The following is a 55,461-nucleotide window of genomic DNA, read 5'->3' as shown; positions in this document are numbered from 1 at the left end:
CGCGGATGATGTGGATGCTTTCCGCCTCCAGCTGTTTCAGATGCGTCAGTTTGTCGACCATGGCTACTCACGAAAGCTTTCTTATGAACGGCCAGCGGGCCGTGTTCGAGCGGGGAATCCTAGCACAGCGCCCTTCTTCTAATCAGGGCGCGGACTAGAACGAAAGAGCATATGAATATGCCCGCCCGTTCGGGTGCTTTCAGGGGAAAGTCAGATCGGATTCGGGCAATCGATGAAGATGTGTTCGAGCGCGAATCGCTTCGCCAGATAATCGCCCAGCGCCTGCACGCCGTAGCGTTCGGTGGCGTGGTGACCGGCGGCGATGAAGCTGATGTCGTTTTCCCGGGCACTGTGGAAAGTCTGTTCGGACGCCTCGCCGCTGATGAACAGATCGACGCCGGCGGTGATGGCATTGTCGATGTAGCCCTGACCGCCGCCGGTGCACCAGCCGACCCGACGGATCATCGCACTGCCCTCGATCAGCAGCGGCTCTCGGCCCATGCGTTCCTGCACGCGACGGGCGAAGTCGCGGGCGGTCACCGGCTCGTCCAGCGAACCGACCAGCCCGACGATCTTCAGGTTATCCGGGTCCAGCGGCCCTTCGACAGTGATGTCGAGCTGACGGGCCAGTTGCACGTTGTTGCCGACGTCCGGGTGCAGATCCAGCGGCAGGTGATAGGCCAGCAGACTGACGTCGTGCTTGAGCAGGGTCTTCAAGCGGCGTTGCTTCATGCCGGTGATGCACGGGTTCTCGCCCTTCCAGAAGTAACCGTGATGTACCAGCACCAGATCGGCCTCGGCTTCGACGGCGGCATCGAGCAATGCCTGGCTGGCGGTGACACCGCTGACGATGCGCATCACCTGCGGACGGCCCTCGACCTGCAGGCCGTTGGGGCAATAATCGGCAATTTTCGCACTGCCGAGGTAGCGGTCGGCTTCTTCGACCAGGGTACTGAGGGCAACGGCCATGAAAGACTCCTGAAAATCCCGTTCAGAGGCACGCGCGGCCTCGTATAATGCGCGACATTATGGGCGGTCTGACCCCGCCTGCAACTTTTCCAGGACGTGCTTAATGCTCAAGGCGCTGCGTTTTTTCGGCTGGCCGCTGTTGGCCGGTGTGCTTATCGCTCTGTTGATTATTCAGCGTTACCCGCAGTGGGTCGGGCTTCCGAGCCTCGACGTCAACCTGCAACAGGCTCCGCAGACCACCAGCGTGCAACAGGGGCCGGTGTCCTACGCCGATGCGGTGGTGATTGCCGCGCCGTCGGTGGTCAACCTTTACACCACCAAAGTCATCAACAAACCGGCGCATCCGCTGTTCGAGGATCCGCAGTTCCGCCGCTTCTTCGGTGACAACTCGCCGAAACAGAAGCGCATGGAATCGAGCCTCGGCTCCGGCGTGATCATGAGCCCGGAAGGCTACATCCTGACCAACAACCACGTCACCACCGGCGCCGACCAGATCGTCGTGGCGCTAAAGGACGGTCGTGAAACCCTGGCCCGGGTGATCGGCAGTGACCCGGAAACTGACCTGGCGGTGCTGAAGATCGACCTGAAGAACCTGCCGGCGATCACCGTCGGTCGCTCCGACAACATCCGCATCGGCGACGTCGCACTGGCCATCGGCAACCCGTTCGGGGTCGGCCAGACCGTGACCATGGGCATCATCAGCGCCACCGGCCGTAACCAGCTGGGCCTGAACAACTACGAAGACTTCATCCAGACCGACGCGGCTATCAACCCGGGCAACTCCGGCGGCGCACTGGTGGATGCCAACGGCAACCTCACCGGCATCAACACCGCGATCTTCTCCAAGTCCGGCGGCTCCCAGGGCATCGGCTTCGCGATCCCGGTGAAGCTGGCAATGGAAGTGATGAAATCGATCATCGAGCACGGTCAGGTGATTCGTGGCTGGCTGGGGATCGAGGTTCAGCCGCTGACTCAGGAACTGGCGGAATCATTTGGCCTGTCCGGGCGTCCGGGGATCGTGGTGGCGGGAATTTTCCGCGACGGCCCGGCACAGAAGGCCGGCCTGCAACTGGGCGACGTGATCCTCAGCATCGACGGCGAACCGGCCGGCGATGGCCGCAAGTCGATGAACCAGGTGGCTCGGATCAAGCCGACCGACAAGGTCACGATTCAGGTGATGCGCAATGGCAAGGAGCTGAAGCTGACCGCCGAGATCGGTCTGCGTCCGCCACCGGCGCCGATACAGGAAAAAGAAGAATAGGACGTTACAAACCGCGCTCTAATTTCCTTTTGACTGGTTTCAAAGCGAGTTCACCGCAAAAACGGTATTGATACCTGTCATTTCTGTCAGTAGTACGGCTTTCGCATTACCCATAGCCTGATCCCTGTTGTTGCACACTTTCATTTATCAACACAGGGATCAGCAAAATGGATGTTTCCACAGCACTCGAAAACGCGAAAGACAGCGGCTCGTTCAGTGTTCGGCTCAGCAACGGCGAAGGTTTTGATGCGGTTTTGACCAACGCTGTCCCGACGGGTAGTGGCGGCGGTATCCTTGTGGGTGCGAACGGCACCGACATCATAATGCTCAACTACCCAAAACTCGCAGCCGGTACTCATAAAGTAACGTTTGGCAACGGTGATGCGCGCACATCTATCAACGACGTGTCATACGTTGCCCAAAGTGGGGAGATGGAACTGACTGTGGATGATCCGCTGACAACAGCGAAAGGAACCTACAGTTTTACAACTTCAGACAGGATCAAGGTCGAAGGCGAGTTCGACGTCAATGCCGTTTAAGCGCCCAAAAAAAAGCCCCCGCTTCTGAAAGGTTCAGAATCGGGGGCAATCGCTTCATTTGTTACAAGTCTCCAAGGCCATCGATCAACGCCTGATTCTGCTCCGGCGTACCGATCGAGATCCGCAAGAACTGGGCAATCCGCTCCTGCTTGAAGTGGCGCACGATCACTCCCTGCTCACGCAGTTTCGCCGCCAGCCCCGCCGCATCGTGTTGCGGATGCCGGGCGAAGATGAAGTTGGCCGCCGATGGCAACACTTCAAAGCCTTTGGCCTGCAACTGGGCAACCACCCATTCGCGACTCTCGATGACCAGTGCACAGGTCTTGTCGAAGTATTCGCGATCCTCGAACGCCGCCGCCGCGCCGACATTGGCCATGCGATCGATCGGGTAGGAGTTGAAGCTGTTCTTGACCCGCTCCAGCGCCTCGATCAGGTCCGGATGGCCGACCGCCAGACCGACCCGCAGGCCTGCCAGCGAACGGGACTTGGACAAGGTCTGGGTCACCAGCAGGTTCGGATAACGGTCCACCAGACTGATCGCGGTCTCGCCGCCGAAGTCGATGTAGGCCTCGTCGACCACCACCACCGAATTCGGGCTGGCCTTGAGGATCTGCTCGACCGCTTCCAGTGCCAGCAGGCAACCGGTCGGCGCGTTCGGGTTGGGGAAGATGATCCCGCCGTTCGGTTTGGCGTAGTCCGCCGGGTTGATCCGGAACTGCGCATCCAGCGGCACCGCGTCGAACTTGATGCCGTACAGGCCGCAGTAGACCGGATAGAAGCTGTAGCTGATGTCCGGGAACAGCAGCGGCTGATCGTGTTGCAGCAGACCGTGGAAGATGTGCGCCAGCACTTCGTCCGAACCGTTGCCGAGGAACACCTGATTGCTCTGCACGCCGTAGTAGTTAGCAACGGCGTTTTTCAGCAGATCGCTGTTCGGGTCCGGGTACAGACGCAGATTGTCGTTGAGTTCGCTCTGCATCGCCGCCAGGGCTTTTGGCGACGGGCCGTACGGGTTTTCGTTGGTGTTGAGTTTGACCAGACGGGTCAGCTTCGGCTGCTCGCCCGGCACGTAAGGCACCAGATCCTTGACGAACGGGCTCCAGAATTTACTCATGTTCAGTTCCCCTTCACTTCGTCTTTGATGCGGTATTCGGCGCTGCGAGCGTGGGCGCTCAGGGATTCGCCACGGGCCAGGATCGAGGCGGTCTTGCCCAGTTCCGAAGCACCGGCCTCGGAGCAGAAGATGATCGACGAACGTTTCTGGAAGTCGTACACCCCCAGCGGCGAGGAGAAACGCGCAGTGCCGGACGTCGGCAGCACGTGGTTAGGACCTGCGCAGTAGTCGCCCAGCGCCTCGGAAGTGTGCCGGCCCATGAAGATCGCACCGGCGTGACGAATCTGCGGCAACCAGGCCTGCGGATCGGCGACCGACAGTTCAAGGTGCTCCGGCGCGATGCGGTTGGCGACTTCGATGGCCTGGGCCATGTCGCGCACGTGAATCAGGGCACCACGGCCGTTGATCGAGGTTTCGATGATGGTTGCGCGATCCATGGTCGGCAGCAGTTTGTCGATGCTCGCGGCCACCTTGTCGAGAAATTCGGCGTCCGGGCTGACCAGAATGGCCTGGGCGTCTTCGTCGTGCTCGGCCTGGGAGAACAGGTCCATGGCGATCCAGTCCGGATCGGTCTGGCCGTCGCACACCACAAGGATTTCCGACGGGCCGGCGATCATGTCGATGCCGACCTGACCGAATACGTGACGCTTGGCAGTCGCCACATAGATGTTTCCCGGGCCGACGACCTTGTCTACTTGCGGCACGCTTTCAGTGCCATAAGCCAACGCAGCAACGGCCTGGGCGCCACCGATGGTGAACACCCGGTCGACACCGGCGATGCACGCCGCCGCCAGTACCAGTTCGTTGACCTCGCCACGCGGGGTCGGCACCACCATCACCACTTCGGTGACACCGGCGACCTTGGCCGGAATCGCGTTCATCAAGACCGACGACGGGTACGACGCCTTGCCGCCCGGCACATACAGACCGGCGCGGTCCAGCGGCGTGACTTTCTGGCCCAGCACCGTGCCGTCGGCTTCGGTGTAGCTCCAGGAGTCCTGCTTCTGTTTTTCGTGGTAGCTGCGAACGCGGGCGGCAGCTTTTTCCAGCGCTTCGCGTTGCGCCACGGTGATACGGGTCAGGGCCAGTTCCAGACGCTCGCGCGGCAGGATCAGGTCTGCCATCGAGGCGACTTCGAGGCCGTCGAACTTCTGGGTGAATTCGACCAGCGCCGCGTCACCGCGCTCGCGCACTGCCTTGATGATATCCAGCACCCGCTGATTGACCGAGTCGTCAGACACACTTTCCCAGCTCAGCAGATGATCCAGATGATGCGCGAAATCCGGGTCAGCAGCGTTGAGTCGGCGAATTGCAGTCGGTGCGGTCATAGCGAGAGCCTCATAGGAATGGCAAAAACTCAGGCGCCCTAACTTAGCAGTCGTTTCCGCTTGGGCACCTGAGATTCTGGCTATGAGGCGGATAGACGGGCGCGACTTAACGTCGCGCAGGTACATCAGCCGCGGTGTCGAGACTCCACTGCCTTGCGCAGTGTGTCGATCAACGCCTGGATTCGGGCGTGTTGCATTTTCATCGAAGCTTTATTGACCACCAGACGCGAGCTGATCGTGGCGATCAGTTCCTGGGGTTCAAGACCGTTGGCACGCAGGGTGTTGCCGGTGTCGACCACGTCGATGATCTTGTCGGCCAGACCGATCAGTGGCGCCAGTTCCATCGAGCCGTAAAGCTTGATGATGTCGACCTGACGGCCCTGCTCGGCGTAGTAGCGCTTGGCAACGTTGACGAATTTGGTGGCGACGCGCAGACGGCCTTTGGGCTCGACGGCGCCGACCTTGCCGGCGGTCATCAGCTTGCACTGGGCAATCTGCAGGTCCAGCGGCTCGTACAGGCCTTGACCCGTGTATTCCATCAGCACGTCTTTACCGGCAACGCCGAGGTCGGCCGCGCCATGCTCGACATAGGTCGGCACATCGGTGGCGCGCACGATCAGCAGGCGTACGTCTTCCTGGGTCGTGGGGATGATCAGCTTGCGGCTTTTGTCCGGATTCTCGGTCGGCACGATGCCCGCTTCGGCGAGAAGCGGCAGGGTGTCGTCAAGGATGCGGCCCTTGGACAGTGCGATGGTCAACATGGGAAACGTCAGTCCTTATCAAGGTACTCATGTCCGGTCGCAATCGGCGCCGGACATACATCGAGGGCGTCACCACCCCCGATCAAAACGAATTCAACGGACACTTCCCTGTGTCCCGATGCAGCGACTAGCCCGGAACGCGACGGATCTTGGCGCCCAGCATCTGCAGTTTTTCCTCGATGCACTCGTAACCACGGTCGATGTGGTAGATGCGGTCGATCAGGGTATCGCCTTCGGCCATCAGGGCCGAGATCACCAGGCTGGCCGAAGCCCGCAGGTCGGTTGCCATCACTGGCGCGCCCTTGAGGATTTCAGTGCCGGTGACGATGGCGGTGTTGCCTTCGACCTGGATCTTGGCGCCCATGCGGTGCAGTTCGTAGACGTGCATGAAACGGTTTTCGAAGATCGTCTCGATCACTGCACCGGTGCCTTCGGCAATGGCGTTGAGCGAGATGAACTGCGCCTGCATGTCGGTCGGGAACGCCGGGTACGGCGCGGTACGCACGTTGACCGCTTTCGGGCGTTTGCCGTGCATGTTCAGCTCGATCCAGTCTTCGCCGCTGGTGATTTCTGCACCGGCTTCACGGAGTTTTTCCAGAACGGCTTCGAGAATGGTTGGATCGGTGTCCTTGACCTTCACACGGCCACCGGTGACCGCAGCGGCCACCAGGTAGGTGCCGGTTTCGATACGGTCAGGCATGACCTTGTAGAAGGCCGAACCCAGACGCTCGACGCCATCGATGGTGATGGTATCGGTACCGGCGCCGGAAACCTTGGCGCCCATGGCGTTCAGGAAGTTCGCCAGGTCGACCACTTCTGGTTCGCGAGCGGCGTTCTGCAGTACGCTGCGACCCTTGGCCAGAGCTGCGGCCATCATGATGTTTTCGGTACCGGTCACGCTGACGGTATCGAAGAAGAAGTGCGCACCGCGCAGGCCGCCTTCAGGCGCCTTGGCCTTGATGTAGCCGCCTTCGACGTCGATGATCGCACCCATGGCTTCGAGGCCGCGGATGTGCAGATCGACCGGACGCGAGCCGATGGCGCAACCGCCAGGCAGGGCGACTTCGGCTTCACCGAAACGGGCGACCATCGGACCAAGCACCAGGATCGACGCACGCATGGTTTTCACCAGCTCGTACGGAGCGACCAGGGTCTTGATGGTGCGCGGGTCGATTTCGACGCTGAGCTTCTCGTCGATCACAGGCTCGATGCCCATGCGACCGAACAGCTCGATCATGGTGGTGATGTCGTGCAGGTGCGGCAGGTTGCCGACGGTCACCGGGCCATCGCACAGCAAGGTGGCGGCCAGGATCGGCAGGGCGGAGTTCTTCGCCCCGGAAATGCGGATCTCGCCATCAAGACGAGCGCCACCGGTAATAATCAATTTATCCATAACAATCTCGACGCCCTAGGGCTCAGGTGCGCTCGGCCCAGGCCGCGCTGCTGAAAAATTTCATAGTGACCGCGTGGATGCTGCCATCGGCGATCCATGGGTTCAAATGGGCATAGATGCTTTGCTGACGCTTGACCGGGCTCAACGCCGCCAGTTCATCACTAATCACGTTCAGCTGAAAGTTGCAGCCTTCGCCTTCAACTTCCACCCGGGTTCCGGGCAGATTTGCTTCAAGGAAGCTTTTCACTTCTACGGCCTGCATGCTCAACCTCAATCGGCGCCCTGTGCGCACGGGTCGGACATCATACAAAAAAGCCCCGCGCCTGCGAACCCCGCTGCGCAGGACTCTGACGGGGGGCTTCTTTATAGATGCGGGTTCAGGGTTGCGCCAACAGCTCGGTCAGCTCGCTGACCTGAGCGATTTCACGCATGTCTTCCGGCATCCCGCGGATGCTGACCGCCTTGCCGGCGGCTTTCGCATCGCGAATGAAGCACAGCAGCAACGACAGGCCGACGCTGCTGGACTTTTCCACCGCCGAACAATCGATCACCAGTGCCGGGGCATTGCACGACTTGATCAGCGCCCGGCCCTGTTCCCGAAGGCCAGGACCGGTGCGGTAATCCAGCACACCGGTGAGCTGAAGCTGACTGGCTTCGTCCAGACGAATGGCCGACTCGGTCATTGGGCAGGCTTCTCTTGTTTCTCGGCGGTCTGCTTGGCCTTGGCCACTTCGCCGGCCCAGCCGTTGATGGTCTTGTCCAGGTCGTTACCGTTGCGCTGCATCGCGTCGGCGAACTGGTCACGGAACAGCTTGCCGATGTTGATGCCGTTGATGATCACGTTGCGCAGCTTCCACTCGCCGTTGATCTTCTCCAGCGTGTACTGAACCGGATAGATCGCGCCGTTGTTGCCCTTGACGGTCATGCCGACACTGGTGCGGTCGCCCGACTCATCCTTCGGCGCATCGACGGTGATGCCCTGGTTGTTGTATTCCAGCAAGGCGTTGCCATAGAACTGGAACAGGCCACGCTTGAAGTTTTCCTGGAAGGTCTGCATCTGCGCCGGGGTTGCCTTGCGCGAGTACTTGACCGTCATGATGCTTTTGGAAATGCCTTCGGCATCCACCACCGGACCCACGATGGTATTCAGCGCGGTGTAGAAGTCCTGCGGGTCCTGCTTGTACTTCTCTTTATTCGCCGCCAGATCGGCGAGCATCCGGTTGGTGGTGTCCTGGACCAGATCGTGCGCCGACTGCCCAGGCGCAGCGTTCGCCAGCAGTGGCAGTGTCGCGAGCAACACCAACAGGCCACGTCGCAAGGTAGAGATCATTCAAAAGCTCCTCATTTGGCGTCTTTGCTAACGGTATTGAGCAGGAATTTACCGATCAGGTCTTCCAGCACCAGAGACGACTGGGTGTCGTGAATGGTTCCACCATCCTTGAGCCGGGTTTCTTCCCCGCCCACGCTGATGCCGATGTACTTCTCGCCCAACAGGCCAGCGGTCAGGATAGACGCTGTGGAGTCGGTCGGCAGGTTGTCGACCTTTTTATCCACCAGCAGGGTCACCCGGCCGGTAAAGCTGTCGCGGTCCAGATCGATCGCCGTGACCTTGCCGATGGTCACACCGGCCATGGTCACTTTGGCTCTGACCGTCAGACCGGCGATATTGTCGAAGTAGGCATACAGCTTGTAGGTATCGGTGGTCGAAGTCGGAGACAGGCCACTGACCCGCAGGGCAAGCAGCAACAAGGCCAGGATCCCTGCCAGCAGGAACAGGCCGACACCGATTTCCAGGGTGCGGTTTTGCATCAGAAATCTCCAAACATCAAAGCGGTCAGAATAAAGTCCAGGCCGAGCACTGCCAGCGAGGCGAATACTACGGTCTTGGTGGTGGCACGACTGATTCCCTCGGAAGTGGGCTCGCAGTCATAGCCTTGGAATACGGCGATCCAGGTCACGACAAAGGCGAAAACGATACTTTTGATCACGCCGTTGAGCACATCGCTGGAGAAGTTCACGCTGTTCTGCATGTTCGCCCAGTAGGAGCCTTCATAGACGCCAAGCCAGTCGACCGCGACCCAGGAACCGCCCCAGATGCCGACCACGCTGAAGATCATCGCCAGCACCGGGAGGGAAATGAAACCGGCCCACAGACGCGGAGCGATGATGTACTTGAGCGGATCGACACCGATCATTTCCAGGCTGGACAACTGCTCGGTGGACTTCATGTTGCCGATTTCCGCCGTCAGCGCCGAACCGGCACGACCGGCGAACAGCAGCGCCGTCACCACCGGGCCCAGTTCACGCAGCAAGGTCAAGGCGACCATCTGCCCCACCGCCTGCTCCGAGCCATAGCTCGACAGAATGTTGAACCCCTGCAGCGCCAGCACCATGCCGATGAAAATCCCGGAAACGACGATAATCACCAGCGACATCACGCCGACCGAGTGCAGTTGCTTGACCAGCAGGCCGAAACCGCCGCCTATGCCACCACGCCCCAGCAGGGCATGAAACAGGAACAGCGTCGCCCGTCCAAATACCCCGACGGCATCGATAGCCGATTCGCCGAACCGACGTACGCGTTCTATTAATGAGATTCTGCGCATCAACGCTTCCCCAGAAGATCTGCGCGGTAATCCGTCGCTGGAAAGTGATACGGAACCGGACCATCGGGATCGCCGGTCATGAACTGACGGATACGCGGCTCATCCGAGTTCATCAACTCGTCCGGCGTACCCTGCCCCAGCACCTGACCATCGCCCACCACATAGATGTAATCGGCAATGCTCGCGGTTTCGGCGAGATCGTGGGAAACCACGATACTGGTGATCCCCAGCGCGTCGTTGAGCAGACGGATCAGGCGCACCAGAACGCCCATGGCGATCGGGTCCTGGCCGACGAACGGTTCGTCATACATGAGAATCTGCGGATCGAGCGCAATCGCCCGGGCCAGAGCCACGCGGCGCTTCATGCCGCCGGACAGCTCATCGGGCATCAGCTCGATGGCGCCTCGCAGACCGACCGCCTGCAATTTGAGCAGCACGATGTCGCGGATCATTTCTTCCGGCAACTGGGTATGAACGCGCAGGGGAAAGGCGACGTTCTCGAACACATCGAGATCGGTGAACAGCGCGCCGCTCTGGAACAGCACGCCCATGTGCTTGCGCGCATCGAACAGATCACTGCGCGACAGCTTCGGCAGGTTCTGGCCGTTGACCCAGACCTCGCCCTGCGATGGCCGCAACTGGGCACCCATCAGGCGCAGCAGCGTGGTCTTGCCACACCCGGAAGGCCCCATGATGCCGGTGACCTTGCCGCGCGGGATGCGGATATCGACGTTATTGAAAATGCTCCGCGCACCGCGCTTGAAGGAGACTCCCTTCAGCTCGACCGCGTAGGCGTTATCGGCACTCATCTAAACTCCTTGCGATGCAGCCTCTCACTCGGACGCCTGGCTTTCTGGAGAAAGCCCCTACATCCCGGGCAGGCCGAACTGGCGGCGAACTATATCACTGCAAAGGGCAAGCGCCCAAGGCCTCTCCCCGGCCACGTTCAGCGATATGACAGGCCCGAAGCTTCTATTAAGAGGTTTTAGTAACCGGGAATGACAAAGCACGACGAACTTGCGTGAGGCTTTTCAACATAACCGCTATAATCGCCGCCTTTTCATCGGGCTATACGATTTCTGACATGAGCCAAACCAGCGACCTGATTCAATCGGCACAACGCACCATCCGCCTCGAAGTGGAAGCCGTACAAGGCTTGTTGCCCCATATCGACGCCGATTTCGTACGCGCTTGCGAGATGATTCTGGCCAGCAAGGGCCGTGTAGTGGTGGTCGGCATGGGCAAGTCCGGGCACATCGGCAACAAGATCGCCGCGACCCTGGCCAGCACCGGCACCCCGGCGTTTTTCGTGCACCCGGCCGAAGCCAGCCACGGCGACATGGGCATGATCACCCGTGACGACGTGATCCTGGCCTTGTCGAACTCCGGTTCCACCAACGAAATCGTCACCCTGCTGCCGCTGATCAAGCGCCTGGGCATCCAGTTGATCAGTGTGACCGGCAACCCGCAATCGCCGCTGGCAAAAGCGGCCGAGGTCAATCTCAACGTTCACGTCGAGCACGAAGCCTGCCCGCTGAACCTGGCGCCGACCTCCTCGACCACCGCCGCACTGGTCATGGGCGATGCCCTGGCCGTGGCGCTGCTGGAAGCCCGCGGTTTCACCGCCGAAGATTTCGCCTTTTCCCACCCGGGTGGCGCACTCGGCCGACGCCTGCTGCTGAAAGTGGAAAACGTCATGCACGCCGGACAGGAGCTGCCGCAGGTACAACGCGGCACCCTGCTCAAGGACGCACTGATGGAAATGACCCGCAAGGGTCTGGGTATGACCGTCATTCTCGAGGCCGACGGCAAGCTTGCCGGGATCTTCACCGACGGCGACCTGCGCCGCACACTGGATCGCAGCATTGATATCCACAGCGCGACCATCGATCAGGTGATGACCGTGCACGGCAAGACCGCCCGCGCCGAAATGCTGGCCGCCGAGGCCCTGAAAATCATGGAAGACCATCGAATCAACGCGCTTGTCGTCGTGGATGAGGACGATCGCCCGATCGGCGCCTTCAACCTCTCCGACCTGCTGCGCGCAGGAGTGATGTAAATGAGCACCGATCTGCTGCAACGCGGCAAAGCCATCAAACTGGCGGTTTTCGACGTCGACGGTGTCCTCACCGACGGACGCCTGTACTTCCTTGAAGACGGCAGCGAGTTCAAGACCTTCAATACACTCGACGGCCAGGGCATCAAAATGCTGATGAACGCGGGCGTACAGACCGCCATCATCAGCGGTCGCAAGACCCCGGTGGTCGAGCGTCGGGCAAAAAATCTCGGTATTCCGCACCTGTTTCAGGGCCGTGAAGACAAACTCGTCGTCCTCGACGGCCTTCTCGAGCAACTGGGCCTAAGCTATGAACAGGTCGCCTATCTCGGTGACGACCTGCCCGACCTGCCGGTGATCCGCCGGGTGGGGCTTGGCATGGCGGTGGCCAACGCGGCCCCCTTTGTGCGCGAGCATGCCCATGGCGTTACCCAGGCCCGTGGTGGCGAGGGCGCCGCCCGTGAATTCTGCGAACTGATCCTGCGCGCCCAGGGCAGCCTCGATGCCGCCAACAATGCGTACCTGTGAGTCAAACCATGTTTAGCAAAAAGTTTCGCAACATCCTGCTGTTCGGTTGCATCGCCGCCATTTTCGGCGCGGTCGGCTACTGGAACATCAGCCCGGAACGCTTCCTCGACAAGCCTCCTGTCTCGGCAGAAGAGAGCCCGATCGACTGGTATGCGACCAACACCCACACCTTGCAATACCTGGAAGACGGCAAGGTGCAGTACGAAATGACCTCCGACAAGGCCGAGCACGTCAAGGCGACCGACATTACACTGGTCACCAAACCCGACCTGAACATGTTTCGCGGCACCGACTTCCCGTGGCACGTGACCAGCGAGCGCGGTGAAGTGAATTCCGGCGGCACCGAGGTCGAACTGATCGACTCGGTTCGCGTCAAGCGCACCGATGAAAAGAACCGCGACACCCTGATCACCAGCACCCGAATGACGGTGTTCCCTCAGCAGCAATATGCGCAGACCCAGCAACCCGTTAGAATCGACGGCGCTGGCGGTGTATCGACCGGCGTGGGAATGAAAGCGTATTTGAAGGAAAGCAGGATACACCTGCTATCGAACGTAAGAGGACAGTATGAGGCTCGTTAAAACCCTCCCTATTTTGCTCAGTCTGGGCGCAGCACTGGGAAGCGTGAGCGCCTGGGCTCTGCCGAACGATCAGGAGCAGCCAATCCGCATTCAGGCCGACGATGCCCAGCTGGACGACAAGAATGGCGTTGCCACTTACAAGGGCGCCGTGATCATCACCCAGGGTTCGATGATCGTCAAAGGCGACACCGTAACGCTGACGCGCAACCCGGCCGGCGAGATCGACGTGGTGACTTCGGTAGGCAACCTGGCCTATTTCGAACAACTGCAAACCGCTGGCGACACCAAACCCGTCCAGGGTTGGGGCGTGACCATTCAGTACCACGCGCAGCAAAACCGCGTCGTACTGATCGACAAGGCCAAGGTCGTCGACAAGGACAACAACACCACTCAGGGCGAGAAGATCGTCTATGACACGGTGAAAAAACTCGCCAGCGCCGGTCGCGCTACCGGCAACAAGGTCACCGAAACGCGTCCGCGCATCGACATGGTGATCCAGCCGAAGAAGAAAACCGACGAGAAAACCCAGTAATGGCAACCCTGAAAGCTCAGCACCTGGCCAAGGCCTATAAAAGCCGCCAGGTCGTGCGTGACGTCAGCCTGTCGATCGACAGCGGTCAGATCGTCGGTCTGCTCGGCCCCAACGGCGCCGGCAAGACCACCTGCTTCTACATGATCGTCGGCCTGGTGCAGGCCGATCAGGGTCGCGTGCTGATCGACGACCTGGACGTCAGCCACCAGCCGATGCACGGCCGCGCCAAGGCCGGTATCGGCTATCTGCCGCAGGAAGCCTCGATCTTCCGCAAGCTGTCGGTGGCCGACAACATCATGGCCATCCTCGAGACCCGTCAGGAGCTCGACAAGGCCGGCCGTCGCAAGGAGCTGGAAAGCCTGCTGCAGGAATTCCACATCAGCCATATCCGCGACAACCTCGGCATGAGCCTGTCCGGTGGCGAACGTCGCCGGGTGGAAATCGCCCGCGCACTGGCCACCGCACCGAAATTCATCCTGCTCGACGAACCGTTCGCCGGTGTCGACCCGATCTCCGTGGGCGACATCAAGCAGATCATTCACCATCTCAAGGCCAAGGGCATCGGTGTACTGATCACCGACCACAACGTCCGCGAGACGCTGGATATCTGCGAAACGGCGTACATCGTCAATGACGGCCAGCTGATCGCCGAAGGCGACTCCGCGACCATCCTCGCCAACGATCTGGTGAAGGAAGTGTATCTGGGTCACGAGTTCCGCCTGTAAGCGCGACAGCATTCGACCAGCCGTCCGGGTGCTGTAACGTTGAAGCGCGTTTTTATACGCTTTTATTGTTACAGCGCTCTAGGCAAACACGACAGTTTCAGGCATATAATTTGCTTAAGTTTGGCGCCTCGGCGCCCTGTAGTGGATGGCGCATAGCGCCGGCGAATAAGGTGTTAAGCCCCTGCCATGAAACCATCGCTAGTCTTGAGAATGGGCCAGCAGCTGACGATGACACCGCAGCTGCAACAGGCCATCCGCCTGCTCCAATTGTCGACCCTGGATCTGCAACAGGAAATCCAGGAGGCTCTGGAATCCAACCCGATGCTCGAACGCCAGGAAGACGGCGACGACTTCGACAATTCCGACCCGCTGGCCGACAACGCCGAACAGAAGCCCAATACCGAGATCCAGGAACCTTCCTACCAGGAAACCGCGCCGACGGTCGACAATCTCGAAGACGGCGAATGGAACGAGCGAATCCCCAACGAACTGCCTGTCGACACCGCCTGGGAAGACGTCTATCAGACCAGCGCCAGCAGCCTGCCGAGCAGTGATGACGACGAGTGGGATTTCACCACCCGCACCTCCGCCGGCGAAAGCCTGCAAAGCCACCTGCTGTGGCAGTTGAACCTGGCGCCGATGTCCGACACCGATCGCCTGATCGCCGTGACCCTGATCGATTGCATCAACAATCAGGGCTACCTCGACGAAACCCTCGAAGAAATCCTCGACGCCTTTGATCCAGAGCTCGACATCGAGCTGGACGAGATCGAAGCCGTCCTGCACCGCATCCAGCAATTCGAACCCGCCGGCATTGGCGCACGCAACCTGGGCGAATGTCTGCTGCTGCAATTGCGCCAGCTGTCGGCCAAGACCCCTTGGCTGGCCGAAGCCAAGCGACTGGTCACCGATTACATCGACCTGCTCGGCAGCCGCGACTACAGCCAGCTGATGCGCCGCATGAAGCTCAAGGAAGATGAACTGCGCCAGGTCATCGAACTGGTCCAGAGCCTCAACCCGCGCCCCGGCTCACAGATCGAATCCACCGAAGCCGAATACGTGGTGCCCGACGTCATCGTGCGCAAAGACAACGAACGCTGGCTGGTCGAGCTGAACCAGGAGTCGGTGCCGCGCCTGCGGGTCAACGCCCAATACGCCGGTTTCGTCCGCCGCGCCGACACCAGCGCCGACAATACCTTCATGCGCAATCAGTTGCAGGAAGCCCGCTGGTTCATCAAGAGCCTGCAGAGCCGCAACGAAACCCTGATGAAGGTTGCCACCCAGATCGTCGAGCATCAGCGCGGCTTCCTGGAATACGGCGACGAAGCGATGAAACCACTCGTGCTGCATGACATCGCCGAGGCAGTCGGCATGCACGAGTCGACGATTTCCCGGGTGACCACGCAGAAATTCATGCATACCCCCCGGGGCATATATGAACTGAAATACTTTTTCTCCAGCCACGTCAGCACCTCCGAAGGCGGCGAATGCTCGTCCACGGCGATCCGCGCGATCATCAAGAAACTGGTCGCCGCGGAAAATCAGAAAAAGCCGTTGAGTGACAGCAAGATCGCTGGTTTACTGGAGGCACAAGGCATTCAGGTGGCTCGCCGCACCGTCGCCAAGTACCGCGAATCCCTCGGGATCGCGCCTTCGAGCGAACGCAAGCGGTTGATGTAAGCCACGTTACAGCGTTCCAGTGGCAGGCTCTTCGGCCTGCCGCTTTATGCACTGGCAACGAAGGAGAAGCTGTATGCAAGTCAACATCAGTGGACACCAACTGGAAGTTACCCAACCTCTCCGTGAATACGTTGAGCAGAAGCTCAAGAGGCTTGAGGGACATTTCGACAAGATCACCAACGTGCAAGTCACGATGTGCGTCGAAAAGCTGAAGCAGAAAATCGAAGCCACGCTGCATATTCCCGGCAACGAGGTCGTCGCAAACGCGGAACATACCGACATGTACGCAGCGATCGACGCGCTGACCGACAAGCTTGATAAACAACTCAAAAAGCATAAGGAAAAGACCCAGAGCCTGCTTCAGGGCGCTACCGGTCGATAACCCCCACCCCCATGATCCGACTTGAAAGCATCCTGACCCCCGGCCGTTCCCTGGTGAACGTGCCGGGCGGCAGTAAAAAGAAAGCCCTCGAACAAATTGCCAACCTGATCGCCCGGGAAAAACCGGATCTGGAGATGCAAGATGTCTTCGAGGCGCTGATTGCCCGTGAAAAACTCGGTTCGACCGGTTTTGGCAACGGCATCGCCATTCCCCATTGCCGCCTCAAGGGTTGTGAATCCCCCATCAGTGCCTTGATGCACCTTGAAGCACCTATCGATTTCGATGCCATCGATGGCGCACCGGTGGACCTGCTGTTCGTGCTGCTGGTCCCGGAAGCTGCCACCGATGCACACCTGGAACTGCTGCGCCAGATCGCCAGCATGCTCGATCGCAAGGAAGTACGCGAAAAACTGCGTCGCGCCACCACCAACGAAGCCTTGTATCAGGTTGTCCTGGACGAGCAAAACGGGCACTAAACATGCGCTTGATCATCGTCAGTGGCCGCTCCGGCTCGGGCAAAAGCACAGCCCTGGATGTCCTTGAGGACAACGGCTACTACTGCATCGACAATCTGCCGGCGGGCCTGCTGCCGGAACTGGCAGAACGCGCCCTGATTCATACGGAACTGTCTCAGCCACTGGTCGCGGTATCGATCGACGCGCGCAACCTGCCAAGCCACCTTTCGCGCTTTCCGGAGTTGCTCGAGGAAGTCCGCAGCCGGCACATCCAGTGCGATGTTCTGTATCTGGATGCCGATGAAGAAACCCTGCTCAAGCGCTTCTCGGAAACCCGTCGCCGTCACCCGCTGAGCAGTGCCAACCGCTCGCTGGCTGAAGCCATCAACGATGAAACAGCCCTTCTGGGCCCGATTGCCGATCTGGCCGACCTGAAGGTCAACACCACCAATCTGAACCTGTACCAGTTGCGCGACACCATCAAGCTGCGGCTGTTGAACCAGCCGGAGCCGGGTACGGCGTTTCTGGTGGAGTCGTTCGGTTTCAAACGCGGCATGCCGGTGGATGCGGATCTGGTGTTCGATGTACGCTGCCTGCCCAACCCGTACTGGAAACCGGAATTACGTGCGCAATCCGGGCTCGATGAGCCGGTAGCCGAGTACCTGGCGGCACAGCCGGAAGTGGAAGAGATGTTCCAGGACATCTATGCGTATCTGTTCAAATGGTTGCCGCGCTTCGCTGCGAGCAACCGTGCCTACGTGACCATTGCCATTGGCTGCACCGGCGGACATCACCGTTCCGTCTACCTGACCGAACGCCTGGGTCAGGCCCTGCAGAAAACCCTGAAGAACGTCCAGGTTCGCCACCGCGACCTCAGCTAAAGGATTCACACCGCGATGCCTGCTCTGGAAATCGAAATCATCAACAAGCTGGGCCTGCATGCCCGGGCGTCGGCAAAGTTCGTGGGCGTGGCGGGTCAGTATCCCGACTGCACGATCAGAGTGGGTCGCACCCCGGAAACCACGGTAGATGGCAAAAGCATCATGGCGATGATGATGCTCGCTGCCGGCAAGGGCACAAAGATCCATCTGAGCACCGAAGGCCATCAGGAACAGGAAGCCATGGATGCTCTGGTGGCACTGATCAACAACTACTTCGACGAAGGCGGTTGAAAGGTCCTTTGTGGCGAGAGATACGTCTCTCGCCACACTTATCCCAACGCCGTGTCCATCACCATCATCAGGCAGAAGCCGATCAGCAATCCCAGGCTCGCCAGCTTGTCGTGACCATTGCGTCGCGATTCCGGGATCACTTCGTGGGTCACCACCAACAACATTGCCCCGGCCGCCAGCGCCAATCCGAGGGGCAACAACAATTCCGCCAGACTGACCAGCCACGCACACAGCAGTGCGAACACCGGCTCGACCAGACCTGACGCCGCCCCGATCAGAAACGCCTTGACCCGCGACATCCCCGCCCCGGCCAGCACCAGCGCAATCACCAGCCCTTCCGGCACATCCTGCAAGGCGATCCCCATCGCCAGGCTGTCAGCGTCCGGCATGCCGCCACCCGCAGAGACGCCGACGGCCATGCCTTCCGGAATGTTATGGGCAATGATGGCAAACACGAACAGCCAGATTCGCGGCGGGATAACCGGATGCTCGACGGTGCCGATGAGCATTTCCGGTGAAGCGCCGGACAGCCTGCGGTCCACCAGATACAGAGCGAAAGCACCGAGCATGATGCCGAAACAGATCAGGCCACTGGCGCCCCAAGGACTCAGCCCAAGGCTTTCGGCGGCGGCAATCCCCGGCACGATCAACGAAAACGCGGTCGCCGCCAGCATCACGCCGGCACCAAAACCCAGCAGCGTGTCGCCCAGCGCCTGCGGCATATTGCGAATCACCAGCACCGGAACCGCCCCCAGTGCCGTGCCGAGCGCGCAGATCGCACCACCCTGCAATGCCCGGGACAGTTTCGGCTCCAGGTTCAGCCATTCCAGCCCGTGAGCCACCAGCAAGCTCATGCCCGCCAACAGCAGCAGCGATCCGAATGCGTAACGAAACATTCGTCCGCTTCCGATCGCCAGTGTTTCAGTGCCCATAGTCAGCCCTGGATTGTTTTTATAGGAGACTTAAACCAGTGCAGCCTGATAACGCGCAGCGACTTCAGGCCAGTTGATCACGTTGTAGAACGCGCTGATGTATTCCGGGCGGCGGTTCTGATAACGCAGGTAGTAGGCGTGTTCCCACACGTCGAGTCCGAGAATCGGTGTGTTGCCGTTCATCAGCGGGCTGTCCTGGTTGCCGCTGCTTTCCACCACCAGTTTCTTGTCGGGGGTGACACTGAGCCACGCCCAGCCGCTGCCGAAGCGGGTCAAGGCTGCCTTGGTGAAGGCTTCCTTGAAGCTGTCGAGGCCGCCGAGCTGCTCATCGATCGCCCTGGCCAGCGCGCCGTCCGGCTTGCCGCCACCACCTGGCAGCATCACTTCCCAGAACAGTGAATGGTTGGCATGACCGCCGCCCTGATTGATCACCGCCGCACGCAGCTTTTCCGGCAGTTGCTGAACGCTGGCCACCAGTTTTTCCACCGGCCACTCGGCGTATTCCGTGCCCTCGACCGCGGCGTTCAGGTTGTTGATGTAGGCCTGGTGGTGCTTGGTGTAGTGGATCTCCATGGTCTGCGCATCGATGTGCGGTTCCAGTGCGTCGTAGGCGTAAGGCAAGGCTGGCAGGGTAAAAGCCATTTCAGTGGACTCCATGGTGATGTTGGGCTGGGGCGCGGCGCGCATTGCCGGTATCCGGGTGCAGCAAGCGTTGGGTGCGCGGGTATTCGCCGTGTTCGCTGATGAAATTGAGCAGTTCGACATAGGTCTTGCTGCTCTGGCGCAGCGCCGCTTCGCGCAGGGCCGGGCGCAGGCGCTCGTCCTGCATGGTCTGCAACAGCCGTTGATGGATCGCGCACAGGTACTCGGCGCTCTCCTCCGGCTGGTTCAGACGCAGATGCAGATCCGCCAGGTTGTGATGAGAGATGACACAGGCCGCCACCGCTTCGTCGGCATCGGCCCAGCGCTCGAACAACACTTGCGCCAGGGCCAGCGCTTGCAAATAGGCTTCACGAGCATCGATCAGATCGCCCAGCATGAAGCAGCGATTGGCCCGTTCGATCGTGCGTTTCCAGTGCTCCATGGTGAACCTCCAAAGCGGTTGCGGTGCTTACACGCCGCCGGCGGTGAGTTTCTCGGGATTGAGCAACTCTTCCAGCTGGCTGCGCGACAGGTCGGTGTGTTCCAGCGCGACTTCGATCACTGGGCGACCCTGTTTGTAGGCCCGCTTGGCGATTTCGGCGGCCTTCTGGTAACCGATGATCGGGTTGAGCGCGGTGACCAGAATCGGGTTGCGCGACAGCGCTTCCTTGAGTCGCGACTCGTTGACCTTGAAGCTGGCAATCGCCTTGTCACCCAGCAGACGGCTGGAATTGGCCAGCAACTCGATGCTGCTCAGCAGGTTCTGGGCGATGATCGGCAGCATCACGTTCAGTTCGAAGTTGCCCGACTGACCGGCGATGGTGATCACCGAGTCATTGCCGATCACTTGCGCGGCAACCATGGCGGTAGCTTCCGGAATCACAGGATTGACCTTGCCCGGCATGATCGACGAACCCGGTTGCAGGCCTTCCAGTTCGATTTCGCCAAGGCCGGCAAGCGGGCCGGAGTTCATCCAGCGCAGGTCGTTGGCGATTTTCATCAACGACACGGCGGTGGCCTTGAGCTGGCCCGACACGGCCACGGCGGTGTCCTGCGAACCGATCAGCGCGAACAGGTCCTTGCCCGGGGTGAACTGGACATTGGTCAACTGACTGAGCTGGCGGCTGAAACGCGCAGCGAACTCCGGATGCGCATTGATCCCGGTGCCGACCGCCGTGCCGCCCTGGGCCAGGGATTGCAGGCTTGGCAGCAAGTCCTGCAGATGACCGATATTGGCCTTGAGCTGTTGCGCCCAACCGTTGAGTACCTGACTCATGCGCACCGGCATGGCGTCCATCAAGTGAGTACGGCCGGTCTTGACGTGGTGATGCACCTGCTCGGACTTGCGCTCGATCACCTGCACTAGGTGCAGCAGCGCTGGCAGCAGTTGTTCGTGCAGGGCCAGCGCCGCGCTGACGTGGATGGTGGTCGGGATGATGTCGTTGCTGCTCTGCCCGCAGTTGACGTGATCGTTAGGATTGACTGGCTCGTCGAGCAGACGGCTGGCCAGGGTGGCGATCACTTCGTTGGCGTTCATGTTGGAGCTGGTGCCGGAACCGGTCTGGAAGATATCCACCGGGAAATGCTGCATGAAGTCACCTTCAAGCAGCCCCTGGGCCGCGTCGCTGATGGCCTTGCCTTGCGCGGCGCTGAGCTGATTGAGTTCGACGTTGGCCCGGGCGGCAGCGGCTTTTGCCAGGATCAACGCGCGGATGAATTGGGTCGGCATCGGCTTGCCGCTGATCGGGAAGTTATCCACTGCGCGCTGGGTCTGCGCGCCGTAGAGAGCGTCCACCGGCACCTGCAGTTCGCCCATGCTGTCGCGCTCAATACGTGTCTTGGTCATCGGTAAATCCTTGGACTAATTCAATGAGAGGAATCGAGGGTTGCAACTCGCAGGTGGCGAGCTGCCAGGTGTAGCTTTGCCAGCGTTTGAGCCGGCATTTGCATAGCGACAGGCGTTCCATCTCGCGCAGCGGGCGCCAGGCCTGATCGAGACAGAGACTGCGCCAGTGCCACGGCAACGCGATGTCGGTGGCCGTGTCGAGCAGCAGACGGAAAGAGGTTTCAGCGACGGTCCAGGGCGAGGTCGCCGTGCAGCAGGCCAGATACCGGCCTTCGGCCAGGTAGTGTTCAATCAGACGCGGTTCGTCGGGATCCATGGCGCAACGGATCTGGCGGCTCATCCAGCGCCAGCTTTCAAGGTACGGCTGCTCGTGCAAGGCAGAACTCATGATCCTGGGCTCATCCGATAATGAGATTTATTATTAGATGATAATGAGAACCAAAACAAGAGTGGCTTTTTTAGCTGCCCCCGACCAGCTCTAATAAATTCCGGACACAAAAAAGGCGCGCCACCCAATCGGGTGGCGCGCCTTTTTGTATTGGCCCGGGCTTAGCTGCCCGCGACAGTCATCCGCTCGATCAACACAGAACCAGTGCGAATGTTGCTACGCAGTTCCAGATCGTTACCGACCGCGACGATCTGCTTGAACATGTCACGCATGTTGCCGGCGATGGTCACTTCCTGAACCGCGAACTGAATTTCACCGTTCTCGACCCAGAAACCCGCTGCACCGCGCGAGTAATCGCCGGTCACCATATTCAACCCATGGCCCATCAACTCGGTGACCAGCAGGCCACGGCCCATGCGCCGCAACAAAGCCGCCTGATCTTCATCACCATGGGTGACGAACAGGTTGTGCACCCCGCCGGCGTTGGCGGTGCTCGGCATGCCGAGTTTGCGACCGGAGTAGGTGCCGAGGATGTACGACACCAGTTCGCCCTTCTCGACGAACGGTTTGGCATAGGTCGCCAGACCGTCACCGTCGTACGACGCACTGCCCATGGCACGCATCAGGTGCGGGCGCTCGTCGATGGTCAGCCACTCCGGGAACAGCTTATGCCCCAGCGTGCCCTCAAGGAACGACGACTTGCGGTACAGACTGCCGCCGGAAATCGCCGACAGGAAGCTGCCGAACAATCCGCCCGCCAGCTCCGCCGAAAACAGCACCGGCACTTCGCAGGTTGGCACCGGACGCGCGCCCAGACGGCTCGCGGCACGCTGTGCAGCACGCTGACCGATGCTCACCGGGTCGGCCAGCAAACTGCCCTGGCGATTCACGTCGTACCAGTAATCACGCTGCATCTGGCCATCGGCCTCGGCGATCATCACGCAGCTCAGGCTATGCCGGGTCGACGCGTAACCACCGATGAAACCGTGGCTGTTGCCGTACACGCGGCAGCCCTGATGAGTGCTCAACGTGGTGCCATCGGCGTTCTTGATGCGGGCATCGGCGTCGAACGCCGCGGCTTCGCAGAGCAATGCTTTCTCGATGGCTTGTTCCGGGGTGATGTCCCATTGGTGGAACAGGTCGAAATCCTGAATATCCCTGGCCATCAGCGCGGCATCGGCCAGTCCCGAGGCTTCGTCTTCGGAAGTGTGTTTGGCAATCGCCAGCGCCGCAGCGACGGTTTCGCGAATCGCATCCGGCCCGGTGGCGGAAGTGCTGGCCGAGCCCTTGCGCTGGCCGACATACAAGGTGATGCCAAAACCCTGATCGCGGTTGAACTCGACCGTTTCGACTTCACGCTGACGCACGGAGGTCGACAGGCCCTGCTCCAGCGACACCGCCACTTCGCAGGCACTGGCGCCCTGACGCTTGGCTTCGGCGATGATCTGCTCGACCTGTTCCAGCAGTGCCGGCAATGCCTGTGGGCCGACGCTTTCAACTGCACTCATGCTCATCTCCACTCAAATTCTGCTTTCGGCTGGGGCCTTCGAGCGACCGGGCCGGACAAGCGGCCCCCGACTGGTTATCATGGCGGCGTTTCTTTGCGGACTGCCACCATGGTTGATTCTTACGACGACTCCCTCGATACGGGAGAAAAAAGCAAATCCCAGGTCAAACGCGAGCTGCATGCTCTGGTTGACCTTGGCGAGCGCCTTACAACGCTCAAGCCCGACTTGCAGGCGAAACTGCCATTGACCGACGCTTTGCGCCGGGCCCTGGCCGATGCGCCCAAGCACACCGCGAACATCGCGCGTAAACGGCACTTGCAGTTCATCGGCAAACTGATGCGCGATCAGGACACTGACGCGATTCTCACCTTGCTCGATCAACTCGATGCCTCTACCCGTCAGTACAACGAGCGTTTCCACAACCTCGAACGCTGGCGCGACCGCTTGATCAGCGGTGACGATGCCGTGCTGGAGAAATTCGTCGTCGAGTACCCGGACGCCGACCGCCAGCAACTGCGTTCCCTGATCCGTCAGGCCCAGCACGAGGTTGCGCATAACAAGCCTCCTGCCTCGAGCCGTAAAATCTTCAAGTACATCCGTGAGCTGGACGAGACTCAACGCGGTCTGCGTTGATATTCGCCACCGGGTGGCCGCACCGCGCGCCACCCGAAGCTCCATCCTTTCTTACGCGCCCGTGCCACCCACGGTGATCGCATCGATTTTCAGCGTCGGCTGACCCACGCCCACCGGCACCGATTGCCCGTCCTTGCCACAAGTGCCCACACCGCTGTCCAGCGCCAGATCGTTACCGACCATCGACACCCGGCTCATCGCTTCCGGGCCGTTGCCGATCAACGTCGCGCCTTTGACCGGCGCGGTGATCTTGCCGTCTTCGATCAGGTAAGCCTCGCTGGTGGAGAACACAAACTTGCCGCTGGTGATGTCGACCTGACCGCCACCGAGGTTGGCGCAGTAGATGCCCTTCTTCACCGACGCGATGATTTCCGCCGGATCGCTCTGGCCACCCAGCATGTAGGTGTTGGTCATCCGTGGCATCGGCAGGTGTGCGTAGGATTCACGGCGACCGTTGCCGGTGCGGGCGACGCCCATCAGACGCGCATTGAGTTTGTCCTGCATGTAGCCCTTGAGCACACCGTTTTCGATCAGCGTGGTGCACTCGGTCGGCGTGCCTTCGTCGTCGACGCTCAGGGAACCGCGACGACCGGCCAGCGTGCCGTCATCGACGATGGTGCAGAGCTTGGATGCAACCATCTCACCCATGCGCCCGCTATAGGCCGAGCTGCCCTTGCGGTTGAAGTCACCCTCCAGACCGTGGCCGACCGCTTCGTGCAGCAGCACGCCGGACCAGCCCGAGCCCAGGACGACCGGCAAGGTGCCAGCCGGTGCCGGAATCGCTTCCAGGTTCACCAGCGCCTGACGCAACGCTTCACGGGCGTAGCCCATGGCACGGTCGTCGGCGAGGAAATAACGGTAGTCGGTACGCCCGCCGCCGCCATGGCCGCCACGTTCGCGACGACCGTTCTGCTCGACGATCACGCTGACATTGAAACGCACCAGCGGACGCACGTCGGCCGCCAGGCCGCCGTCGGTCGAGGCCACCAGAATCCGTTCCCAGACCCCGGCCATGCTCACGCTGACCTGCTGGATACGCGGGTCGAGGGCGCGGGTCGCGACGTCGATCCGTTTGAGCAGTTCGACTTTTTCGGCGCGGCTCAGCACTTCCAGCGGGTTGTCCGGCGCATACAACTGAGCAACGTCCTGGGTGCTGAACGCCTGCACGGTGCCGTTCTGCCCGGCGCGGGAAATCGAACGGGCCGCACGGGCCGCCGCGCCGAGGGCTTCGAGGGTGATCGCGTTGCTGTAGGCAAAACCGGTTTTCTCGCCGGATTGCGCACGCACGCCGACACCCTGGTCGAGGTTGAAACTGCCTTCTTTGACGATGCCGTCTTCCAGCGACCAGGACTCGGAAATCTGCCCCTGGAAATACAGGTCGGCCGCATCGATGCCTGGGCCCGCCAGATCACCGAGCACGCCTTGCAGGCTCTCGATCGTCACGCCGCCGGGCGCCAATAGGTGATCACTGACTGAGGACAACAACTCGCTCATAGGTTTTACGCCTTAAATTCGTGTTCTGAAGCAGGTCGCTGTGCGCCCTGCGAAAAAAACCGCCGATGACCTGTCACCGGCATTCGCGCCCGGATGGACGCCTGTTCGTTGCTGTCGCGCTCGGCCAGCAACACGGCTTCGCCTTGTTCCTGCTGCGCCAGCACGCGGCCCCACGGATCGATAATCGCCCCGTGGCCAAAGGTTTCTCGTGGCCCCGGATGCGTTCCGCCCTGGGCCGCCGCCAGCACGTAGCACTGGGTTTCAATTGCCCGTGCCCGGATCAACACGTCCCAGTGCGCCGCTCCCGTCACCGCAGTGAAGGCCGACGGAGCGGTAATCAGTTCAGCACCGGCAGCACGCAATTCGCTGTACAGCTCCGGGAAACGCAGGTCGTAACACACCGTCAGCCCCAGTCGGCCGACCGGCGTGTCCGCCACGACCACGTTACTGCCATAAGCATAGTCATCGGATTCGCGGTAACGCCCACGATTGTCCGCCACGTCCACATCGAACAGATGCAACTTGTCATAGCGGGCAACGATTTCGCCCTGATCGTCCACCAGCAACGAGCAGGCATTTGACTTCGCTTCAGGTTGCCCCGCCGGTGGCAACGGCAAGGTGCCGGCCACTATCCATAACTTGAGGTCGCGGGCGGTCTGTTTCAACCACGGCAGGATCGGGCCTTCACCGAGTGCTTCGGAGCGGCCGATATCGGCGATGTCGCGACGCCCCATGGCGGCGAAGTTTTCCGGCAGCACCGCCAGCTTCGCGCCGGCGCTGGCCGCTTGTTCGAGCAAACGCCGGGAATCGCGCAGATTGGCCAGCACGTCGCTCTGGCTGACCATTTGAATCACCGCAAAAGACATGGCGAACTCCGCAATAGGTAGGCAGCCATGCTACTCCATCGGTTTGCGGCCTGGCTGATCAAAAAGGCTTGTCGAAGGTGATTTTCGGCTCTTTCCACGGGCCTTTGACGGTGTATTTGACACTGGCGAACCGCGCCACGCGGTCACCGATCAGTTTGTCGATCAGGAACAGCGCGCCGCCGACCGCCGGTGCACCGACGATCAACGCGGCGATCGGCAGGTTGTTGGTCACCGGCAGGGTCACCAGCAATTTTGCGTCGACCTGATCGCCCACCAGATCCAGCGTGCCGTTCAGTTCAATGTTGCTCGACGGCCCGGTCAGTTTGATCGGTTCCTGCGTCACATACACGCCGTTGTTCGCCGCCAGCAATCCCTTGACCCGGTCATAGCTCAAGCCTTTGCCGAACAGGTCGGAGAAGTCGAGGCGCAGGCGGCGGCCGATGGAGTTGAAGTTGAGCAGACCGAACACCCGCAGCGCCTGGGCGCCGCCCTCGACTTCGACGAACTGGCCCTTGTTCAGCGACGCATCGAGCGTGCCGGAGAAGCGCTTGGTCGCCAGCCACGCCGGCGAGCCCGGCCAGCGGCCATCGACATCCATATGAAACTCTTCGCTGGTCACGCTCGGCGCAAAGCCCCAGCCCTTGAGTACATCGGCGAGATTCTTGCCGCCGATCCGGCCCTTGTACCAACTGCTGGTGGCACCGGGCGTCCCCTCCCAGCCACCGCTGCCCTGCAACAGAATGCCTTTGAGGCCCATGTCCAGATTGTTCAGGGCGATACCTTTGGCCGTCGGCCGGACTTTCAGCGACCAGCCACCGACCAGATCCTGGCCCTGGAACAGCTGATTGATGGTGATATCGAGCGCCGGGATTTTGGTCGGATCGACCGAGGCCAGCGGGTCAGGTGCGTTCTCGTCTGCCTGCACCGTCGGGTCCGGCGCCGGCAGGCGAACATATTGCAGGTTCACCACAATCGGCGCGGCCTTGGCGTCTGGAATGGCTGCGGTGCCTTTGGCCTGCTGACTGTCGAGGGCCAGGGCCCAGGCGCCGGGCTTGCGATCCAGTTGCACCGCTGCCTGATCCAGCGTAGTGCCGAAGGCCGTCAGCTTGCCGACCTTGAAGTCCGCGCTGCTGAGCAGTTGCTTGGCGCTGCCGCCCGGGTCCTGACCGGCGTACTTGTCCACCAGATCCTGCCAGGGCTTGACGTCCAGCTCAGACAACACACCGCGTATGCGCAAGCCTTTGTTGCCCGGCAATACCGCTTCGCCGGCGCCGAGGAACAACTCGCCACGACCATCGGCGAAATTGCTCGGCGGCGCGGCGAACGTGAAGTTGGCCAGTTGATCGTAATTGACCCAGTAACGCCGCTCCTGCCCTTGCAGGGTCATGCGGAACATCGTGTCACGTCCGACATCGGCGGTCATGCCGAACGGCGCAGGCAGATCCACCGCCACGCCCTTCATGCTGGAGCTGACCATCAATTGACTGTCGGCACCGTCCAGATTCACTTGCAACTGGTAAGGGATTGTCCCGGACACCGGCAATGGCTGAGTCACGCCGAGCCAGTCAGTGAGTTTCTTGACTTCGACCTGCCCCGAAGCCGCCACCCGGGTCTTGAGCTTGCCGGGGCCGCCGTCTGCAAATATCTGCGCAGTGACCGGTTTGTCGAAGGCCCGCGCACTGATGTTCTGTCCGCTCAGGCCCTTGGCGCTGTCGAAGCGGAAGTCGCCCTTGAGCTGGCTCAATTCCAGCTTGGGCTCGGCCAGTTTCAATCGCGCATTGGCGGTCTTGAAGTCCACGAGGATTTTCGGCTGATCACCCTTGGCCAACGGCACATCCAGTTTGAGTTTGCCTTGCAGATCGCCCTCGCCTTCCCAGCCGTCGAAGGTGTCGGCGGTGCCGATCGGCGCTTCCTGAAGAATTTTCAAGCCATCGCCCAGGCCGCCGGCAAACCCGCCGTCGAGGAACATATGGCTGTGCTCGCCACTCGGCACATGGGGAATATTGACGAAGACGTCGCTGACCTGGGTATCGAGCAACTGCCCCTTGCTGGCGACAATCCGTACGCCGCTGTCCTCGATGAACACATCACCGCTGACCTTGCTCACGTGCGGCCAACCCGGCTGGAACGCCAGTTCGGCGTCATGCACCTTGAAGAACAGGCTGATGCTGCGATCCGCATCTGCGGCGCCTTTGTTCAGGGAACCCTGATACTGGAAGAACCCTTGATCCACCGCCCCTTTGAGAATCGCCGTGCGCAGCCATTCGTCGAGGGCCGGGCTCAGGACTTCCGGCAGGTATTTGGCGGTGTAGCGACCGTCGCCGTCCACCAGGCCGACCCGCAGGTCCATGTAGTCTTCCTGAGTGTGGTCGAAATGCAGGCGGATCAGGAAGTCGCCGGCAATCTTGCCCTCTTCGCCGAGCACCTTCAGGTACGGCGCGATCAGGGTGAAGCCTTCCTTGTCGAGTTTCCAGGTCAACCGGGCGTTGGCCTGAATGTATTGCCATGGTTTGGCGAAGATCGGGTCGAGGTGCAGGACGAAGTCCTTGCTGTCCATGCGCAGCTCACCACCGCCGAGGTTGCCGGTCAGGCTGCCGCTGACATTCCGCGCTGCGGGTGCACCGTGATAGGCGTCGAAGCCCACCTGATCGAGGTTGGCGGCGAAGCTGAATTTGCTGTCGTCGGTGGCGTTCGGGCGGAAATCCAGCAGTACGTTGCGCAAGCCACCGGTCACTTTCAGATGCTCTACCACGGTGGCGAAGCCTTGTGGCAGCGGGCCCAGCGCATTGAGTAACGGAGTGATCGGCGTCAGATCGAGGCGATCGGCCTGCAGGTGCCAGAGCTCGTCAACTTTGTCGGTGGCGGCGGTCTGCTTGACCTGGACGCGGGACTCCCAACGGGTTTCGCCAAAATTCATCGCCAGCGAATCGAGAGTGACGGTCGCCCCCTCAGCACTGCGCTGGAAGTAACCGTTGAGGGCCAGGTTGTTGATCCTGATCGGCTTGCGCTCGCCATAGGCACCGTTGAGTTGCGGGGCGTTGAGGCGGATGGCGGCACTTTGCAACGCGCCCTCGCTCCAGTTGACCCACAGCTCGCCGCCGGCCTTGATCTCGGAGAAATTCCATTGCTGGGTCAGGCGCTCGGGCAACCATTTCGCCCAATCGCTTTGCGGCAGGCTGACATAGCCTTCGACCGCGCTGTCCTGCAACTGACTGGCACGAATCCGCGTACGCAGGCTCAGTGCTACGGGTTGCCCGTCGGGCAAGGTCAACCGCGCGTCGAGGCGCTGGCGATTGAGGCCGGTCTTGAGGTTGAGTCCGACATAGGTAAGGGTCAGCGGCGCCTGTTCCAGCGGCTGCAAGGTCACCTGACTGTCGAGCACCGACAACTGCTGGACCATTTGCATGCGGTTGAACAGTTGCTCGGGATCCATGGGCTGATCATTCCGCACCGGCAAGCCTTCGAGCGCCCACTGGCCGTCTTCACCCTCTTTGAGGCTGATCTTCAGACCATTGAGTTCAAGATGCGCGATGCGAACTTCCCGAGCCAGCAGACTGGCCCACAGATCCGGCACCGCTCGCACCCGATCCAGGCGCAAGGCATTGGCGCCGTCGCCAACCATCACGTCGTGAGCCAGCAGGATCGGCGCGAAACCGCTCCAGTTGCCTTCCAGCTCACCGATCTGCAACGGCATGCCCAGGGCGGCACTGGCCTTGTCTTCGATGTCGGTACGGTATTCGGCCACCAGCGGCGTGAGTTCCCGGCCGAGGCTGACGTACAACGCCATCAACACCAGAACCAACGCGCACAGGCCCAGACCCCAGCGAGTCAGTGCAGCCAAAATGCGTGTCAGACGTTCCATGTCAGTTGGCTCCCATGGCAAAAATACTGCAAAAAGCTGAGGCCAGCCGTTTCAGGAAAAAGGTGACGCAGGGGATCAGAGCAGCACCACGTCATATTGTTCCTGGGAATACATGGTTTCCACCTGGAAGCGTATGGTGCGCCCGATGAACCCTTCAAGCTCGGCAACGTTACCGGACTCTTCATCGAGCAGACGGTCGACGACTTTCTGGTTCGCCAATACGCGATAACCCTCGGCCTGATAGGCCCGGGCCTCGCGCAGGATCTCGCGGAAAATCTCGTAGCAAATGGTTTCCGGCGTCTTCAGCTTGCCGCGCCCCTGACAACTGCTGCAAGGCTCGCACAGCACCTGCTCCAGGCTTTCGCGAGTCCGTTTGCGGGTCATCTGCACCAGACCCAGCTCGGTGATGCCGATGATGTTGGTCTTGGCGTGATCGCGTTCCAGCTGTTTTTCCAGGGTACGCAGAACCTGACGCTGGTGCTCTTCATCTTCCATGTCGATGAAGTCGATGATGATGATCCCGCCCAGATTACGCAGACGCATCTGCCGGGCAATCGCCGTGGCGGCTTCGAGGTTGGTCTTGAAGATGGTTTCTTCGAGGTTGCGATGCCCGACGAACGCCCCGGTGTTGACGTCGATGGTGGTCATGGCTTCCGCCGGGTCCACCACCAGATAACCGCCGGACTTCAGCGGCACCTTGCGCTCGAGGGCTTTCTGGATTTCGTCTTCGACGCCGTACAGGTCGAAAATCGGCCGCTCGCCCGGATAATGTTCCAGACGGTCGGCGATCTCCGGCATCAGTTCGGCGACGAACTGCGTGGTTTTCTGAAAGGTTTCCCGGGAGTCGATGCGGATCTTCTCGATCTTCGGGCTGACCAGATCACGCAATGTACGCAGGGCCAGACCGAGGTCTTCGTAGATCACGCTGGGTGCGCCGATGGTCTTGATCTGTTCGTTGATCTGATCCCACAGGCGGCGCAGATAGCGGATGTCCATCAGGATTTCATCGGCCCCGGCCCCTTCGGCGGCGGTGCGCAGAATAAAACCGCCGGCCTCCTTGATGCCTTCTTTGGCCACGCAATCGCTGACCACCTGCTTGAGGCGTTCGCGCTCGGCTTCGTCTTCGATCTTCAGGGAAATGCCGACGTGGGCGGTGCGCGGCATGTACACCAGGTAACGCGAAGGAATCGACAGCTGAGTGGTCAGCCGCGCCCCTTTGGAGCCGATCGGGTCCTTGGTGACTTGCACCACGAGGCTCTGGCCTTCATGCACCAGCGCGCTGATGCTTTCCACCGCCGGGCCTTCGCGCAGGGAAATTTCCGAAGCATGGATGAACGCCGCACGGTCCAGGCCGATGTCGACGAATGCCGCCTGCATGCCCGGCAGTACCCGCACGACCTTGCCTTTATAGATGTTGCCGACGATCCCGCGTTTTTGCGTGCGCTCGACGTGCACTTCTTGCAGCACACCGTTTTCGACCACCGCCACGCGCGATTCCATCGGCGTGATGTTGATCAGAATCTCTTCACTCATGGCAGGGTCTCGTTCAGGCATGTTCACGATAATGGCCGCATCTTGTTCCGTTCGACGCTTACTGCGCACTCAGGTTTTGCCAACAGGGTATGCCGAAATGGCCGAGCAGTTCTGCGCTTTCGCACACCGGCAAACCGACCACGGCCGAATAGCTGCCGTTGAGACCGGCGACGAACACCGCGCCCAGTCCCTGAATGCCGTAACCGCCGGCCTTGTCCCGAGGCTCGCCGCTGGCCCAGTAGGCGGCGGCTTCTTCGCGACTGATCGCCCGGAACCGTACCAGACTGCGCACCACTTGCGACTCGCAGCGCTCACCGTCGAGTACGGCGATGGCAGTCAGCACTTCGTGCTCCTTGCCGGACAACATCATCAGCATGGCGCATGCGTCGGCTTCGTCCACCGGTTTACCGAGAATTTTGCCGTCCTGCACCACAGCGGTATCGGCGCCCAACACGCAAAACGGTTTTTCGCTGACGACAGAGCGCCGCCCGGCCTCAGCCTTACAGCGCGCCAGGCGCTCGACATAGGCCGACGGGGATTCATTGGCGAAAGGGGTTTCATCGATATCCGCGCTGATGGCGGTGAACGGAACGCCGATCTGCGTGAGCAATTCACGCCGACGCGGCGATCCGGAGGCGAGGTAAAGCGGCTTCATCCAAACATCTCCCTGTTGAGTGCCCTGCCTCATGGCACCGGTGGGGCCCATGCCTGACCGAATCAGTTGATTTTGTAGCGCCGGCGCAATCCACGCAAAGCGAAGCTGACCCACGGCCAGAGCAAGGCGCTGACCAGTGCCGGCAAGACCAGCGCCAGGGTCGGCTGACGGTTGCCGGTCAGGGCGCTGAGCCACAATTGCACAAGTTGCGCGAGGCCGAAGATCACCAGTACCACCAGGCACTGCTGCCACATCGGGAACATCCGCAGGCGTTGCTGCAACGACAGCACCAGGAACGTGATCAACGTCAGGATCAAGGCGTTCTGTCCCAACAGCGTGCCGTACAGCACGTCTTCAGCCAGCCCGAGGCAAAATGCAGTGACCATGCCGACCTTTTGCGGCAGGGCCAATGCCCAGAATGCCAGGAGCAAGGCCAGCCAGAGTGGGCGCAGGATTTCCATGAATTGCGGCAACGGCGAAACGCTGAGCAGCATGCCGATCAGAAACGTCAGCCAGACGATCCAGCCGTTTCGGGAGGCTTTGACACCGACCATTATTCTCGTCCCCCAGTGGTGGCCGGCGCAGTGACAGGCGGTTTGGCGGCCGGCCGTGCGTTGGCAGGCTGAGCGGCTGGCGGTTTGGTGGCTGCCGGCGTCGCTGCGGGTGGTTTCGCTGGCGGCTTGCTCGCGGCGGGTTTGGCCGGCGTAGCAGCGGCGGGTGCAGTGGCTGGCGTACCCGACGCAGCAGGAGCCTGAGCCGGTGTATTCACCGTTTTCGGCACCGTGGCCGGAATGATCGGGCCACCACCAAACGCATCAAGATTTTCCTGAGCCTGCGCCGCATCGTTGGCACGCTCTTCAGCCGTACGGTTGTCGCTGAACACCAGCAACAGGTAGCGGCTGCGGTTCAGAGCGGCAGTCGGCACGGCGCGGACAATGGCGAATGGCTGGCCGGAATCGTGGATCACTTCCTTGACCGTCGCCACCGGATAACCGGCCGGGAAGCGCTGACCCAGGCCGGAGCTGACCAGCAGATCACCTTCCTTGACGTCGGCGGTGTCGGCCACATGCCGCAGTTCCAGGCGTTCAGGGTTGCCGGTGCCGCTGGCAATCGCCCGCAGACCGTTACGGTTCACCTGCACAGGAATGCTGTGGGTCGAGTCGGTCAGCAACAAGACACGGGAGGTGTATGGCATCAGCTCGACCACCTGCCCCATCAGGCCCCGTGCATCGAGCACCGGCTGACCGAGCACCACGCCGTCGCGCTCACCTTTATTGATGATGATGCGATGGGTGAAGGGATTCGGGTCCATGCCGATCAGCTCGGCCACTTCGACCTTTTCATTGACCAGCGCGGAGGAATTGAGCAACTCGCGCAGACGGACGTTCTGCTCGGTGAGGGCGGCAAGCTTCTGCATGCGGCCCTGCAACAGCAGGTTCTCGGTCTTGAGTTTTTCGTTTTCGGCGACCAGCTCGGTGCGGCTGCCGAACTGACTGGCGACACCTTCCCACAGCCTGCCGGGCAGGTCGGTGATCCAGTAAGCGTCCATCAGCACCAGCGACATCTGGCTGCGGGCAGGCTTGAGCAGGCTGAAACGGGCATCGACCACCATCAGCGCGACCGACAGCACGGCCAGCACCAACAAGCGCACGCCCAGTGAGGGGCCCTTGGCGAAAAGCGGTTTAATAGGCCGCTCCTCCCAGGCAAATGTTCTGTTTATTCATACGGCATCAAACCGGCCTGGATGAAGACTGACAGAAGATAAACGCCAACAGGCAGCACTGCAAAGTGCTGCCTGCGCGCTCACCCACGTATTGCACCCGGCGACTTATTCGCTGGAGAGCAGGTCCATGGTGTGCTTGTCCATCATTTCCAGTGCACGGCCACCGCCGCGAGCAACACAGGTCAGCGGATCTTCGGCAACGATCACCGGCAGGCCGGTTTCCTGGGCCAGCAACTTGTCGAGGTCACGCAGCAGCGCGCCACCACCGGTCAGCACCAGGCCACGCTCGGCGATGTCGGAAGCCAGTTCCGGCGGCGATTGCTCCAGGGCGCTTTTCACGGCCTGAACGATGGTAGCCAGAGACTCTTGCAGAGCTTCCAGCACTTCGTTGGAGTTCAGGGTGAATGCGCGTGGAACGCCTTCGGCCAGGTTGCGACCGCGAACGTCGACTTCGCGAACTTCGCCGCCCGGGTAGGCCGTGCCGATTTCCTGCTTGATGCGCTCTGCAGTCGACTCGCCGATCAGGCTGCCGTAGTTGCGGCGCACGTAGGTGATGATCGCTTCGTCGAAGCGGTCGCCGCCAACGCGTACGGATTCGGCATAGACCACACCGTTCAGGGAGATCAGCGCGATTTCGGTGGTACCACCACCGATATCCACGACCATCGAGCCGCGAGCTTCTTCAACCGGCAGGCCGGCACCGATCGCAGCAGCCATCGGCTCTTCGATCAGGAACACTTCACGGGCACCGGCACCAAGGGCCGACTCACGGATGGCGCGACGCTCAACCTGGGTGGACTTGCATGGAACGCAGATCAGCACACGAGGGCTGGGCTGCAGGAAGCTGTTTTCGTGAACCTTGTTGATAAAGTATTGCAGCATCTTTTCGCAGACGCTGAAGTCGGCGATCACGCCGTCCTTCATCGGACGAATGGCAGCAATGTTGCCCGGCGTACGGCCAAGCATGCGCTTCGCTTCGGTGCCGACAGCAACGACACTTTTCTGGTTACCGTGTGTCCGAATGGCCACAACCGATGGCTCATTCAGGACGATACCGCGCTCGCGCACGTAAATAAGGGTGTTGGCAGTGCCCAGGTCAATGGAAAGATCGCTGGAAAACATGCCACGCAGTTTCTTGAACATGGGAAAGGGACCCTAGGCAACGCGTGGGTAAAAAAGTGCGGCAAACTCTAACAACGACAGGGATTTTGGGCAAGGCGCCAATATGTTAAATTGGCCGCTTTTCTGTGCACCAAGCCCCACAATCGCGGCCTTATGACCGTAGAAGTGCGGTAGTGTTCCGACAATCTAACACACGGACGCCGTCCGTCCTGTTTTCCACTGGAGAAACCCGATGGCGCTAGAACGCTCCGACGTGGAAAAAATCGCTCATCTGGCCAGCCTTGGCCTGAATGACGCCGATCTTCCACACATCACTTCGGCCCTCAACAGCATTCTCGGGCTGGTCGACGAAATGCAGGCGGTCAATACCGACGGTATCGAGCCGCTGGCCCACCCGCTGGAAGCCAGTCAGCGCCTGCGCGCCGACGTCGTGACCGAAAGCAATAACCGCGAGGCTTATCAGTCCATCGCACCAGCGGTCGAAAACGGCCTGTATCTGGTTCCGAAAGTCATCGACTAAAGGGAAAGAGCCTGCAATGCATCAAATGACTCTGGCCGAGATCGCCCGCGGTCTCGCCGATAAAAAGTTTTCTTCCGAAGAGCTGACCAAGGTCCTGCTGGCGCGCATTTCCCAGCTCGATCCGCAGCTCAACAGCTTCATCAGCCTCACCGAAGAACTGGCCCTCGAGCAGGCGAAAGCCGCCGACGCGCGCCGGGCCAACGGTGAGAGCGGCGCCCTGCTCGGCGCGCCGATCGCCCACAAAGACCTGTTCTGCACCCAGGGCATCCGCACCAGCTGCGGCTCGAAGATGCTCGACAACTTCAAGGCCCCGTACGACGCCACCGTGGTGTCGAAGCTGGCTGCCGCCGGCACCGTGACCCTGGGCAAGACCAACATGGACGAATTCGCCATGGGCTCGGCCAACGAGTCGAGCTGGTACGGCGCGGTGAAAAACCCGTGGAACCTGGAACACGTACCGGGCGGTTCGTCCGGTGGTTCGGCGGCGGCAGTTGCCGCTCGCCTGTTGCCAGCCGCCACGGCCACCGACACCGGCGGTTCGATCCGCCAGCCGGCCGCGTTCACCAACCTCACCGGCCTGAAACCGACCTACGGTCGTGTTTCGCGTTGGGGCATGATCGCCTACGCCTCCAGCCTCGATCAGGGCGGTCCTCTGGCTCGTACTGCCGAAGACTGCGCGATTTTATTGCAAGGCATGGCCGGCTTCGATCCGAACGACTCCACCAGCATCGATGAGCCGGTGCCGGACTACGCCGCCGGTCTGAATGGCTCGCTGCAAGGCCTGCGCATCGGCGTGCCGAAGGAATACTTCGGCGCCGGTCTCGACCCGCGCATTGCCGACCTGATCCAGAACAGCATCAAAGAGCTGCAGAAGCTCGGTGCCGTGATCAAGGAAATCAGCCTGCCGAACATGCAGCACGCGATTCCTGCGTACTACGTGATCGCCCCGGCAGAAGCCTCTTCCAACCTGTCGCGTTTCGACGGCGTGCGCTTCGGCCATCGCTGCGAAGACCCGAAGAACCTGGAAGACCTGTACAAGCGTTCCCGTGGCGAAGGCTTCGGCCCTGAAGTACAACGCCGGATCATGGTCGGCGCCTACGCGCTGTCCGCCGGTTACTACGACGCCTACTACCTGAAAGCGCAGAAGATCCGTCGCCTGGTGAAGAACGACTTCATGGCTGCCTTTAATGAAGTCGACATCATCCTCGGCCCGACCACGCCGAACCCGGCCTGGAAACTCGGCGCCAAGAACAGCGACCCGGTCGCTGCCTACCTGGAAGACGTCTACACCATCACCGCCAACCTCGCGGGCCTGCCGGGCCTGTCGATGCCGGCCGGTTTCGTCGACGGTCTGCCGGTCGGCGTGCAACTGCTCGCTCCGTATTTCCAGGAAGGCCGTTTGCTCAATGTTGCGCACCAGTATCAGTTGAACACTGACTGGCACACCCGCACCCCAACCGGCTTCTGAGGAGACACACATGCAATGGGAAGTCGTGATCGGGCTGGAGATTCACACCCAGCTCACCACCCGGTCGAAAATCTTTTCCGGTAGTTCCACCCAGTTCGGCTCCGAGCCGAACACCCAGGCCAGCCTGATCGACCTGGGCATGCCCGGCGTGTTGCCGGTACTCAACCAGGAAGCGGTGCGCATGGCGGTGATGTTCGGCCTGGCGATTGACGCCGAGATCGGTCAGCACAACGTGTTCGCCCGCAAGAACTATTTCTACCCGGACCTGCCGAAGGGCTACCAGATCAGCCAGATGGAATTGCCGATCGTCGGCAAGGGCCACCTGGACATCGCCCTGGAAGACGGCACGGTCAAACGTGTCGGCATCACCCGCGCGCACCTGGAAGAAGACGCCGGCAAGAGCCTGCACGAAGAATTCAGCGGCGCCACCGGCATCGACCTGAACCGTGCCGGCACGCCGCTGCTGGAAATCGTTTCCGAGCCTGACATGCGCAGCGCCAAGGAAGCCGTTGCCTACGTCAAGGCAATCCACGCGCTGGTGCGTTACCTGGGTATCTGCGACGGCAACATGGCCGAAGGCTCGCTGCGTTGCGACTGCAACGTGTCGGTGCGTCCGAAAGGCCAGGTCGAGTTCGGCACTCGCTGCGAGATCAAGAACGTCAACTCGTTCCGCTTCATCGAGAAGGCGATCAACTCCGAGATCCAGCGTCAGATCGACCTGATCGAAGACGGCGGCAAAGTGATCCAGCAGACCCGTCTGTACGATCCGAACAAGGACGAAACCCGTCCGATGCGCAGCAAGGAAGAAGCCAACGACTACCGTTACTTCCCCGATCCGGACCTGCTGCCGGTAGTCATCGAGGACTCGTTCCTCAATGACGTGCGCGCCACCCTGCCGGAACTGCCACCGCAGAAGCGCGAGCGCTTCCAGAGTGCCTTCGGTCTGTCGGCCTACGACGCCAACGTGCTGGCCACCAGCCGTGAGCAGGCGGACTACTTCGAGAAAGTCGCCAGCATCGGCGGCGACGCCAAACTGGCGGCGAACTGGGTGATGGTCGAGTTGGGCAGCCTGCTCAACAAGCAGAACCTGGACATCGAGGATTCGCCGGTTTCCGCCGAGCAACTGGGCGGCATGTTGCAGCGCATCAAGGACAACACCATCTCCGGCAAGATCGCCAAGGTGGTGTTCGAAGCGATGGCCAACGGCGAAGGCAGCGCAGACGAGATCATCGAAAAACGCGGCCTGAAGCAAGTCACCGACACCGGCGCGATCTCGGCAGTGCTGGACGAAATGCTCGCGGCCAACGCCGAGCAGGTCGAGCAATACCGTGCGGCGGACGAAGCCAAGCGCGGCAAGATGTTCGGTTTCTTCGTCGGTCAGGCCATGAAAGCCTCCAAGGGCAAGGCCAACCCGCAGCAAGTGAACGAACTGCTGAAAAGCAAGCTCGAAGGCTGATGTAAATGGAGCCGGCCTTCAAATCTGGCTCCACTCCTTGTGGGAGCCAGCCTGCTGGCGATAGCGGTCTGACATTCAACCTGTCTGTGTCTGACACTCCGCGATCGCCAGCAGGCTGGCTCCCACATTTGTTTTCGGGAAACCTTGAATGAAGCGTCTGTTCAGCCTTTTCGCCCTGCTCTCTTTGCTGGCCGGTTGCGCCAGCACCGATGTCATCGACCCGCACGGTTACGACCAGACCGGCGTCGCCTCCTACTACGGAGCCAAACACCACGGTAAACGCACCGCCAGCGGCGAAGCGTTCAACCAGAATTCCCTGACCGCCGCCCATCGCCAGTTGCCGTTCGGCACACGGGTGAAGGTCACCAACCTGAAAAACGACAAATCCTGCGTGGTGCGTATCAACGACCGCGGGCCACACACCCGTGGGCGCATCATCGATGTTTCACGGGAAGCCGCCGAACGCCTCGGCATGATTGGCAGCGGCACGGCACGGGTTCGCGTGCAGGCCCTCGACGACTGATGGAGTGCCCACCATTTTCGGACTGACCGATTTACCGTTGATCAACGTGATCGAACTGCTCTGCGGATTGTTCCTGCTGATCGCCGGTGCCGAACTGATGGTGCGTGCGGCCGTGCGCCTGGCCGCGCGCCTGCATGTGCGGCCGCTGATCATCGGCCTGACCATCGTCGCCCTCGGCAGCAGCGCCCCGCAGATGGCGGTCAGCCTGCAGGCAACCCTGACGCACAACCCCGACATCGCGGTCGGCAGCGTGATCGGCAGCAGCATTTTCAACATCCTCGTGACCCTCGGCCTGTCGGCACTGATCATCCCGCTGCGCGTCTCACGGCAACTGGTGCGCCTCGACATCCCGCTGATGATCGGCGCCAGCCTGCTGGTGTTCGTGCTGGCCTGGAACGAAGAAATCGGACGTTTCGACGGCCTCCTGCTGCTGGCGGCCTTGGGGCTTTATCTCGGCTTGCTGTTGCGCCAGTCGCGTCACTCGGGCCGGCCACATTCCGATCATCCTCAGACTCAGCCCGCCCCCTGGTTCACCAGCCTGCTGATGATCGTTGCCGGGCTGGCCATGCTGGTGTTCGCCGGGCATTTGCTACTGGGGGCCGCTGTCGCAGTGGCCACCGATCTCGGGTTCTCCGAGCGGGTGATCGGCCTGACCGTGGTCGCGGTCGGCACTTCGCTGCCGGAACTCGCCACTTCGTTGATCGCCGCATTGCGCGGTCAGCGGGACATTGCCGTGGGCAACGTGATCGGCGCCAACCTGTTCAACCTGCTCGGGGTCCTCGGCATCACGGCGTTGATCGCCCCGACGCCACTGTCGGTGTCGCCGAATGCGCTGGATTTTGACCTGCCGGTGATGCTCGGCGTCGCCACGCTGTGCCTGCCGGTGTTCTACTCCGGCTACCGCGTGACCCGGGCCGAAGGCTTGCTGCTGCTCGGTTTGTACCTGGCGTACGGGCTGCATGTGGTGTCGTTCACCACCGGCATGCCGCTGGCCGGCAAGCTCGAACGGTTGATGCTGTTTTATGTCCTGCCGACGCTGCTGACGTTTCTGTTTTTCACGTCGGTGCGCGCCTGGCGCCGCCAACACCACAAGAGGGATGTGCCATGACCGAATCGAAGAAATCCGGGGTCGAAATCCGCCGCCAGGTAATGGGCGATGCGTTCGTCGACCGCGCCCTGGGCAATGCCACCGAATTCACGCAACCACTGCAGGACTTCGTCAACGAACATGCCTGGGGCGGTGTGTGGAATCGCGAAGGTCTGCCGCTGAAGACCCGCAGCCTGATTACCCTCGCCGCGCTGACCGCGCTGAAGTGCCCGCAAGAGTTGAAGGGACATGTGCGCGGCGCGTTGAACAATGGCTGCACCGTCGATGAGATCCGTGAAGCGCTGCTGCATTGCGCGGTGTATGCCGGCGTACCGGCGGCGATCGATGCGTTTCGGGCGGCACAGGAAGTGATCGATACCTACCAGAAACCTGAGTAACAACCAGCCTCAGATCCACCCGCCCCACTGCAACAGAAAAATCCCGACGTTGGTGGTCACCGCCGCCATCAACGTGGTCAACACAATGATCGCCGCCGCCAGTTCATGATTGCCCTGGGCCGCCCGGGCCATGACAAAACTGGCGGCCGCCGTCGGGCTGCCGAAGTACAGAAACAGAATCCCCAGCTCCGCCCCGCGAAAGCCCCACAGCCATGCACCCAGCGTGGCCAACACCGGCAGGCCGATCATCTTCACCAGACTGGAACTGAGCGCCATGCTGCCGCTTTTGCGCAGCGCCGCCAGCGACAGGGTGCCGCCGATGCAGATCAGCGCCAGTGGCAATGTGGTTTGCGCCAGATATTGGCCCGACGTCTCCAGCCAGCCCGGCAGACCGATCTTGAACCAGGCAAACGGCGCCGCCGCAATCACGCTGATGATCAGCGGATTGCTGAACACGCTTTTGCAGATGCTCCACGGATCGGACTTGATCACCGGGCTGTACACCGCCAGCACAATGGTCGACAGGGTGTTGTAGAACAGGATCACCAGGGCCGCGAGAATCGCCCCGAGGGAAATCCCGTAGTCGCCGTACATGCTCGCGGCCAGTGCCAGACCGATCACCCCGTTATTGCCGCGAAACGCGCCTTGCGTGTAGATGCCACGATCCTCGCGCGGGCAGCGGAGAATCGCCCAACCCCAGGCCAGGGCAAAACTGGCCAGCGTGGCGACGGCGAAGTAGATCAGCAGCGCCGGTTGCAGCGCGGCGTGCAGATCGGCGTGCAGGATGCCGAGAAACAGCAGCGCCGGCATGCTGACGTTGAACACCAGCGACGACGCCGTGTGGATGAAGTTGTCGTTGATCCAGTCGATGCGCTTGAGCAGCACCCCGAGAAACAGCATGGCAAACACCGGCGCGGTGATGTTCAGGGTTTCGAGGAAGATTGCCAGCATGCCGGGGAGCCTTGGAGGTGAGCGTCGTTAGGGGGCTAATGATAAGCCACAAGTTCTCCGGCGTCTGGTCGAACGCTATCGCGAGCGGGCTCGCTCCCACATTGATCTTCGGTGCACACACAATTTGTGCAACGAAGGAGATCTCGGTGGGAGCGAGCCTGCTCGCGATGCAGGCGACTCGGTCTCAGGTGATAGGCGCCGGATTGAACAACGTAATGTCGTTATGCAGCTTGTGCTTCTCGGCCCACGTCTGCTGCTTGCCGCTCGCCACATCCAGATAGTAGTGGAACAACTCCCAGCCCAACTCCTCGATGCTCGCACGACCGGTAGCAATCCGCCCGGCATCGATGTCGATCAGGTCCGGCCAGCGCTGCGCCAGCTCGGTCCGGGTCGACACCTTCACCACCGGCGCCATGGCCAGACCATACGGCGTGCCACGCCCGGTGGTGAACACATGCAGGTTCATCCCCGCCGCCAGTTGCAAGGTGCCGCAGACAAAGTCACTCGCCGGCGTTGCACAGAAAATCAGCCCCTTCTGCTTGAAGCGTTCCCCAGGGCCGAGCACACCGCTGATCGCGCTGCTGCCGGATTTGACGATCGAGCCCAAGGACTTCTCGACAATGTTCGACAACCCGCCCTTCTTGTTACCCGGCGTGGTGTTGGCGCTGCGATCCGCCTCGCCCTTGGCCAGGTAACGGTCGTACCAGTCCATCTCGCGCACCAGTTCCTCGGCAACGGTTTTGCTCTGGGCCCGGGAGGTCAGCAGGTAAATCGCGTCCCGCACTTCGGTGACTTCGGAAAACATCACCGTCGCCCCTGCTCGCAGCAGCAAGTCCGAGGCATAACCCAGAGCCGGGTTGGCAGTGATCCCGGAAAACGCATCGCTGCCGCCGCATTGCATGCCGAGGATCAACTCGGACGCCGGCACGGTTTCCCGGCGGCGCTGGTCGAGTTTCTTCAGGCGGGTTTCGGCCAGTTCCATGATCTGCTCGATCATCTCGGTGAAACCGTGACTGGAATCCTGCAAGCGATACAGCCATGGCTCGCTCAGATCCACTGAAGCGTCGTCCTCATGCATCACCTGCCCCGCCTGCAACTTCTCGCAGCCCAGGCTGATCACCAGCGCCTCGCCACCGAGGTTCGGGTTGCGCGCCAGATTGCGCACGGTACGGATCGGGATGTAGGCGTCGGTGGCCGTGATGGCCACGCCACAACCGTAACTGTGGGTCAGCGCCACCACGTCATCGACGTGGGGGTACTTCGGCAACAGTTCATCCTTGATACGTTTGACCGCGTGATCCAGCACCCCGGTGACGCACTGCACGGTGGTGGTGATCCCGAGGATGTTGCGGGTGCCGACGGTGCCGTCGGCGTTGCGATAACCCTCAAAGGTGTAACCCTCCAGCGGCGCCTGGGCGGCCGGCACCTCGGTGGACAGCGGCAGGCTGTCCAGCGGCGGCGCGGTCGGCATGCGCAGTTGATCTTCCTTGACCCAACTGCCACGGGGAATCGGCTGCAATGCATAGCCAATGATCTGGCCGTAGCGAATCACCGTGCCGCCCTCAGGGATGTCCACGAGACTGACCTTGTGGCTTTGCGGCACAAAATCCACCGTCACCAGGCCATCGGCGAATGCGGTGCCGGCCGGAACGCCCTGGTCATTGACCACAACCACTACGTTGTCCCGCTCGTGCAGGCGGATGTAGCGCGGCGAGTCGGAATGTTCAATCAACTGCATGGCGCCGCTCCTCAGGAATGCGCTTGAGACAATTTACCGGTGGCTTCGGAACCGCCATTGGTTGGCGGCTCTTTCAGTACCACACGTTTGATCGGGCCGACGATCACCAGGTAGCTGAACACCGCCACCAGTGCGTTGGCACCGACAAACACCAGCGCCCACTTGAACGAGCCGGTGGAGCTGATGATGTAGCCGATGACGATCGGCGTGGTGATCGAGGCGATGTTGCCGAAGGTGTTGAACAGGCCACCACTGAGACCGGCGATCTGTTTCGGCGAAGTGTCGGACACCACCGCCCAGCCCAGTGCGCCCACGCCTTTGCCGAAGAAGGCCAGGGCCATAAAGCCGACCACCATCCATTCCACTTCGACATAGTTGCACGCGACGATGCTGCTGGAGACCAGCAGACCGGCGATGATCGGCGCCTTGCGGGCGAAGGTCAGCGAGTGGCCCTTGCGCAGCAGGTAATCGGAAATCACCCCGCCGAGGACACCGCCGATAAAACCGCAGATCGCCGGCAACGAGGCGATGAAACCGGCCTTGAGAATGGTCATGCCGCGCTCCTGCACCAGGTACACCGGGAACCAGGTCAGGAAGAAATAGGTGATGCCGTTGATGCAGTACTGGCCCAGGTACACGCCGAGCATCATGCGGTTGGTCAGCAACTGACGGATGTAATCCCATTTCGGGCCGTCAGCCTTTTTGCCTTGCTTCTGATCCATGTCGACCATGCCGCCGTTGTCGGCGATGAACTTCACTTCCGCTTCGTTGGCCATCGGGTGCTGGCGCGGGCTGTGGATAACCTTCAGCCAGATCAGCGAGAACAGGATGCCGAACACGCCCATGACAATGAACACGTGTTCCCAGCCGAAGGCATAAACGATCCAGCCCATCAGCGGCGCGAACAACACGGTGGCGAAGTACTGTGCCGAGTTGAAGATCGCCGAAGCCGTACCGCGTTCGGCAGTCGGGAACCAGGCCGCGACGATGCGCGCGTTGCCAGGGAACGATGGCGCTTCGGCCAGGCCCACCAGGAAGCGCAGCATGAACAGCGCCACGATGGCCGTGGACATGCCGAACTCACCGACGAAGCCTTGCAGCACGGTGAACAGCGACCAGGTGAAGATGCTCAGGGCATAGACTTTTTTCGAGCCAAAACGATCGAGCAGCCAGCCGCCGGGAATTTGCCCCGCCACGTAGGCCCAACCGAATGCAGAGAAGATGTAACCGAGGGTGACCGCGTCGATGCCGAGGTCTTTTTGCAAACTGGAACCGGCGATCGCGATGGTGGCGCGGTCGGCGTAGTTGATCGTGGTCACCAGGAACAGCATGAGCAGAATCAAATAGCGGACGTGAGTCGGCTTGGACGATTGCATGTAGATGTACTCCCACTGATTATTTTTATGCGGGTAAAACATTCTTTGGTCTTGTGCCGCGCAGGGCCTTGGCAATAACCCTGCGCGGGTGCAGCGACTTACGAACCGATGTAGGCGGTTTTCACCACGGTGTAGAACTCTTGCGCATAGCGGCCTTGCTCACGTGAGCCATAGGATGAACCCTTACGGCCCCCGAACGGAACGTGGTAATCGACGCCGGCGGTCGGCAGGTTGACCATCACCATCCCGGCCTGGGAATGACGCTTGAAGTGGTTGGCGTACTTCAGCGATGTGGTGGCGATGCCCGCCGACAGACCGAATTCGGTGTCGTTGGCCATGGCCAGTGCAGCCTCGTAGTCCGCCACGCGAACGATATTGGCCACCGGGCCGAAGATCTCTTCGCGGCTGATGCGCATCGACGCTTCGCTGTCGGCAAACAGCGTCGGCGCGAGGAAATAACCCTCGGTGTCGCAGGTCACCAGACCACCACCGCTGACAACGCGCGCGCCTTCGGACTGGCCGATGTCGATGTATTTCAGGTCCTGTTCGAGCTGCGCCTGCGAGACCACCGGACCGATATCGGTGCCGGCCTTCAGCGCGTGGCCGACCTTGATCGACTTCATGCGCTCGGCCATGGCTTCGACGAACTTGTCGTGAATCCCGGCAGTGACGATCAAACGGCTCGACGCCGTGCAACGCTGGCCGGTGGAGTAGAACGCGCTCTGCACCGACAGCTCCACCGCCTGCTTGAGGTCGGCGTCGTCGAGAATGATCTGCGGGTTCTTGCCGCCCATCTCCAGTTGAACCTTGGCCTGGCGCGACACGCAGTTGACGGCGATCTGACGGCCCACACCGACAGAGCCGGTGAAGCTGATGCCGTCGACTTTCGGGCTGTTGACCAGCGCTTCACCGACCACGCGACCGCTGCCCATCACCAGGTTGAACACGCCGGCCGGGAAGCCTGCGCGGGAGATGATTTCGGCCAGCGCCCAGGCGCAACCCGGCACCAGATCCGCCGGCTTCAACACCACGCAGTTGCCGTAGGCCAGGGCCGGGGCGATTTTCCACGACGGAATGGCAATCGGGAAATTCCACGGGGTGATCAGGCCGACCACGCCGAGGGCTTCGCGGGTGACTTCAACATTGACGCCCGGACGCACCGACGGCACGTAGTCGCCCGACAGACGCAGGCACTCGCCGGCGAAGAACTTGAAGATGTTGCCGGCGCGGGTCACTTCGCCGATGGCTTCCGGCAGTGTCTTGCCCTCCTCCCGGGCCAGCAGGGTGCCGAGTTCTTCGCGACGGGCGAGGATTTCGGTGCCGACCTTGTCCAGCGAGTCGTGGCGAGCCTGAATGCCCGAAGTCGACCACGCCGGGAACGCGGCGCGAGCGGCGTCGATGGCGGCGTTGACCTGAGCCAGGTCAGCCTTGGCATAGTCGCCGATGGTGTCGCTCAGCTCGGACGGGTTGATGTTGACCGAGTAATCGTTGCCGGCGACCCATTCACCGTTGATGTAGTTGTCATAGCGCTTGGTCACGAATCATTCTCCTGACGCAAAAGGCCGCTGATTGCTCAGCGGCCTTGTTTATAGGGTTGTGTTACTGCGCACCTTGCTTGTCGATCAGCGCGGCGAGCATTTCGTACTCTTCGCGGGTCAGGTCGGTCAGCGGCGCCCGCACCGGGCCTGCGTCATAGCCGGCGATCCTGGCGCCTGCCTTGACGATGCTCACGGCGTAACCGGCCTTGCGGTTGCGGATGTCCAGGTACGGCAGGAAGAAGTCGTCGATGATCTTGCCGACGGTGGCGTGATCTTCGCGGGCAATGGCGTGGTAGAAGTCCATCGCGGTTTTCGGGATGAAGTTGAACACCGCCGACGAGTACACCGGCACGCCCAGCGCCTTGTAGGCAGCGGCATAGACTTCCGCGGTCGGCAGGCCACCGAGGTAGCTGAAGCGATCGCCGAGGCGACGACGGATCGACACCATCAGCTCGATATCGCCCAGACCGTCCTTGTAGCCGATCAGGTTCGGGCAGCGCTCGGCCAGACGTTCCAGCAGTGGCGCGGTCAGGCGGCAGACGTTGCGGTTGTAGACCACCACACCGATGTTCACCGATTTGCACACCGCTTCAACGTGGGCGGCGACGCCGTCCTGACTGGCTTCGGTCAGGTAGTGCGGCAGCAGCAACAGGCCTTTGGCGCCCAGACGCTCGGCTTCCTGAGCGTATTCGATAGCCTGGCGGGTCGAACCGCCGACACCGGCAAGGATCGGCACGCTGCTGGCGCAGGTATCGACCGCAGTCTTGATGATTTCCGAATATTCGCTGGCCGCCAGGGAGAAGAACTCACCGGTGCCACCGGCGGCGAACAGGGCCGAAGCACCGTACGGGGCCAGCCATTCCAGGCGTTTGATGTAGCCCGCGCGGTTGAAATCGCCCTGAGCATTGAAATCGGTGACCGGGAACGACAACAGGCCGGCGGAGAGGATGGACTTCAGTTCTTGTGGATTCATTATTCGAACACCCTGGTAGCAACGTTTTTTTGTGAGTGGACCGTTCAGCCTTCGCTGAAGTTGTAGGTCATCGTACAACTTAAAAGATAACCGTCAACTGCATTTCATCGCTGGGGGGCATTTTTTGTCGGACAAGATTTCTTTTTGACGTAGGAGATTTCTCGACTAGGCTCGAATTAACTGTATATACGTACAGTTAAATAAGAACTCACCGACGACATATCAAGGAGAAAGAAATGTCCGGTCTACAACCAAAATGCCTTGAACAACCCACACCGGTCATCGCCCGTTTCGATGATCTTTTTACCCCCGGCGGCATCGCCTTCAGTGCTGAAAATCCGCATCTGGTGCTGCACATTGCCGACTCCCACAGCGATGTCGAACCCGCCCTCGCCTCGCCGGGCAAAGCCATGAAAGTCAAACCGCCGCTGCGCTTCGAAGGCGCGGAACACACGGCGATCGGCGATAACACCCGGCTGCGTTTCGTTGAAAACGCCGAGCCGGTGCTCGCGCAAAACGTGCCCCTGCATCTGCCGAACGGATTGGCGCTGACCTATGGCCAGGTTCTGGCGCTGGGTGGCGATTTCTACGGAATCGCCGACCGGCCAATCAACGAAGGTGCGACTCCGGCGGATCGCCTTCAGCGCTTTTCGGCGGCGTTCGACACCCTCGCGGCCCTGCCGGCATCAAAGGCCGAAGCGCCGCAAATTCTGGCGATCATGCAAAAAGAGATCGACGCCGTTAAACAGGCGATCAAGGACGGTAAACCACCCCACGAAGCCTATGACGCGCTGGGAGATACGTTGTCGGAAGAGTGGAACAAGATCACCGGTGGCGGCAGTTTTGTCTCGGCGCTGTTCCCACTCGGTCGCTACCTGAAACTGGCGGCGAACAACGCTGACCACTTCGGCGAATGGGCCCGGCAGGCCTACATCGCCGGGCACACCGCCGCCCTGCAAACCGCAGCCGCCGCCCACGCCAGCCAGGACGAACTGCAACTGGAACGGGCCTACGCCATGAACGCGTTTGCCGACCACTACCTCACCGACCTGTTCTCCTCCGGTCATTTGCGGGTGCCGCGTAAGGCCATGGCCGCCGTCGTAACGCCAAGCGATCTGGGCTCGCTCATCACTCGCTTCATGCATGACGAAGACAGCAAGTTCGGCCTCAAGGTGCACAACGAACATGGCGAGCAATGGCGCGCATTCGGTGACAAGCGCTACTTCGACGCCACGGACGCCGACAATCGCAATCAAGTGAGTCTGGCAGTGCAGGATTCGGCGGACGAGGTGTATGCCGCGTATTCAAGCGGCAACGTGCCGACCACCTTCAACGCGCTGCAACGGCTGCCGGATCTGACTGCCGTGATGAACCTCGCCAACAACTTCTCGCCTCTGTTCCGCCTTCAGGGCAACAAAGTCTTGCGGCGCAAGGACGTGAACAACCTCAACGACACCGCCACCGTCGACGACTGGTGGGGCTGGAGCACTTACCTGCTGCTCAAGGACTATCACCCAACCGCCAACACGAATTAAGGAGCGATTCGATGAGCATCAAATTGAAACTGGAGCTGGCCTCGGGCCAATCGTTGAAAGGTGCGCCGCTGCAATTGCTGCGCGACGGCGTGGCCATCGCCCGGGCGTCGGTGGACGCTCAGGGGCACGCAACATTCGACGTCAAGCCCGGCCCGGGCAAACTGGCGGTCAGGGTCGATCGTTCGATTCTGCCCAAGAGCTGAAATGCGCGGACAAGATTGCCCCGGCGCGCAACACTGATTCGCCGGGTAAAGTGCGACAACTGCCGCGAAGGATCGCGGCAGATCTTTCAAGGAGAACGAAGCATGACGTTTGCCGCTGCACACCTTCCGCAATTCCCCGATCACGCCAGCGACTCGATCATCCTGCGGCTGTCGACGCTGGATGACGACCTGATCATCCGAGTCCCCGATGGACAGGACACACCGCCGAACTGGGATGTATATCCGATCCTCGGTGATGATCCGGAAGAGCCTGAATGGCAGGGCTTGTCGGAGCCGACCGGCGTCTGGGATGACGCACTCGACGACATGGTCGGCCTGACCGGGATCGAACTGAGCATCCCAAGATTCGTGCTGGAAAAGTACCTGAACAGCACCGTCGAACTGCGCTACAAATTTGCCGACGAGTCCAGTCTGGAACCTTGTTCGGAACCGCTGAGACTCTACGTCGAAGCCTGATTCCTCAACCCTGCGCCTGCGCCTCTTCATGTGCCTGACGCAGCCGTTCGCGGCTGTTGGTCAGGTGCAGGCGCATGGCCGCGCGGGCGGCATCGGCATCCTGGCGGGCGATGGCCTCATAGATTTCCTCGTGCTCGCGGCTCAGGCGATTCATGTAGTGCTGCTGATCATCATGGGCCAGGCGTGCCGAGTTCAGCCGCGTGCGCGGAATGATGCTGGTGCCCAGGTGGGTCATGATGTCAGTGAAGTAGCGGTTGCCGGTGGACAGGGCGATTTGCAGGTGGAACTGGAAGTCCGACGCCACCGCATCGCTGGCGTGGGCCACGCTTTCGTTCAGCGCATCGAGGGCGGCGCGCATGGCGGCCAGTTGCTCGGCGCTGCGACGCTGTGCGGCGAGGCCGGCGGATTCGACTTCAAGGCTGATACGGAATTCGAGAATCGCCAGTACGTCACGCAGGGTGACCACGGTGGCCGGGTCGATCCGGAACCCGCTCGGGCTCGGGGTGTCGAGGACGAAGGTGCCGATGCCGTGGCGGGTTTCGACCTGCCCTGCAGCCTGCAGCCGGGAAATCGCCTCGCGCACCACGGTGCGGCTGACGCCATGGGCTTCCATGATCGCCGACTCGGTGGGCAACTTGTCGCCACGCTTGAGCAGACCGTCGCGGATCTGCTCGGTCAGCACCGTCACCAGTTCCTGTGCCAGGCTGCGGCGCTTGCGAGGGAGGCGCGGGGTGTCGATCGGGGTTTCCATGGTCTGCGTTTGTCTCGAAAATTCGGTAAGAGGGGCATCATAGCCCAAGGGAGTTGTACGATCACCGTCCTCTGTGGGAGCAGGCTCCCACAGATTCGGTACACATCAGGCCGTGACGGTCTGCTCGACCAGATGCCCGCTGTCGATCCGCACATGCCGTGGATGGAAGCGCTTGAGGCTGCTGCGATGGCCGACGCTGACGATGCTCAGGCCCGGCAACTGATCGATCAGCGCCTGATACAGCGTGGCCTCGTCTTCTTCGTCCATCGCCGACGTCGCTTCGTCCATGTACAGCCAGTGCGGTGCGTAGAGCAGAGCACGGGCGAAGGCCAGTCGTTGCTGCTCACCGGGCGAAAGCATGCGCTGCCAGTGATTGGCTTCGTCCAGTCGCGCCACCAGATGCGGCAGACGGCAGGTTTCCAGCACTTGTGCATAACGTTCAGGCGCGTAGGTGTCGCCCGGTTGTGGATAACTCAAGGCGTCACGCAGGGTGCCGATCGGCAGATACGGCTTCTGTGGCAGGAACAGATAACGCGATGCCGGCAGGCGAATGCTGCCGTGTCCGGCTGGCCACAAATGCCCCATCGCCCGGAACAGGGTGGATTTACCGCTGCCGGAACGGCCGCTGAGCATTACTCGGTCACCCGGCTCTACGGTCATGTCGGCGCTGGTCAGCAGGTGACGACCATCGGCCAGATCGAGCCCGAGGTTGTGTACCTTCAATTCACTGCCCTGGTTCTGCACGTCGATGGCCGGTGCACGCTCTTCGTTGCTGGTCATGGCCTGATGGAAGCTCAGCAGACGATCGCACGTGGCGCGCCAGGAAGCGAGGTTCTGGTAAGCACTGATGAACCAGCTGAAACTCTCCTGAACGTTGCCGAATGCCGAGCTGATCTGCATGAGTTCACCGAGCTCGATCTTGCCGGCGAGGTAGCGTGGCGAGGCGACGATGAATGGGAAAATGATCGCGGCCTGGCTGTAACCGGCCGTGAAAAACGTCAGGCGCTTGGAGACTTTCATGATGTCCCAGAAGTTGTGCCAGACATTGCCGAAGCGGCCGCTCAAGCGACGATTTTCGTTCGGTTCGCCGTTGTAAAGCGCAATGCTTTCAGCATTCTCACGAATCCGCACCATGGAAAAACGCAGGTCTGCTTCGAAGCGTTGTTGTTGGTTATTCAGACCGATCAATCGTCGACCGATTAAATGCGTCAACCAGCTACCGACCACTGCATAAACCAGAACGCACCAGAACATGTAGCCGGGAATAGTGATGCCGTAAACTTCAATACTGCCCGACACGCCCCACAAAATAATCGAAAACGACACCAGGCTGACGATATTGCGCAGCAGCCCGATACCCAGCTCAAGGGTATTGGAGGTGAAATTGTTGAGGTCTTCGGAAATCCGCTGGTCCGGGTTATCGGTGTAACCACCCTGCTCCAGCTGGTAGTAATTCTTGTCGGCGAGCCAACGGGAAAAATGCTTTTCAGTAAGCCAGGCCCGCCAGCGGATCGTCAGCATCTGAGTCAGGTAGAGCCGATACACCGCACCGACAATCGCGACCGCAGCAATCGCGCAGAAGTACAGGATCAGATGCCAGAACGCCGCTTCATCTTTCTTTTGCAGCGCATTGTAGAAATCCTTGTACCAAGTGTTGAACCACACCGAGATGCCCACGCTGAGCAGCGAGAGTGCAATCACGGCAATCAGCAACGTCCAGGCCTTGCCCTTCTCTTCGCTGCGCCAGTAAGGCGTGGTCATGGCCCACACCTTGCGAAAAAACTGCCCGCGCACAGCATCGTTGACCGCGGAATATTCAGCGTTCTGATTCATGGAAAAGGCTCGATAAAGAAAAGAACAGACACGCACCGATCATAGTTGATCGGTGCGCTTTATCGCGAGGACTGGCGATGGCCGTTCAGCGCAGGTTCAGCGACGAACCGGGCGCTTCTGCAGCTTGCGCTGCAAGGTACGGCGGTGCATGCCCAGGGCACGGGCAGTGGCGGAGATGTTGCCTTCGTGCTCGGTCAGGACGCGCTGAATGTGTTCCCACTGCAGGCGGTCCACCGACATCGGGTTTTCCGGCACCAGACTGTCGAGGTCGGCGTGTTCGGACAGCAGCGCCGCCAGCACATCGTCGGCGTCCGCCGGTTTGCACAGGTAGTTGCAGGCGCCGCGCTTGATCGCTTCAACCGCGGTGGCAATGCTCGAGTAACCGGTGAGGATCACCACGCGCATTTCCGGGTCCAGTTCCAGCAGCTTGGGCAGCAGGACCAGACCGGAATCGCCGTCCATTTTCAGGTCCAGCGCGGCGTAGTCCGGCAGATCGGCCTGGGCGATTGTCAGGCCTTCTTCGGCGGAACCGGCGGTGCTGACGCGAAAGCCACGGCGAGCCATGGCACGAGCCATCACCCGGGTAAAGGTCGCGTCGTCATCGACCAGCAGCAAATGCGGCAGTTCTTCGCCTTCGACTTGGATTTCGTCACTCATGTTGCTCTCCTCGGGCGCCGTGGGGCAGGCGCAGCTCGGTGAGCGTGCCGCCTTCCTCATGACTATAGAGTTTCACTGAGCCGCCGGCGCGTGTCACGCTGGCCTTGCTCAAAAACAGGCCCAGGCCGAAACCTTTGCCCTTGGTGGTAAAAAACGGTTTGCCGATCTGCTCGGCGATGGCCAGCGGCACACCGGCGCCATGATCGCGGATGCTGATGGTCAGGTCTTCGGCGGTCCAGTCCAGGGTCACCTGAAGGTTTTCCGGGCAGGCATCGGCGGCGTTGTTCAGCAGATTCAACAAGGCCTGGGTCAGATCCGGCGGCGGCGCCACGCGCGGCAGCGGGCCCTGGCCCAGACGCTGGAAGCGGTAACTGGCTTCGGGGCGCATCAGGTGCCAGCGATTGAGCGCCTCGTCGAGCCACTCGGTGACATCCTGCATCTCCACCGCCATCCGGCGATTGGCTTCGGCGGCGCGCACCAGTTGCTGCAGGGTCTCCTTGCAGAGCTTCACCTGATCTTTCAACACCTTCAGGTCTTCCTGAAGCATTGGATCGTGATGATCCTGCTGCATTTCGTTGAGCAACACGCTCATAGTCGCCAGCGGTGTGCCCAGTTCATGAGCGGCACCGGCGGCCTGAGTCGCCACGGCCAGCAATTGCTGATCGCGCAGGCCTTCTTCACGGCGGATCGCGCGCAACTCTTCCTGACGGCGCAGCTCTTCGGCCATGCGCGCGGCAAAGAAGGTAATCACCGCTGCCGCCAGGGCGAAACTCAGCCACATGCCGTAGATCTGCAGGTTCTCCCGCGCAACCGGCAGGGTTTCCAGCGGATAGAAATGCGTCAGCATCAGGGTGTACAAGGCCAGCGCAATACCGGACAGCACCACCGAATAACGCCACGGCAGCGTCACCGCTGCGATGGTCAACGGCACCAGATAATACGAAACGAACGGGTTGGTCGACCCACCGGAGAAGTACAGCAAGGCGCTGTGGATAACCAGATCGCAAGCCAGTTGCAGCGCATATTCGAGCTCGGTGACCGGCCACGAAGTGCGCAGGCGCACGGCGGTGAACACACACAGCAGAATCGAACAGCCGAGGGTCATCACCAGTTGCACCCACGGCAACGGCAACAGCTCCAGCCAGTAGGCCAGGCCCACGGAACCGGCCTGCGCGGCCAGCACCAGGGTGCGGATGAAAGTCAGCCGCCAGAGGTTCTGGCGAGTGGCGGAAGTCAGTTGTACGGGGGCGAGCATGAGCTCTCCTGATGAGCGCTCCAGGCGGATCGCACGGAGTATAACCAAGGCGCGGGCTTGAGAGGCGAAAGTGCGGCAAACGACCACATGGCGTAAAGTTTTTCTGCGGCTATAAGAGCGTCTTCGCTACGGGCGATCACCGGCATTGCACACGGCGACCTGACGCACAAAAAACCGGCGACCCGTTCCTGATTACCGGTTTGTGGGATCAGTCGATTTCACATCCCGTACGTTTGTTGATTAATCAATCCCTGCACGCAGCTCCACCCTTCATTCTCTGACCCAAAAGGGCCACCCACCTGGTTGCCATTGAAGTAAACCCAATACGACCAATTACCGGCCCCCCGTTCCTGGAGCTGGACTGAATAACCTCGACCTTTTGCATCGGCTTGTTCTTGTGCGTTCATCTCAGATTTCCTTATTCGCAATTGTCGTGTTTGAAGCCGAGTGCAATGGCGGCTCACAAACATGCTCAATCCGCCGACGAAATCCGTCTACTGTCAGAACCAACAGGTATCCCGTCCTATACGACGGACGGCGCACGCTCGCATCTGTATAGAAGTTGTAACTGGGCGAACCGGATCACAGAAGCTAGAGTCTGATGGTTTCACGCAGGCCCCCGAACCATCACCTGCGCCCTCATCAAGGAGCTTTCATGCACACATTTCGCCGCAGCGCCGCCCTTCTCGCCCTGACCGTCGGCAGCGTCGCCAGCCTTCCGGCCCTAGCCGCCGATGAGCTGCACTACAACCAGATTTCCCTGCGCGCCGAAGTCAGCCAGGAAGTGGCCCGCGACCTGATGATCGTGACCCTCTACACCGAAGAACAGAACACTGACCCGGCCAAACTCGCCGCCGACGTCAGCACCACCATGAACAAGGCCCTGGCCCAGGCCAAGCAGGTCAAAGAAATCACCCTGCGCCAAGGCAGCCGCAACAGCTACCCGATCTACGACACCAAGGGCCAGAAAATCACCGGCTGGCGCGAACGTGCCGAACTGCGCCTGGAAAGCACCGACTTCGCCGCCCTGTCCAAACTCACCGGCGAGTTGCTGACCGAGCTGAAAATGGGCGGCATGGACTTCGCCATCGCCGACCCGACCCGCAAGGCCAGCGAAGACAAACTGCTGAAAGAAGCCGTCACCGCCTTCAAGGCCCGCGCCCAACTGGCCACCGACGCCCTGGGCGGCAAGGGTTACAAAATCGTCAGCCTGAACCTCAACAGCAATGGCTACCCGCAACCGTACATGCGCGCCCCGATGATGATGAAAGCCGCCGCGGGCATGGACGCTGCGCCGGTCACGCCTGAAGTCGAAGCAGGCACCAGCCAGGTCAGCCTGACCGCCGACGGCTCGATTGAAGTGTTGATGCAGTGATTGAATGACGGCTGAATGAAAAACCGGCGATCAGTGAATGATCGCCGGTTTTTTTGTGCCT

General features: G+C 61.0%; 59 protein-coding genes (1 of these 59 running past the window's edge). 23 read left to right on the top strand and 36 right to left on the bottom strand.

What is annotated here, in order from left to right; genetic code table 11:
• A protein-coding gene (cysD, locus tag AC07NR_RS23760; protein ID WP_007953546.1) for a sulfate adenylyltransferase subunit CysD crosses the window boundary here: on the bottom strand, positions 1-61 show its beginning. It extends 857 nt beyond the left edge of the window; 61 of the gene's 918 nt are visible here — the first part of the coding sequence; it begins with the start codon at positions 59-61; its stop codon lies beyond the left edge, outside the window.
• A gap of 149 nt (positions 62-210) precedes the next feature.
• Positions 211-969 carry a Nif3-like dinuclear metal center hexameric protein gene (locus AC07NR_RS23755; protein ID WP_495079592.1) on the bottom strand — a complete coding sequence of 253 codons (759 nt, stop codon included), beginning with the start codon at positions 967-969 and terminating at the stop codon, positions 211-213.
• A 103-nt stretch (positions 970-1,072) separates the two neighbouring features.
• On the opposite strand from AC07NR_RS23755, the gene algW reads away from it, so the two are divergent.
• Positions 1,073-2,230 (top strand): Do family serine endopeptidase AlgW, encoded by a 1,158-nt coding sequence (gene algW / locus AC07NR_RS23750; protein ID WP_248738301.1) that lies wholly within the window; start codon positions 1,073-1,075, stop codon positions 2,228-2,230.
• A 167-nt stretch (positions 2,231-2,397) separates the two neighbouring features.
• Positions 2,398-2,769, top strand: coding sequence for a hypothetical protein (locus AC07NR_RS23745; RefSeq protein ID WP_248738302.1), 372 nt, complete (start codon positions 2,398-2,400; stop codon positions 2,767-2,769).
• A 61-nt stretch (positions 2,770-2,830) separates the two neighbouring features.
• Here the strand turns inward: AC07NR_RS23745 and hisC are convergent, their stop codons facing one another.
• The 10 genes from hisC to AC07NR_RS23695 form a co-directional block, all read right to left on the bottom strand.
• Positions 2,831-3,883: a histidinol-phosphate transaminase gene (gene hisC, locus AC07NR_RS23740; protein ID WP_495079591.1), complete on the bottom strand. Its 1,053-nt coding sequence runs from the start codon at positions 3,881-3,883 to the stop codon at positions 2,831-2,833.
• Between the two features lie 2 nt (positions 3,884-3,885).
• A complete protein-coding gene (hisD, locus tag AC07NR_RS23735; protein WP_085711773.1) occupies positions 3,886-5,211 on the bottom strand; it encodes a histidinol dehydrogenase in 1,326 nt (441 codons plus the stop codon).
• 125 nt (positions 5,212-5,336) lie between these two features.
• Positions 5,337-5,972: an ATP phosphoribosyltransferase gene (gene hisG / locus AC07NR_RS23730; RefSeq protein WP_007953554.1), complete on the bottom strand. Its 636-nt coding sequence runs from the start codon at positions 5,970-5,972 to the stop codon at positions 5,337-5,339.
• A 127-nt stretch (positions 5,973-6,099) separates the two neighbouring features.
• Positions 6,100-7,365, bottom strand: a complete 1,266-nt coding sequence (murA, locus tag AC07NR_RS23725) for a UDP-N-acetylglucosamine 1-carboxyvinyltransferase (protein ID WP_248738304.1) — start codon at positions 7,363-7,365, stop codon at positions 6,100-6,102.
• Positions 7,366-7,387: 22 nt separating this feature from the next.
• Entirely contained in the window at positions 7,388-7,627 is a 240-nt protein-coding gene (locus tag AC07NR_RS23720; protein ID WP_096818978.1) for a BolA family protein, read from the bottom strand.
• 115 nt (positions 7,628-7,742) lie between these two features.
• Positions 7,743-8,048 carry an STAS domain-containing protein gene (locus AC07NR_RS23715; RefSeq protein ID WP_085711775.1) on the bottom strand — a complete coding sequence of 102 codons (306 nt, stop codon included), beginning with the start codon at positions 8,046-8,048 and terminating at the stop codon, positions 7,743-7,745.
• The gene (locus AC07NR_RS23710; RefSeq protein ID WP_085711776.1) at positions 8,045-8,695 is read right to left on the bottom strand and encodes an MlaC/ttg2D family ABC transporter substrate-binding protein; all 651 of its coding nucleotides are present in this window, start codon (positions 8,693-8,695) and stop codon (positions 8,045-8,047) included. Before AC07NR_RS23710 ends, AC07NR_RS23715 begins: the two co-directional genes overlap by 4 nt.
• Positions 8,696-8,706: 11 nt before the next feature.
• A complete protein-coding gene (gene mlaD / locus AC07NR_RS23705) occupies positions 8,707-9,174 on the bottom strand; it encodes an outer membrane lipid asymmetry maintenance protein MlaD (protein WP_085711777.1) in 468 nt (155 codons plus the stop codon).
• Entirely contained in the window at positions 9,174-9,971 is a 798-nt protein-coding gene (gene mlaE, locus AC07NR_RS23700) for a lipid asymmetry maintenance ABC transporter permease subunit MlaE (RefSeq protein ID WP_085711778.1), read from the bottom strand. Before mlaE ends, mlaD begins: the two co-directional genes overlap by 1 nt.
• A complete protein-coding gene (locus AC07NR_RS23695) occupies positions 9,971-10,780 on the bottom strand; it encodes an ATP-binding cassette domain-containing protein (protein WP_085711779.1) in 810 nt (269 codons plus the stop codon). Before AC07NR_RS23695 ends, mlaE begins: the two co-directional genes overlap by 1 nt.
• A 275-nt stretch (positions 10,781-11,055) precedes the next feature.
• Here AC07NR_RS23695 and AC07NR_RS23690 point away from each other — a divergent pair, with 275 nt between their 5' ends.
• The 10 genes from AC07NR_RS23690 to AC07NR_RS23645 all read left to right on the top strand — a co-directional run bounded on the left by AC07NR_RS23690 (position 11,056) and on the right by AC07NR_RS23645 (position 18,082).
• Positions 11,056-12,030 (top strand): KpsF/GutQ family sugar-phosphate isomerase, encoded by a 975-nt coding sequence (locus AC07NR_RS23690; protein WP_085711780.1) that lies wholly within the window; start codon positions 11,056-11,058, stop codon positions 12,028-12,030.
• Positions 12,031-12,555, top strand: coding sequence for a KdsC family phosphatase (locus AC07NR_RS23685; RefSeq protein ID WP_039769294.1), 525 nt, complete (start codon positions 12,031-12,033; stop codon positions 12,553-12,555). It begins immediately after the preceding gene.
• A gap of 8 nt (positions 12,556-12,563) precedes the next feature.
• Positions 12,564-13,136 (top strand): LPS export ABC transporter periplasmic protein LptC, encoded by a 573-nt coding sequence (gene lptC, locus AC07NR_RS23680; protein ID WP_114881429.1) that lies wholly within the window; start codon positions 12,564-12,566, stop codon positions 13,134-13,136.
• The gene (gene lptA / locus AC07NR_RS23675; RefSeq protein ID WP_248738306.1) at positions 13,123-13,668 is read left to right on the top strand and encodes a lipopolysaccharide transport periplasmic protein LptA; all 546 of its coding nucleotides are present in this window, start codon (positions 13,123-13,125) and stop codon (positions 13,666-13,668) included. The genes lptC and lptA overlap by 14 nt, the downstream gene beginning before the upstream one ends.
• The gene (gene lptB / locus AC07NR_RS23670) at positions 13,668-14,393 is read left to right on the top strand and encodes an LPS export ABC transporter ATP-binding protein (RefSeq protein WP_007953572.1); all 726 of its coding nucleotides are present in this window, start codon (positions 13,668-13,670) and stop codon (positions 14,391-14,393) included. Before lptA ends, lptB begins: the two co-directional genes overlap by 1 nt.
• 186 nt (positions 14,394-14,579) lie before the next feature.
• A complete protein-coding gene (locus AC07NR_RS23665; protein WP_085711783.1) occupies positions 14,580-16,073 on the top strand; it encodes an RNA polymerase factor sigma-54 in 1,494 nt (497 codons plus the stop codon).
• 73 nt (positions 16,074-16,146) lie between these two features.
• Positions 16,147-16,455: a ribosome hibernation-promoting factor, HPF/YfiA family gene (gene hpf, locus AC07NR_RS23660; RefSeq protein ID WP_007953578.1), complete on the top strand. Its 309-nt coding sequence runs from the start codon at positions 16,147-16,149 to the stop codon at positions 16,453-16,455.
• Positions 16,456-16,466: 11 nt separating this feature from the next.
• Positions 16,467-16,931, top strand: coding sequence for a PTS IIA-like nitrogen regulatory protein PtsN (ptsN, locus tag AC07NR_RS23655; RefSeq protein ID WP_085711784.1), 465 nt, complete (start codon positions 16,467-16,469; stop codon positions 16,929-16,931).
• Positions 16,932-16,933: 2 nt separating this feature from the next.
• Positions 16,934-17,791 carry an RNase adapter RapZ gene (gene rapZ, locus AC07NR_RS23650; protein ID WP_096818961.1) on the top strand — a complete coding sequence of 286 codons (858 nt, stop codon included), beginning with the start codon at positions 16,934-16,936 and terminating at the stop codon, positions 17,789-17,791.
• 15 nt (positions 17,792-17,806) lie between these two features.
• A complete protein-coding gene (locus AC07NR_RS23645) occupies positions 17,807-18,082 on the top strand; it encodes an HPr family phosphocarrier protein (protein WP_085711786.1) in 276 nt (91 codons plus the stop codon).
• Between the two features lie 38 nt (positions 18,083-18,120).
• Here the strand turns inward: AC07NR_RS23645 and AC07NR_RS23640 are convergent, their stop codons facing one another.
• The 6 genes from AC07NR_RS23640 to pmbA form a co-directional block, all read right to left on the bottom strand.
• Positions 18,121-19,014, bottom strand: a complete 894-nt coding sequence (locus tag AC07NR_RS23640) for a ZIP family metal transporter (RefSeq protein ID WP_305836627.1) — start codon at positions 19,012-19,014, stop codon at positions 18,121-18,123.
• Positions 19,015-19,044: 30 nt separating this feature from the next.
• Positions 19,045-19,656 (bottom strand): superoxide dismutase, encoded by a 612-nt coding sequence (locus AC07NR_RS23635; RefSeq protein ID WP_495079675.1) that lies wholly within the window; start codon positions 19,654-19,656, stop codon positions 19,045-19,047.
• Between the two features lies 1 nt (position 19,657).
• Positions 19,658-20,098: a DUF2753 family protein gene (locus AC07NR_RS23630; RefSeq protein ID WP_495079590.1), complete on the bottom strand. Its 441-nt coding sequence runs from the start codon at positions 20,096-20,098 to the stop codon at positions 19,658-19,660.
• 27 nt (positions 20,099-20,125) lie between these two features.
• Positions 20,126-21,502 carry a class II fumarate hydratase gene (locus AC07NR_RS23625; protein WP_495079589.1) on the bottom strand — a complete coding sequence of 459 codons (1,377 nt, stop codon included), beginning with the start codon at positions 21,500-21,502 and terminating at the stop codon, positions 20,126-20,128.
• Positions 21,483-21,890: a FagA protein gene (locus AC07NR_RS23620; protein ID WP_085608076.1), complete on the bottom strand. Its 408-nt coding sequence runs from the start codon at positions 21,888-21,890 to the stop codon at positions 21,483-21,485. The genes AC07NR_RS23625 and AC07NR_RS23620 overlap by 20 nt, the downstream gene beginning before the upstream one ends.
• Before the next feature lie 161 nt (positions 21,891-22,051).
• Positions 22,052-23,398, bottom strand: a complete 1,347-nt coding sequence (pmbA, locus tag AC07NR_RS23615) for a metalloprotease PmbA (RefSeq protein WP_495079588.1) — start codon at positions 23,396-23,398, stop codon at positions 22,052-22,054.
• 108 nt (positions 23,399-23,506) lie between these two features.
• Between pmbA and yjgA the strand changes: the two genes are divergently transcribed.
• Complete coding sequence (gene yjgA, locus AC07NR_RS23610) at positions 23,507-24,031, top strand: ribosome biogenesis factor YjgA (protein WP_085711793.1); 525 nt, start codon at positions 23,507-23,509, stop codon at positions 24,029-24,031.
• 51 nt (positions 24,032-24,082) lie between these two features.
• Here yjgA and tldD read toward each other — a convergent pair whose 3' ends face one another.
• From tldD to mreB, 8 genes are all read right to left on the bottom strand, one after another.
• Positions 24,083-25,525: a metalloprotease TldD gene (gene tldD / locus AC07NR_RS23605; RefSeq protein ID WP_248738309.1), complete on the bottom strand. Its 1,443-nt coding sequence runs from the start codon at positions 25,523-25,525 to the stop codon at positions 24,083-24,085.
• 5 nt (positions 25,526-25,530) lie between these two features.
• Positions 25,531-26,391: a carbon-nitrogen hydrolase family protein gene (locus tag AC07NR_RS23600; RefSeq protein WP_495079587.1), complete on the bottom strand. Its 861-nt coding sequence runs from the start codon at positions 26,389-26,391 to the stop codon at positions 25,531-25,533.
• Between the two features lie 58 nt (positions 26,392-26,449).
• Complete coding sequence (locus tag AC07NR_RS23595) at positions 26,450-30,253, bottom strand: YhdP family protein (protein WP_495079586.1); 3,804 nt, start codon at positions 30,251-30,253, stop codon at positions 26,450-26,452.
• Between the two features lie 75 nt (positions 30,254-30,328).
• On the bottom strand, positions 30,329-31,786 hold the full coding sequence (rng, locus tag AC07NR_RS23590) for a ribonuclease G (protein ID WP_065260839.1): 1,458 nt from the start codon (positions 31,784-31,786) through the stop codon (positions 30,329-30,331).
• 58 nt (positions 31,787-31,844) lie between these two features.
• Positions 31,845-32,441, bottom strand: a complete 597-nt coding sequence (locus AC07NR_RS23585; protein ID WP_495079585.1) for a Maf family protein — start codon at positions 32,439-32,441, stop codon at positions 31,845-31,847.
• A 62-nt stretch (positions 32,442-32,503) separates the two neighbouring features.
• On the bottom strand, positions 32,504-32,995 hold the full coding sequence (gene mreD / locus AC07NR_RS23580) for a rod shape-determining protein MreD (RefSeq protein WP_495079584.1): 492 nt from the start codon (positions 32,993-32,995) through the stop codon (positions 32,504-32,506).
• The gene (mreC, locus tag AC07NR_RS23575; protein WP_318653917.1) at positions 32,995-34,128 is read right to left on the bottom strand and encodes a rod shape-determining protein MreC; all 1,134 of its coding nucleotides are present in this window, start codon (positions 34,126-34,128) and stop codon (positions 32,995-32,997) included. The genes mreD and mreC overlap by 1 nt, the downstream gene beginning before the upstream one ends.
• Positions 34,129-34,269: 141 nt before the next feature.
• The gene (gene mreB, locus AC07NR_RS23570) at positions 34,270-35,307 is read right to left on the bottom strand and encodes a rod shape-determining protein MreB (protein WP_002555108.1); all 1,038 of its coding nucleotides are present in this window, start codon (positions 35,305-35,307) and stop codon (positions 34,270-34,272) included.
• Positions 35,308-35,518: 211 nt separating this feature from the next.
• Here mreB and gatC point away from each other — a divergent pair, with 211 nt between their 5' ends.
• The 6 genes from gatC (at position 35,519) to AC07NR_RS23540 (ending at position 40,738) form a co-directional block, all read left to right on the top strand.
• A complete protein-coding gene (gatC, locus tag AC07NR_RS23565) occupies positions 35,519-35,806 on the top strand; it encodes an Asp-tRNA(Asn)/Glu-tRNA(Gln) amidotransferase subunit GatC (protein ID WP_007953612.1) in 288 nt (95 codons plus the stop codon).
• A gap of 16 nt (positions 35,807-35,822) precedes the next feature.
• Positions 35,823-37,274 (top strand): Asp-tRNA(Asn)/Glu-tRNA(Gln) amidotransferase subunit GatA, encoded by a 1,452-nt coding sequence (gene gatA, locus AC07NR_RS23560; RefSeq protein ID WP_248738314.1) that lies wholly within the window; start codon positions 35,823-35,825, stop codon positions 37,272-37,274.
• Between the two features lie 10 nt (positions 37,275-37,284).
• On the top strand, positions 37,285-38,730 hold the full coding sequence (gene gatB, locus AC07NR_RS23555; RefSeq protein ID WP_039769265.1) for an Asp-tRNA(Asn)/Glu-tRNA(Gln) amidotransferase subunit GatB: 1,446 nt from the start codon (positions 37,285-37,287) through the stop codon (positions 38,728-38,730).
• A 148-nt stretch (positions 38,731-38,878) separates the two neighbouring features.
• On the top strand, positions 38,879-39,253 hold the full coding sequence (locus tag AC07NR_RS23550) for a septal ring lytic transglycosylase RlpA family protein (RefSeq protein ID WP_495079583.1): 375 nt from the start codon (positions 38,879-38,881) through the stop codon (positions 39,251-39,253).
• Positions 39,254-39,299: 46 nt separating this feature from the next.
• Positions 39,300-40,361, top strand: a complete 1,062-nt coding sequence (locus AC07NR_RS23545; protein ID WP_495079674.1) for a calcium/sodium antiporter — start codon at positions 39,300-39,302, stop codon at positions 40,359-40,361.
• Complete coding sequence (locus AC07NR_RS23540; RefSeq protein WP_108226158.1) at positions 40,358-40,738, top strand: carboxymuconolactone decarboxylase family protein; 381 nt, start codon at positions 40,358-40,360, stop codon at positions 40,736-40,738. Before AC07NR_RS23545 ends, AC07NR_RS23540 begins: the two co-directional genes overlap by 4 nt.
• Positions 40,739-40,747: 9 nt before the next feature.
• Here AC07NR_RS23540 and AC07NR_RS23535 read toward each other — a convergent pair whose 3' ends face one another.
• The 5 genes from AC07NR_RS23535 to kdgD all read right to left on the bottom strand — a co-directional run bounded on the left by AC07NR_RS23535 (position 40,748) and on the right by kdgD (position 47,314).
• Complete coding sequence (locus tag AC07NR_RS23535) at positions 40,748-41,689, bottom strand: AEC family transporter (RefSeq protein WP_134825491.1); 942 nt, start codon at positions 41,687-41,689, stop codon at positions 40,748-40,750.
• A 184-nt stretch (positions 41,690-41,873) separates the two neighbouring features.
• Complete coding sequence (garD, locus tag AC07NR_RS23530) at positions 41,874-43,427, bottom strand: galactarate dehydratase (RefSeq protein ID WP_495079582.1); 1,554 nt, start codon at positions 43,425-43,427, stop codon at positions 41,874-41,876.
• Between the two features lie 11 nt (positions 43,428-43,438).
• On the bottom strand, positions 43,439-44,803 hold the full coding sequence (locus AC07NR_RS23525; protein ID WP_085711879.1) for an MFS transporter: 1,365 nt from the start codon (positions 44,801-44,803) through the stop codon (positions 43,439-43,441).
• Between the two features lie 98 nt (positions 44,804-44,901).
• The gene (locus AC07NR_RS23520; protein ID WP_085711804.1) at positions 44,902-46,341 is read right to left on the bottom strand and encodes an aldehyde dehydrogenase family protein; all 1,440 of its coding nucleotides are present in this window, start codon (positions 46,339-46,341) and stop codon (positions 44,902-44,904) included.
• 61 nt (positions 46,342-46,402) lie between these two features.
• Entirely contained in the window at positions 46,403-47,314 is a 912-nt protein-coding gene (kdgD, locus tag AC07NR_RS23515; protein WP_265812321.1) for a 5-dehydro-4-deoxyglucarate dehydratase, read from the bottom strand.
• Between the two features lie 236 nt (positions 47,315-47,550).
• On the opposite strand from kdgD, the gene AC07NR_RS23510 reads away from it, so the two are divergent.
• The 3 genes from AC07NR_RS23510 (at position 47,551) to AC07NR_RS23500 (ending at position 49,529) form a co-directional block, all read left to right on the top strand.
• Positions 47,551-48,849, top strand: coding sequence for a phospholipase (locus AC07NR_RS23510; RefSeq protein WP_495079581.1), 1,299 nt, complete (start codon positions 47,551-47,553; stop codon positions 48,847-48,849).
• 11 nt (positions 48,850-48,860) lie between these two features.
• On the top strand, positions 48,861-49,052 hold the full coding sequence (locus AC07NR_RS23505; protein ID WP_305836617.1) for a hypothetical protein: 192 nt from the start codon (positions 48,861-48,863) through the stop codon (positions 49,050-49,052).
• 102 nt (positions 49,053-49,154) lie between these two features.
• The gene (locus AC07NR_RS23500) at positions 49,155-49,529 is read left to right on the top strand and encodes a hypothetical protein (RefSeq protein ID WP_423204906.1); all 375 of its coding nucleotides are present in this window, start codon (positions 49,155-49,157) and stop codon (positions 49,527-49,529) included.
• Between the two features lie 4 nt (positions 49,530-49,533).
• Here AC07NR_RS23500 and AC07NR_RS23495 read toward each other — a convergent pair whose 3' ends face one another.
• From AC07NR_RS23495 to AC07NR_RS23475, 5 genes are all read right to left on the bottom strand, one after another.
• The gene (locus tag AC07NR_RS23495; protein ID WP_085711808.1) at positions 49,534-50,280 is read right to left on the bottom strand and encodes a FadR/GntR family transcriptional regulator; all 747 of its coding nucleotides are present in this window, start codon (positions 50,278-50,280) and stop codon (positions 49,534-49,536) included.
• Between the two features lie 105 nt (positions 50,281-50,385).
• Positions 50,386-52,113, bottom strand: a complete 1,728-nt coding sequence (locus AC07NR_RS23490; RefSeq protein WP_423204905.1) for an ABC transporter ATP-binding protein/permease — start codon at positions 52,111-52,113, stop codon at positions 50,386-50,388.
• Between the two features lie 96 nt (positions 52,114-52,209).
• Positions 52,210-52,770 carry a response regulator transcription factor gene (locus tag AC07NR_RS23485; protein ID WP_003221630.1) on the bottom strand — a complete coding sequence of 187 codons (561 nt, stop codon included), beginning with the start codon at positions 52,768-52,770 and terminating at the stop codon, positions 52,210-52,212.
• On the bottom strand, positions 52,763-54,025 hold the full coding sequence (locus AC07NR_RS23480) for an ATP-binding protein (protein ID WP_007953651.1): 1,263 nt from the start codon (positions 54,023-54,025) through the stop codon (positions 52,763-52,765). The genes AC07NR_RS23485 and AC07NR_RS23480 overlap by 8 nt, the downstream gene beginning before the upstream one ends.
• A gap of 218 nt (positions 54,026-54,243) precedes the next feature.
• Positions 54,244-54,432 carry a hypothetical protein gene (locus AC07NR_RS23475; RefSeq protein WP_305836614.1) on the bottom strand — a complete coding sequence of 63 codons (189 nt, stop codon included), beginning with the start codon at positions 54,430-54,432 and terminating at the stop codon, positions 54,244-54,246.
• A 248-nt stretch (positions 54,433-54,680) separates the two neighbouring features.
• Between AC07NR_RS23475 and AC07NR_RS23470 the strand changes: the two genes are divergently transcribed.
• Positions 54,681-55,400, top strand: coding sequence for an SIMPL domain-containing protein (locus AC07NR_RS23470; protein ID WP_248738323.1), 720 nt, complete (start codon positions 54,681-54,683; stop codon positions 55,398-55,400).
• The last annotated feature ends 61 nt before the right edge of the window (positions 55,401-55,461 follow it).

Source organism: Pseudomonas sp. GW821-FHT09C09 (assembly GCF_059418105.1).
This window is presented reverse-complemented; position numbering and strand designations above follow the sequence as displayed.

Excerpts from the sequence above, each read along its gene's own strand:
- AC07NR_RS23755 (WP_495079592.1), bottom strand. The coding sequence starts at position 969 with ATGGCCGTTGCCCTCAGTACCCTGGTCGAAGAAGCCGACCGCTACCTC.
- algW (WP_248738301.1), top strand. The coding sequence starts at position 1,073 with ATGCTCAAGGCGCTGCGTTTTTTCGGCTGGCCGCTGTTGGCCGGTGTG.
- AC07NR_RS23745 (WP_248738302.1), top strand. The coding sequence starts at position 2,398 with ATGGATGTTTCCACAGCACTCGAAAACGCGAAAGACAGCGGCTCGTTC.
- hisC (WP_495079591.1), bottom strand. The coding sequence starts at position 3,883 with ATGAGTAAATTCTGGAGCCCGTTCGTCAAGGATCTGGTGCCTTACGTG.
- hisD (WP_085711773.1), bottom strand. The coding sequence starts at position 5,211 with ATGACCGCACCGACTGCAATTCGCCGACTCAACGCTGCTGACCCGGAT.
- hisG (WP_007953554.1), bottom strand. The coding sequence starts at position 5,972 with ATGTTGACCATCGCACTGTCCAAGGGCCGCATCCTTGACGACACCCTG.
- murA (WP_248738304.1), bottom strand. The coding sequence starts at position 7,365 with ATGGATAAATTGATTATTACCGGTGGCGCTCGTCTTGATGGCGAGATC.
- AC07NR_RS23720 (WP_096818978.1), bottom strand. The coding sequence starts at position 7,627 with ATGCAGGCCGTAGAAGTGAAAAGCTTCCTTGAAGCAAATCTGCCCGGA.
- AC07NR_RS23715 (WP_085711775.1), bottom strand. The coding sequence starts at position 8,048 with ATGACCGAGTCGGCCATTCGTCTGGACGAAGCCAGTCAGCTTCAGCTC.
- AC07NR_RS23710 (WP_085711776.1), bottom strand. The coding sequence starts at position 8,695 with ATGATCTCTACCTTGCGACGTGGCCTGTTGGTGTTGCTCGCGACACTG.
- mlaD (WP_085711777.1), bottom strand. The coding sequence starts at position 9,174 with ATGCAAAACCGCACCCTGGAAATCGGTGTCGGCCTGTTCCTGCTGGCA.
- mlaE (WP_085711778.1), bottom strand. The coding sequence starts at position 9,971 with ATGCGCAGAATCTCATTAATAGAACGCGTACGTCGGTTCGGCGAATCG.
- AC07NR_RS23695 (WP_085711779.1), bottom strand. The coding sequence starts at position 10,780 with ATGAGTGCCGATAACGCCTACGCGGTCGAGCTGAAGGGAGTCTCCTTC.
- AC07NR_RS23690 (WP_085711780.1), top strand. The coding sequence starts at position 11,056 with ATGAGCCAAACCAGCGACCTGATTCAATCGGCACAACGCACCATCCGC.
- AC07NR_RS23685 (WP_039769294.1), top strand. The coding sequence starts at position 12,031 with ATGAGCACCGATCTGCTGCAACGCGGCAAAGCCATCAAACTGGCGGTT.
- lptC (WP_114881429.1), top strand. The coding sequence starts at position 12,564 with ATGTTTAGCAAAAAGTTTCGCAACATCCTGCTGTTCGGTTGCATCGCC.
- lptA (WP_248738306.1), top strand. The coding sequence starts at position 13,123 with ATGAGGCTCGTTAAAACCCTCCCTATTTTGCTCAGTCTGGGCGCAGCA.
- lptB (WP_007953572.1), top strand. The coding sequence starts at position 13,668 with ATGGCAACCCTGAAAGCTCAGCACCTGGCCAAGGCCTATAAAAGCCGC.
- AC07NR_RS23665 (WP_085711783.1), top strand. The coding sequence starts at position 14,580 with ATGAAACCATCGCTAGTCTTGAGAATGGGCCAGCAGCTGACGATGACA.
- hpf (WP_007953578.1), top strand. The coding sequence starts at position 16,147 with ATGCAAGTCAACATCAGTGGACACCAACTGGAAGTTACCCAACCTCTC.
- ptsN (WP_085711784.1), top strand. The coding sequence starts at position 16,467 with ATGATCCGACTTGAAAGCATCCTGACCCCCGGCCGTTCCCTGGTGAAC.
- rapZ (WP_096818961.1), top strand. The coding sequence starts at position 16,934 with ATGCGCTTGATCATCGTCAGTGGCCGCTCCGGCTCGGGCAAAAGCACA.
- AC07NR_RS23645 (WP_085711786.1), top strand. The coding sequence starts at position 17,807 with ATGCCTGCTCTGGAAATCGAAATCATCAACAAGCTGGGCCTGCATGCC.
- AC07NR_RS23640 (WP_305836627.1), bottom strand. The coding sequence starts at position 19,014 with ATGGGCACTGAAACACTGGCGATCGGAAGCGGACGAATGTTTCGTTAC.
- AC07NR_RS23635 (WP_495079675.1), bottom strand. The coding sequence starts at position 19,656 with ATGGCTTTTACCCTGCCAGCCTTGCCTTACGCCTACGACGCACTGGAA.
- AC07NR_RS23630 (WP_495079590.1), bottom strand. The coding sequence starts at position 20,098 with ATGGAGCACTGGAAACGCACGATCGAACGGGCCAATCGCTGCTTCATG.
- AC07NR_RS23625 (WP_495079589.1), bottom strand. The coding sequence starts at position 21,502 with ATGACCAAGACACGTATTGAGCGCGACAGCATGGGCGAACTGCAGGTG.
- AC07NR_RS23620 (WP_085608076.1), bottom strand. The coding sequence starts at position 21,890 with ATGAGTTCTGCCTTGCACGAGCAGCCGTACCTTGAAAGCTGGCGCTGG.
- pmbA (WP_495079588.1), bottom strand. The coding sequence starts at position 23,398 with ATGAGTGCAGTTGAAAGCGTCGGCCCACAGGCATTGCCGGCACTGCTG.
- yjgA (WP_085711793.1), top strand. The coding sequence starts at position 23,507 with ATGGTTGATTCTTACGACGACTCCCTCGATACGGGAGAAAAAAGCAAA.
- tldD (WP_248738309.1), bottom strand. The coding sequence starts at position 25,525 with ATGAGCGAGTTGTTGTCCTCAGTCAGTGATCACCTATTGGCGCCCGGC.
- AC07NR_RS23600 (WP_495079587.1), bottom strand. The coding sequence starts at position 26,391 with ATGTCTTTTGCGGTGATTCAAATGGTCAGCCAGAGCGACGTGCTGGCC.
- AC07NR_RS23595 (WP_495079586.1), bottom strand. The coding sequence starts at position 30,253 with ATGGAACGTCTGACACGCATTTTGGCTGCACTGACTCGCTGGGGTCTG.
- rng (WP_065260839.1), bottom strand. The coding sequence starts at position 31,786 with ATGAGTGAAGAGATTCTGATCAACATCACGCCGATGGAATCGCGCGTG.
- AC07NR_RS23585 (WP_495079585.1), bottom strand. The coding sequence starts at position 32,441 with ATGAAGCCGCTTTACCTCGCCTCCGGATCGCCGCGTCGGCGTGAATTG.
- mreD (WP_495079584.1), bottom strand. The coding sequence starts at position 32,995 with ATGGTCGGTGTCAAAGCCTCCCGAAACGGCTGGATCGTCTGGCTGACG.
- mreB (WP_002555108.1), bottom strand. The coding sequence starts at position 35,307 with ATGTTCAAGAAACTGCGTGGCATGTTTTCCAGCGATCTTTCCATTGAC.
- gatC (WP_007953612.1), top strand. The coding sequence starts at position 35,519 with ATGGCGCTAGAACGCTCCGACGTGGAAAAAATCGCTCATCTGGCCAGC.
- gatA (WP_248738314.1), top strand. The coding sequence starts at position 35,823 with ATGCATCAAATGACTCTGGCCGAGATCGCCCGCGGTCTCGCCGATAAA.
- gatB (WP_039769265.1), top strand. The coding sequence starts at position 37,285 with ATGCAATGGGAAGTCGTGATCGGGCTGGAGATTCACACCCAGCTCACC.
- AC07NR_RS23550 (WP_495079583.1), top strand. The coding sequence starts at position 38,879 with ATGAAGCGTCTGTTCAGCCTTTTCGCCCTGCTCTCTTTGCTGGCCGGT.
- AC07NR_RS23540 (WP_108226158.1), top strand. The coding sequence starts at position 40,358 with ATGACCGAATCGAAGAAATCCGGGGTCGAAATCCGCCGCCAGGTAATG.
- AC07NR_RS23535 (WP_134825491.1), bottom strand. The coding sequence starts at position 41,689 with ATGCTGGCAATCTTCCTCGAAACCCTGAACATCACCGCGCCGGTGTTT.
- garD (WP_495079582.1), bottom strand. The coding sequence starts at position 43,427 with ATGCAGTTGATTGAACATTCCGACTCGCCGCGCTACATCCGCCTGCAC.
- AC07NR_RS23525 (WP_085711879.1), bottom strand. The coding sequence starts at position 44,803 with ATGCAATCGTCCAAGCCGACTCACGTCCGCTATTTGATTCTGCTCATG.
- kdgD (WP_265812321.1), bottom strand. The coding sequence starts at position 47,314 with ATGAATCCACAAGAACTGAAGTCCATCCTCTCCGCCGGCCTGTTGTCG.
- AC07NR_RS23510 (WP_495079581.1), top strand. The coding sequence starts at position 47,551 with ATGTCCGGTCTACAACCAAAATGCCTTGAACAACCCACACCGGTCATC.
- AC07NR_RS23505 (WP_305836617.1), top strand. The coding sequence starts at position 48,861 with ATGAGCATCAAATTGAAACTGGAGCTGGCCTCGGGCCAATCGTTGAAA.
- AC07NR_RS23500 (WP_423204906.1), top strand. The coding sequence starts at position 49,155 with ATGACGTTTGCCGCTGCACACCTTCCGCAATTCCCCGATCACGCCAGC.
- AC07NR_RS23495 (WP_085711808.1), bottom strand. The coding sequence starts at position 50,280 with ATGGAAACCCCGATCGACACCCCGCGCCTCCCTCGCAAGCGCCGCAGC.
- AC07NR_RS23490 (WP_423204905.1), bottom strand. The coding sequence starts at position 52,113 with ATGAATCAGAACGCTGAATATTCCGCGGTCAACGATGCTGTGCGCGGG.
- AC07NR_RS23485 (WP_003221630.1), bottom strand. The coding sequence starts at position 52,770 with ATGAGTGACGAAATCCAAGTCGAAGGCGAAGAACTGCCGCATTTGCTG.
- AC07NR_RS23480 (WP_007953651.1), bottom strand. The coding sequence starts at position 54,025 with ATGCTCGCCCCCGTACAACTGACTTCCGCCACTCGCCAGAACCTCTGG.
- AC07NR_RS23475 (WP_305836614.1), bottom strand. The coding sequence starts at position 54,432 with ATGAACGCACAAGAACAAGCCGATGCAAAAGGTCGAGGTTATTCAGTC.
- AC07NR_RS23470 (WP_248738323.1), top strand. The coding sequence starts at position 54,681 with ATGCACACATTTCGCCGCAGCGCCGCCCTTCTCGCCCTGACCGTCGGC.